At 46.8% G+C, this 56039-nt stretch carries 61 protein-coding genes and 2 pseudogenes (1 of these 63 running past the window's edge); 36 read left to right on the top strand and 27 right to left on the bottom strand.

The annotated features are described in order from the left end of the window. The 8 genes from H6F52_RS18355 to H6F52_RS18320 all read left to right on the top strand — a co-directional run. On the top strand, positions 1-771 hold the 3' portion of the coding sequence (locus H6F52_RS18355) for a DUF1517 domain-containing protein (protein WP_190536338.1). Its footprint begins 498 nt before the window's first position; the window shows 771 of its 1269 coding nt (coding positions 499-1269); its start codon lies off the left edge, out of view; the stop codon is at positions 769-771. Between the two features lie 204 nt (positions 772-975). Next, positions 976-1461 (top strand): 2-C-methyl-D-erythritol 2,4-cyclodiphosphate synthase, encoded by a 486-nt coding sequence (gene ispF / locus H6F52_RS18350; protein ID WP_190412330.1) that lies wholly within the window; start codon positions 976-978, stop codon positions 1459-1461. Between the two features lie 104 nt (positions 1462-1565). Further along, positions 1566-2048, top strand: coding sequence for a type I restriction enzyme HsdR N-terminal domain-containing protein (locus H6F52_RS18345; protein ID WP_190536337.1), 483 nt, complete (start codon positions 1566-1568; stop codon positions 2046-2048). Then, on the top strand, positions 2042-2644 hold the full coding sequence (locus tag H6F52_RS18340; protein WP_190536336.1) for a PIN domain-containing protein: 603 nt from the start codon (positions 2042-2044) through the stop codon (positions 2642-2644). Before H6F52_RS18345 ends, H6F52_RS18340 begins: the two co-directional genes overlap by 7 nt. A gap of 31 nt (positions 2645-2675) precedes the next feature. Next, a complete protein-coding gene (locus tag H6F52_RS18335; protein WP_190536335.1) occupies positions 2676-4475 on the top strand; it encodes an ABC transporter substrate-binding protein in 1800 nt (599 codons plus the stop codon). Next, positions 4438-6306 carry an ABC transporter substrate-binding protein gene (locus H6F52_RS18330; protein WP_190536334.1) on the top strand — a complete coding sequence of 623 codons (1869 nt, stop codon included), beginning with the start codon at positions 4438-4440 and terminating at the stop codon, positions 6304-6306. The genes H6F52_RS18335 and H6F52_RS18330 overlap by 38 nt, the downstream gene beginning before the upstream one ends. Before the next feature lie 58 nt (positions 6307-6364). Continuing rightward, positions 6365-7147, top strand: a complete 783-nt coding sequence (gene larB / locus H6F52_RS18325; protein WP_190412334.1) for a nickel pincer cofactor biosynthesis protein LarB — start codon at positions 6365-6367, stop codon at positions 7145-7147. A 101-nt stretch (positions 7148-7248) separates the two neighbouring features. After that, entirely contained in the window at positions 7249-7467 is a 219-nt protein-coding gene (locus tag H6F52_RS18320; RefSeq protein ID WP_190430536.1) for a hypothetical protein, read from the top strand. Between the two features lie 140 nt (positions 7468-7607). Here the strand turns inward: H6F52_RS18320 and H6F52_RS18315 are convergent, their stop codons facing one another. Beyond that, positions 7608-8177 carry an HdeD family acid-resistance protein gene (locus H6F52_RS18315; protein ID WP_190536333.1) on the bottom strand — a complete coding sequence of 190 codons (570 nt, stop codon included), beginning with the start codon at positions 8175-8177 and terminating at the stop codon, positions 7608-7610. Positions 8178-8426: 249 nt separating this feature from the next. Between H6F52_RS18315 and H6F52_RS18310 the strand changes: the two genes are divergently transcribed. Both H6F52_RS18310 and H6F52_RS18305 read left to right on the top strand, forming a co-directional pair. Further along, complete coding sequence (locus H6F52_RS18310) at positions 8427-8990, top strand: Uma2 family endonuclease (RefSeq protein ID WP_190412337.1); 564 nt, start codon at positions 8427-8429, stop codon at positions 8988-8990. 248 nt (positions 8991-9238) lie between these two features. Further along, entirely contained in the window at positions 9239-9844 is a 606-nt protein-coding gene (locus H6F52_RS18305) for an EcsC family protein (RefSeq protein ID WP_190412338.1), read from the top strand. A gap of 129 nt (positions 9845-9973) precedes the next feature. Here H6F52_RS18305 and H6F52_RS18300 read toward each other — a convergent pair whose 3' ends face one another. The 4 genes from H6F52_RS18300 to H6F52_RS18285 all read right to left on the bottom strand — a co-directional run bounded on the left by H6F52_RS18300 (position 9974) and on the right by H6F52_RS18285 (position 13255). After that, on the bottom strand, positions 9974-10537 hold the full coding sequence (locus H6F52_RS18300) for a Uma2 family endonuclease (RefSeq protein ID WP_190528716.1): 564 nt from the start codon (positions 10535-10537) through the stop codon (positions 9974-9976). A 92-nt stretch (positions 10538-10629) separates the two neighbouring features. Next, positions 10630-11172, bottom strand: a complete 543-nt coding sequence (locus H6F52_RS18295) for a Uma2 family endonuclease (protein WP_190536332.1) — start codon at positions 11170-11172, stop codon at positions 10630-10632. Positions 11173-11338: 166 nt separating this feature from the next. Beyond that, the gene (locus H6F52_RS18290; RefSeq protein WP_190536331.1) at positions 11339-12574 is read right to left on the bottom strand and encodes an LL-diaminopimelate aminotransferase; all 1236 of its coding nucleotides are present in this window, start codon (positions 12572-12574) and stop codon (positions 11339-11341) included. A gap of 105 nt (positions 12575-12679) precedes the next feature. Next, positions 12680-13255 (bottom strand): hypothetical protein, encoded by a 576-nt coding sequence (locus H6F52_RS18285; RefSeq protein ID WP_190536330.1) that lies wholly within the window; start codon positions 13253-13255, stop codon positions 12680-12682. Between the two features lie 458 nt (positions 13256-13713). Here H6F52_RS18285 and H6F52_RS18280 point away from each other — a divergent pair, with 458 nt between their 5' ends. Continuing rightward, positions 13714-15030, top strand: a complete 1317-nt coding sequence (locus tag H6F52_RS18280; protein WP_347276229.1) for a HEAT repeat domain-containing protein — start codon at positions 13714-13716, stop codon at positions 15028-15030. Positions 15031-15050: 20 nt separating this feature from the next. Here the strand turns inward: H6F52_RS18280 and H6F52_RS18275 are convergent, their stop codons facing one another. The 3 genes from H6F52_RS18275 to H6F52_RS18265 all read right to left on the bottom strand — a co-directional run bounded on the left by H6F52_RS18275 (position 15051) and on the right by H6F52_RS18265 (position 18301). After that, positions 15051-16868 (bottom strand): ATP-binding protein, encoded by a 1818-nt coding sequence (locus H6F52_RS18275; RefSeq protein ID WP_190536329.1) that lies wholly within the window; start codon positions 16866-16868, stop codon positions 15051-15053. A 2-nt stretch (positions 16869-16870) separates the two neighbouring features. Further along, a complete protein-coding gene (locus H6F52_RS18270) occupies positions 16871-17236 on the bottom strand; it encodes a response regulator (protein ID WP_190528729.1) in 366 nt (121 codons plus the stop codon). Between the two features lie 105 nt (positions 17237-17341). Next, positions 17342-18301, bottom strand: a complete 960-nt coding sequence (locus H6F52_RS18265; protein ID WP_190536328.1) for a diguanylate cyclase — start codon at positions 18299-18301, stop codon at positions 17342-17344. Positions 18302-18552: 251 nt separating this feature from the next. On the opposite strand from H6F52_RS18265, the gene H6F52_RS18260 reads away from it, so the two are divergent. Then, the gene (locus H6F52_RS18260) at positions 18553-19551 is read left to right on the top strand and encodes a LysR family transcriptional regulator (protein ID WP_190412346.1); all 999 of its coding nucleotides are present in this window, start codon (positions 18553-18555) and stop codon (positions 19549-19551) included. Between the two features lie 80 nt (positions 19552-19631). Next, complete coding sequence (locus tag H6F52_RS18255) at positions 19632-20705, top strand: anthranilate phosphoribosyltransferase family protein (protein ID WP_190536327.1); 1074 nt, start codon at positions 19632-19634, stop codon at positions 20703-20705. Between the two features lie 180 nt (positions 20706-20885). On the opposite strand, the gene H6F52_RS18250 is transcribed toward H6F52_RS18255, so the two are convergent. The 4 genes from H6F52_RS18250 to H6F52_RS18235 all read right to left on the bottom strand — a co-directional run bounded on the left by H6F52_RS18250 (position 20886) and on the right by H6F52_RS18235 (position 23394). Continuing rightward, positions 20886-21821: an MBL fold metallo-hydrolase gene (locus tag H6F52_RS18250; RefSeq protein ID WP_190412348.1), complete on the bottom strand. Its 936-nt coding sequence runs from the start codon at positions 21819-21821 to the stop codon at positions 20886-20888. An 8-nt stretch (positions 21822-21829) separates the two neighbouring features. After that, complete coding sequence (gene panD, locus H6F52_RS18245) at positions 21830-22222, bottom strand: aspartate 1-decarboxylase (RefSeq protein ID WP_190412855.1); 393 nt, start codon at positions 22220-22222, stop codon at positions 21830-21832. Positions 22223-22423: 201 nt separating this feature from the next. Further along, positions 22424-22939 (bottom strand): inorganic diphosphatase, encoded by a 516-nt coding sequence (locus H6F52_RS18240; protein WP_190430695.1) that lies wholly within the window; start codon positions 22937-22939, stop codon positions 22424-22426. Positions 22940-23202: 263 nt separating this feature from the next. After that, complete coding sequence (locus H6F52_RS18235; RefSeq protein WP_190412350.1) at positions 23203-23394, bottom strand: hypothetical protein; 192 nt, start codon at positions 23392-23394, stop codon at positions 23203-23205. A 333-nt stretch (positions 23395-23727) separates the two neighbouring features. Between H6F52_RS18235 and H6F52_RS18230 the strand changes: the two genes are divergently transcribed. The 4 genes from H6F52_RS18230 to H6F52_RS18215 all read left to right on the top strand — a co-directional run bounded on the left by H6F52_RS18230 (position 23728) and on the right by H6F52_RS18215 (position 26486). Continuing rightward, complete coding sequence (locus H6F52_RS18230; protein ID WP_190434305.1) at positions 23728-23925, top strand: hypothetical protein; 198 nt, start codon at positions 23728-23730, stop codon at positions 23923-23925. Positions 23926-24045: 120 nt separating this feature from the next. Then, complete coding sequence (locus H6F52_RS18225) at positions 24046-24549, top strand: DUF4112 domain-containing protein (protein ID WP_190412352.1); 504 nt, start codon at positions 24046-24048, stop codon at positions 24547-24549. Positions 24550-24668: 119 nt separating this feature from the next. After that, entirely contained in the window at positions 24669-25631 is a 963-nt protein-coding gene (locus H6F52_RS18220) for an alpha/beta hydrolase (protein WP_190536326.1), read from the top strand. Between the two features lie 354 nt (positions 25632-25985). Further along, a complete protein-coding gene (locus H6F52_RS18215; protein WP_190536325.1) occupies positions 25986-26486 on the top strand; it encodes a DUF4278 domain-containing protein in 501 nt (166 codons plus the stop codon). A gap of 94 nt (positions 26487-26580) precedes the next feature. Here the strand turns inward: H6F52_RS18215 and H6F52_RS25830 are convergent, their stop codons facing one another. Beyond that, positions 26581-28653: a pentapeptide repeat-containing protein gene (locus tag H6F52_RS25830; RefSeq protein ID WP_190536324.1), complete on the bottom strand. Its 2073-nt coding sequence runs from the start codon at positions 28651-28653 to the stop codon at positions 26581-26583. Between the two features lie 184 nt (positions 28654-28837). Beyond that, positions 28838-29131: pseudogene (locus H6F52_RS26490) on the bottom strand (DUF433 domain-containing protein). Positions 29132-29252: 121 nt separating this feature from the next. Between H6F52_RS26490 and H6F52_RS18200 the strand changes: the two are divergent. Then, entirely contained in the window at positions 29253-30290 is a 1038-nt protein-coding gene (locus tag H6F52_RS18200; RefSeq protein WP_190536323.1) for a hypothetical protein, read from the top strand. A 55-nt stretch (positions 30291-30345) separates the two neighbouring features. Here H6F52_RS18200 and H6F52_RS18195 read toward each other — a convergent pair whose 3' ends face one another. Both H6F52_RS18195 and H6F52_RS18190 read right to left on the bottom strand, forming a co-directional pair. Then, positions 30346-30609, bottom strand: coding sequence for a transporter suffix domain-containing protein (locus tag H6F52_RS18195; protein ID WP_190430700.1), 264 nt, complete (start codon positions 30607-30609; stop codon positions 30346-30348). Positions 30610-30700: 91 nt separating this feature from the next. Beyond that, complete coding sequence (locus H6F52_RS18190) at positions 30701-31546, bottom strand: carbohydrate ABC transporter permease (protein ID WP_190536322.1); 846 nt, start codon at positions 31544-31546, stop codon at positions 30701-30703. A 140-nt stretch (positions 31547-31686) separates the two neighbouring features. Here H6F52_RS18190 and H6F52_RS18185 point away from each other — a divergent pair, with 140 nt between their 5' ends. The 6 genes from H6F52_RS18185 to folE all read left to right on the top strand — a co-directional run bounded on the left by H6F52_RS18185 (position 31687) and on the right by folE (position 38272). Then, complete coding sequence (locus H6F52_RS18185; protein ID WP_190430702.1) at positions 31687-32382, top strand: aldehyde oxygenase (deformylating); 696 nt, start codon at positions 31687-31689, stop codon at positions 32380-32382. Positions 32383-32479: 97 nt separating this feature from the next. Then, positions 32480-34066: a B12-binding domain-containing radical SAM protein gene (locus H6F52_RS18180; protein ID WP_190412360.1), complete on the top strand. Its 1587-nt coding sequence runs from the start codon at positions 32480-32482 to the stop codon at positions 34064-34066. A 164-nt stretch (positions 34067-34230) separates the two neighbouring features. After that, positions 34231-35256 (top strand): long-chain acyl-[acyl-carrier-protein] reductase, encoded by a 1026-nt coding sequence (locus H6F52_RS18175; protein WP_190412361.1) that lies wholly within the window; start codon positions 34231-34233, stop codon positions 35254-35256. 188 nt (positions 35257-35444) lie between these two features. Further along, positions 35445-36428 carry an acetyl-CoA carboxylase carboxyl transferase subunit alpha gene (accA, locus tag H6F52_RS18170; protein ID WP_190412362.1) on the top strand — a complete coding sequence of 328 codons (984 nt, stop codon included), beginning with the start codon at positions 35445-35447 and terminating at the stop codon, positions 36426-36428. 299 nt (positions 36429-36727) lie between these two features. After that, positions 36728-37453, top strand: coding sequence for an SDR family oxidoreductase (locus tag H6F52_RS18165; RefSeq protein ID WP_190528750.1), 726 nt, complete (start codon positions 36728-36730; stop codon positions 37451-37453). A 114-nt stretch (positions 37454-37567) separates the two neighbouring features. Further along, positions 37568-38272, top strand: a complete 705-nt coding sequence (folE, locus tag H6F52_RS18160; protein WP_190412364.1) for a GTP cyclohydrolase I FolE — start codon at positions 37568-37570, stop codon at positions 38270-38272. A 227-nt stretch (positions 38273-38499) separates the two neighbouring features. On the opposite strand, the gene H6F52_RS18155 is transcribed toward folE, so the two are convergent. Beyond that, positions 38500-38994 carry a peptidoglycan-binding protein gene (locus H6F52_RS18155; RefSeq protein WP_190536321.1) on the bottom strand — a complete coding sequence of 165 codons (495 nt, stop codon included), beginning with the start codon at positions 38992-38994 and terminating at the stop codon, positions 38500-38502. A gap of 163 nt (positions 38995-39157) precedes the next feature. Next, positions 39158-39799, bottom strand: coding sequence for a phosphoribosylanthranilate isomerase (locus tag H6F52_RS18150; RefSeq protein ID WP_190536320.1), 642 nt, complete (start codon positions 39797-39799; stop codon positions 39158-39160). Positions 39800-39928: 129 nt separating this feature from the next. Here H6F52_RS18150 and psaK (H6F52_RS18145) point away from each other — a divergent pair, with 129 nt between their 5' ends. From psaK (H6F52_RS18145) to H6F52_RS18130, 4 genes are all read left to right on the top strand, one after another. Continuing rightward, positions 39929-40207 carry a photosystem I reaction center subunit PsaK gene (gene psaK / locus H6F52_RS18145; RefSeq protein ID WP_190412367.1) on the top strand — a complete coding sequence of 93 codons (279 nt, stop codon included), beginning with the start codon at positions 39929-39931 and terminating at the stop codon, positions 40205-40207. Positions 40208-40330: 123 nt separating this feature from the next. Beyond that, a complete protein-coding gene (psaK, locus tag H6F52_RS18140) occupies positions 40331-40609 on the top strand; it encodes a photosystem I reaction center subunit PsaK (RefSeq protein WP_190412368.1) in 279 nt (92 codons plus the stop codon). Positions 40610-40791: 182 nt separating this feature from the next. Then, complete coding sequence (locus tag H6F52_RS18135) at positions 40792-41991, top strand: site-2 protease family protein (protein ID WP_190536319.1); 1200 nt, start codon at positions 40792-40794, stop codon at positions 41989-41991. 25 nt (positions 41992-42016) lie between these two features. Beyond that, complete coding sequence (locus H6F52_RS18130) at positions 42017-42508, top strand: DinB family protein (protein ID WP_190536318.1); 492 nt, start codon at positions 42017-42019, stop codon at positions 42506-42508. Positions 42509-42519: 11 nt separating this feature from the next. On the opposite strand, the gene H6F52_RS18125 is transcribed toward H6F52_RS18130, so the two are convergent. The 4 genes from H6F52_RS18125 to glnA form a co-directional block, all read right to left on the bottom strand. Next, on the bottom strand, positions 42520-43320 hold the full coding sequence (locus H6F52_RS18125; protein WP_190536317.1) for a biotin/lipoate A/B protein ligase family protein: 801 nt from the start codon (positions 43318-43320) through the stop codon (positions 42520-42522). Between the two features lie 38 nt (positions 43321-43358). Further along, positions 43359-43862 (bottom strand): YbjN domain-containing protein, encoded by a 504-nt coding sequence (locus H6F52_RS18120; RefSeq protein ID WP_190430709.1) that lies wholly within the window; start codon positions 43860-43862, stop codon positions 43359-43361. Between the two features lie 240 nt (positions 43863-44102). Then, a complete protein-coding gene (locus tag H6F52_RS18115; RefSeq protein ID WP_190536341.1) occupies positions 44103-45215 on the bottom strand; it encodes a methyltransferase domain-containing protein in 1113 nt (370 codons plus the stop codon). 348 nt (positions 45216-45563) lie between these two features. Beyond that, positions 45564-46985, bottom strand: coding sequence for a type I glutamate--ammonia ligase (gene glnA / locus H6F52_RS18110; RefSeq protein ID WP_190412373.1), 1422 nt, complete (start codon positions 46983-46985; stop codon positions 45564-45566). 472 nt (positions 46986-47457) lie between these two features. Between glnA and H6F52_RS25815 the strand changes: the two genes are divergently transcribed. Both H6F52_RS25815 and apcB read left to right on the top strand, forming a co-directional pair. Beyond that, the gene (locus H6F52_RS25815; protein ID WP_242033985.1) at positions 47458-47793 is read left to right on the top strand and encodes a hypothetical protein; all 336 of its coding nucleotides are present in this window, start codon (positions 47458-47460) and stop codon (positions 47791-47793) included. A gap of 164 nt (positions 47794-47957) precedes the next feature. After that, the gene (gene apcB / locus H6F52_RS18100) at positions 47958-48467 is read left to right on the top strand and encodes an allophycocyanin subunit beta (RefSeq protein WP_190434291.1); all 510 of its coding nucleotides are present in this window, start codon (positions 47958-47960) and stop codon (positions 48465-48467) included. A gap of 134 nt (positions 48468-48601) precedes the next feature. On the opposite strand, the gene H6F52_RS18095 is transcribed toward apcB, so the two are convergent. Then, positions 48602-48940, bottom strand: coding sequence for a hypothetical protein (locus H6F52_RS18095; RefSeq protein WP_190412375.1), 339 nt, complete (start codon positions 48938-48940; stop codon positions 48602-48604). Positions 48941-49350: 410 nt separating this feature from the next. Between H6F52_RS18095 and H6F52_RS18090 the strand changes: the two genes are divergently transcribed. The 4 genes from H6F52_RS18090 (at position 49351) to H6F52_RS18075 (ending at position 51198) form a co-directional block, all read left to right on the top strand. Continuing rightward, entirely contained in the window at positions 49351-49872 is a 522-nt protein-coding gene (locus H6F52_RS18090) for an HNH endonuclease (RefSeq protein ID WP_190412857.1), read from the top strand. A 14-nt stretch (positions 49873-49886) separates the two neighbouring features. Further along, the gene (locus tag H6F52_RS18085) at positions 49887-50273 is read left to right on the top strand and encodes an alr0857 family protein (RefSeq protein ID WP_190412376.1); all 387 of its coding nucleotides are present in this window, start codon (positions 49887-49889) and stop codon (positions 50271-50273) included. 133 nt (positions 50274-50406) lie between these two features. After that, on the top strand, positions 50407-50688 hold the full coding sequence (locus H6F52_RS18080; protein WP_190412377.1) for a DUF1778 domain-containing protein: 282 nt from the start codon (positions 50407-50409) through the stop codon (positions 50686-50688). A gap of 6 nt (positions 50689-50694) precedes the next feature. Further along, on the top strand, positions 50695-51198 hold the full coding sequence (locus tag H6F52_RS18075) for a GNAT family N-acetyltransferase (RefSeq protein WP_190536316.1): 504 nt from the start codon (positions 50695-50697) through the stop codon (positions 51196-51198). 183 nt (positions 51199-51381) lie between these two features. Here H6F52_RS18075 and H6F52_RS18070 read toward each other — a convergent pair whose 3' ends face one another. The 3 genes from H6F52_RS18070 to H6F52_RS18060 form a co-directional block, all read right to left on the bottom strand. Then, positions 51382-51828: a hypothetical protein gene (locus tag H6F52_RS18070; RefSeq protein ID WP_190536315.1), complete on the bottom strand. Its 447-nt coding sequence runs from the start codon at positions 51826-51828 to the stop codon at positions 51382-51384. A gap of 236 nt (positions 51829-52064) precedes the next feature. Then, positions 52065-52559, bottom strand: a complete 495-nt coding sequence (msrB, locus tag H6F52_RS18065; RefSeq protein WP_190536314.1) for a peptide-methionine (R)-S-oxide reductase MsrB — start codon at positions 52557-52559, stop codon at positions 52065-52067. Between the two features lie 202 nt (positions 52560-52761). Further along, positions 52762-54678, bottom strand: coding sequence for a GTPase family protein (locus tag H6F52_RS18060; RefSeq protein ID WP_190536313.1), 1917 nt, complete (start codon positions 54676-54678; stop codon positions 52762-52764). 127 nt (positions 54679-54805) lie between these two features. On the opposite strand from H6F52_RS18060, the pseudogene H6F52_RS26485 reads away from it, so the two are divergent. Beyond that, a pseudogene (locus H6F52_RS26485) lies at positions 54806-54942 on the top strand (BrnT family toxin); the annotation flags it as partial. Between the two features lie 3 nt (positions 54943-54945). Next, on the top strand, positions 54946-55203 hold the full coding sequence (locus H6F52_RS18055; protein WP_190536312.1) for a BrnA antitoxin family protein: 258 nt from the start codon (positions 54946-54948) through the stop codon (positions 55201-55203). Positions 55204-55697: 494 nt separating this feature from the next. Here H6F52_RS18055 and H6F52_RS18050 read toward each other — a convergent pair whose 3' ends face one another. Next, positions 55698-55925, bottom strand: a complete 228-nt coding sequence (locus H6F52_RS18050; protein WP_190536311.1) for a hypothetical protein — start codon at positions 55923-55925, stop codon at positions 55698-55700. Between the last annotated feature and the right edge of the window lie 114 nt (positions 55926-56039).

Genomic DNA, 56039 nt, shown 5'->3' with positions numbered 1-56039 from the left:
TACCCTCAAACTGCGCCGGGAACGGCAAATTCTGTTCCCGCCCAAATACCAACCAATTCTGGCTATTCTTCCACCGCTAGTAACTCATCGAGTGATTTTCCTTGGCTTTTCTTATTGATGTTGTTGGCAGTTGGGAGTATTGGGCTTTGGGCTTATTTCATCTTTTTGAAGAAGAAGGGTGGGAGTGCGGCTCAAGAGCTAGAGAATGATACGGTTACGGTCAGCAAGATCCAGGTAGCATTGCTGGCTCAAGCTCGAAACATACAATCTCAACTGACGGAACTGAGCTTGAATGTTGATACCGATACTTCAGAGGGATTGGTGCAGCTGCTACAAGAATCAGCTTTGGCATTATTGCGATCGCCCGAAAATTGGACTCATGTTCTAGCGAGTTCGCAGACGGTGAAAAGTCGAGAGGACGCCGAGGCAATTTTCAACCAAGTTTCTATACAAGAACGCAGCAAATTTAGTGCGGAAACCCTTACAAATGTGGGTGGTAGAGTCAGACAACAAAAACCCGCGATGCCTGACTTCGATGATGGCCCAGCAGCTTATATTGTGGTCACGTTGCTCGTCGGAACAGCGGATGACAAGCCGTTATTTGAAGAAATTCGCACCGCTGAAGCTTTGAAGTCAGCTTTAGAGAAAGTAGCGTCCATCTCCCCTGACTACCTGATGGTGTTTGAACTGCTATGGAGTCCCCAAGCGGAAACCGATAGCCTTACCTACGATGAGCTATTAACTGAATACACGGATATGGTACAGATTTAGCCTCAGCGTTTAGTCCTACCGCTTGCAAAAGTCCTTCGATGCCCTCAGACTGTAAGTTTGGGGCTATACAAACAAAGCCTGCCGACCCAGGCTTCAAGCCGAAATAATTTTATAGTCTCGCGTTGCGCGGACTTCGTTTGTGTAGCTGCGGCTTCGAGTCGCCAAGCCAAGTATTTTTGCTGAAATTTTGCTGAAAACGGATAAATGGCTAAGATTCGCATCGGAAACGGTTACGATATTCACCGCTTAGTTACTGGGCGTCCTTTAATTCTGGGAGGAGTGAAGATTGAGCATGAATTAGGATTGCTGGGGCACAGCGATGCCGATGTGCTGACTCATGCGATTATGGATGCGATGCTCGGTGCCCTGAGTTTAGGCGATATTGGTCATTATTTTCCCCCGACAGATCCCCAGTGGGCAGGGGCTGATAGTCTGGAACTGCTCAAGCAGGTGCATCAGCTAATTCGGGAACGAGGTTGGCAAATTGAGAATATTGACTCTGTAGTAGTGGCAGAACGTCCGAAACTGAAGCCGCATATTGAGAAGATGCGCGATCGCTTATCCGATGTCCTAGAATTAAAACCCGACCAAGTAGGCATCAAAGCCACTACAAATGAAAAATTAGACTCAGTTGGGCGCGAAGAGGGTATCGCAGCTTATGCTGTAGCCTTACTGGTAGCTTCCGATTAACTTGGCTCAAACCTATCGAGTCAAAAGGTTGAAAATGTCTAGGATAGGAATGAACGAGAGGCGGATAAGACAGAGACTCTCAACGCGCTGGGAGCATTAAGGCAATGGAAGCTGGAAGATTTGAACTTACTCAGGGCGATTCTCTTGTTGATATTATTGCCTGCAACCCTGAAGGGCAAACGGTTCTAGTAGTTGAAGTCAAAGCTACTAAACTCAAAGATAGTAAAGCCAAACAATGGGCGATCGAGAAACTAAAATCCTACCTGCAAGCGGCGAACACGAAAATTCCCTTTGCCATGCTGGCTGACCTTGAAAACATTGAGATTTTTCAAGGGGACGGGGCTAATTTATCGGAACCCGTTAGCGTACTTAAGACTGCTACAGTGCTTAATCATTACGACCCCGAATTTAGCAGCAAACGGATATTTGGGCCATACCATCAGACACTCGTTGAAGCTTGGCTGCGAGACTTAGCCTATCACTGGAAGTCGGAAACCCCGCCAGGATCGGAAGAATTGGCAACCATCGGTTTGTTGCAGGTGCTGGAAGATGGAGATACTTACTCTGAAGGTGGCGCTTCTTGGTAATACTTTACGTTGAGACAAATTTCTTGATGAGCATTGCCACAGGACGCGACTCCCAAGCGAATACTTTGCTAGAGAATCCGACCACATCAGTCCAGATAGCGATACCAAGCATTTGCTGCATGGAAGCTCTCTCTGCATTAGAGGATGAACTGAAGCGCCGCAATCGTTTTATGGATGAACTAAAAAAACAAATCAGCCAGTTACGTCGAGATATCACCTCATCCCACGCCCAGTCTCTCCTTTCTCATTTACAACAGGCCTTAATTGAGAATCAGGCGCTATTCAATGATGTCGAAACCCGTCTCTTTCAAGCCCTCGATCATCTCAACACCAAGGTAGAGATAATTCCCTTAACGGGCGATATGCTTCAGGCAAGCTTAGATACACGTTTTATCAACAAAGACCCTACGGATAACTTGATTTTGCACTGCATTCTTAATCATGCACGGCTGCATACCACAGATAGAAAAGTGTTCCTCAGCGCCAATGTTAAAGAATTTAATCCGCCGGAAGTTCAAGCCGCTTTGCGTGATGCTGGCGCGGATAAATATTTTAGCCGCACACAGGATTTCCTCGGTTGGTTAGAGTCTCAGTAAGTTTTAATTAATACTCGTACAGACAATCATTATGAAATTATCTGCTAGTATTCCCCTAATCTGGCGTCGTTTGTTAGCTCTCATGCTGGCGATGATAAGCGCGATCGCGCTCCATAGCTGTAGCCTGAATCAATTCAATACAAAAGCCGCTCAGGTGCCGCAGTTGGTGGACAGTATTCTGCAAGATCCCAAAACTTTTAACTATGTTCTAAGTCAAGAATCACCCAACGTTTTTAGCTTAATTTACGAAGGGTTAATTACTGAAAACGGCAATGGTGAACTTGAACCCGCCTTAGCTGAATCTTGGGAAGTCGCCCCAGACAAAAAGCGAATTGTTTTTACCATGCGGGAGGGCTTGAAATGGTCTGATGGTCAACCACTGACCGTTGATGATGTCATCTTTACTTACAATGAACTCTATTTCAACGAAAAAATTCCTACTGATATTAGAGACATTCTAAAGATTGGCAAAGATCGCCTGCTGCCCATTGTCCGTAAACTTGATGAACGACGGGTTGAATTTACAGTTCCAGAACCTTTTGCCCCGTTTTTGCGCTACACCGGACTTGCAATTTTACCTGCTCATGCGCTGCGAGAATCCATTGTCACTACAGATTCAGATGGAAAACCCAAGTTTCTGTCTAGCTGGGGAATCGACACCGATCCCAAAAAAATTATTGTCAATGGAATGTATCAGCTAGAAAACTATCAAACTAGCGAGCGGGTGACATTTCGACGAAATCCCTATTACTGGCGCAAGGATACTCAGGGTAATCAACAGCCATACATCGATCGTATTGTCTGGCAAATTGTCGAAAATACCGACACATCTTTTATCCAATATCGTTCTGGCGGTTTAGATACTCTGGGGATCGCGCCGGAATATTATTCTCTCCTTAAGCAAGAAGAAAATCGGGGAAAATTTAAAATTTACACGGGTGGCCCAGAACTCAGCACGACTTTTTTGGTTTTCAATTTAAATAAAGCCAAAAATTCTCAAAATCAGCCCCTCGTAGACCCAATTAAGTCTCGCTGGTTCAATAAGCTTGAGTTTCGCCAAGCGGTTGCTCACGCCATCGACCGTCAGAAAATGCTGAACAATCTCTATCGAGGGCTGGGAGAACCGCAAAACTCACCGATTTATAAGCAAAGTCCTTACTATTTATCCCCAGAGCAAGGTCTCAAAGTCTACGACTATAATCCAGAAAAGGCGAAAGAATTGCTGCGAAAAGCTGGATTTAAATATAACCCACAGGGTCAACTTTTCGATGCAGATGGCAATCGAGTTCGTTTTAGTATGCTGACCAATTCAGGGAATAAGCTGCGGGAGGCTATCGGTGCTCAGATTAAAGAAGACCTTGGCGCAGTTGGGATTCAGGTAGACTTTAATGCGATTAACTTCAATACGTTGATTGAAAAAGTTTATACCCAACGGAAATGGGATAGCTATATTGGCAAAATTGGCGGTGGCGGCATTGAGCCAAATGGTGGGGCAAACACTTGGACAACTAAAGGGGGTTTACACACTTTTAACCTAGGACCGCAAGCTGGAGAACCTCCGCTGAAGGGTTGGGAGGTTGATGACTGGGAATTGGCAATCGAAAACCTTTACATTAAAGGTGCCAGCGAACTTGATGAAAGTAAGCGGCGAGAAATATATGTCGAAAGCCAACGCATTACCCAGGAAAATTTACCCTTTATTTATCTGGTAAATCCGCTTTCAATGGAGGCAGTGCGCGATCGCGTTCAGGGCGTTAAATTCTCTGCCCTTGGTGGAGCCTTCTGGAATCTTTATGAACTCAAAGTCGCAGAAAACAAAAACATTCCGTAAACAAGGCAAAAAACAATTGGGCGCAGGGAAAAGAAAGATTAATTTCCTGCTTCCTCTTTTTCTATCTTTTTGCTTTTTGCTTTTTCCTTTTGCTTTATTCGGCTGTCACCCAACTTTACTCAAAACTCAGGCAACTGAGAAAGTATCCCAGTTGGTGACAGCCACATTAAGCGATCCCAAAACTTTTAATTGGGTACTTAATCAAGAATTTCCCCATGTTTTTCTATTCACTTACGAAGGATTAACGTCTGAAAATAGCGTTACGGGTGAAATTGAGCCTGCATTAGCTGAATCTTGGGAAATATCAGAGGATAAACGGCGAATCGTTTTTACCCTCCGAGAAGGATTGAAATGGTCGGATGGTCAGCCACTGACAGCGGATGATGTTGTCTTCACGTATGAAGATGTGGTTCTTAATAAAGAGATTTTTACCGATGCCAGAGATAGCCTAAAAATTGGCACATCTGGTGCTTTTCCGCAAGTCAGAAAGCTAGATGCACGGCGGGTTGAATTTATTCTGCCAGAACCGTTTGCTCCTTTTTTGCGAACTACAACTGGCTCAAAAAACGATGCGATCGTGATTTTGCCAAAACACGCCCTTGAGGACGCGGTAAAATCGAAAAACTCAGAGGGAAAACCCAGGTTGATGTCTATCTGGGGAGTGGATACCAATCCAGCGGAAATAATTGTTAATGGCCCTTATCAAATAGAAAGTTACACCACTAGCGAACGGGTCGTATTTCGGCGTAACCCGTATTACTGGCGACGAGATGTACAAGGCAATCAGTTGCCTTATATCGATCGGATTGTGTGGCAAATTACGGAAAATATGGATACTCAGCTGCTTCAGTTCCGCTCTAATGGTTTAGATACGACTGACGGGTGGGGGCGATTGCGTCCAGAAGATTTTCCACTTTTAAAGCAAGAAGAAAAGCGCGGAAAATTTACAGTTTATACAGGTGGACCGCGATCGGGCACGACTTTTATTTCTTTTAATCTAAATAAAGGACGCCGGAACGGACGCCCTTTGATCGATCCAGTTAAATCTCGCTGGTTCAATAATCTATCATTCAGACAAGCGGTTGCTTATGCCATCGATCGGCAAGCGATGATTAACAATACTTTGCGCGGTCTGGGTGAAATGCAAAATTCACCAATTTCCGTACAAAGTTCTTACTATATAACTTCGGCAGAAGGTCTGAAAGTATACGAATATAATCCTGAAAAATCTAAGAAATTACTATTAAGCGCAGGGTTTAAATATAATAATCAAGGTCAGTTATTAGACACTGATGGAAATCGGGTGCAGTTTACATTAATAACGAATGCTGAAAATCAAACCCGCGTGTCATTGGGAGCGCAAATTAAGCAAAGTTTGAGCCAAATTGGTATACAAGTAGATTTCAACCCGATTGCCTTCAACACGCTTGTAGATAAACTCGCAAACACTCTAAATTGGGAATGTTATTTGCTCGGCTTTACTGGGGGCATCGAACCCCATAATGGGGCGAATGTCTGGTTGCCAGATGGCGGGTTACACAGCTTCAATCAGGATGCCGTATCGGGGTCAAAGCCGATTGAGGGTCGAGAGGTGGCTCCTTGGGAGGCGGAAATTGGGCGTCTGTACATTAAAGCAGCCCAAGAATTAGATGAGGTCAAACGTAAAGCTATCTATGCCGAAACGCAGCGGATTACGCAGGAATATTTGCCGATGATTTATCTAGTGAACCCGTTGTCAATGTCAGCCGTGCGCGATCGCGTTACCGGCATCAAATACTCTTCTCTTGGCGGTGCCCTCTGGAATGTTTATGAGCTGAAAGTGACCGATTAACGGCAAAATTTACATCGCCAATTCTTGTTTTTGCATTTTCTATCCTTAATTTGAAGTCGTGACTCAACCTGAAGCTTTGCAATCCTTATTAGCAGCGGTTGCCGCTGGTGACGTTAGCCCAGAAGCGGCGTTAGAAAAACTCAAGCATTTTGCCTTTGAACCCGTGGGCGATTTTGCCAAAATTGACCATCACCGCACCTTGCGAACGGGTTTTCCAGAGGTGATTTGGGGGCCAGGAAAAACACCCGAACAGATTGCGGGGATTATGGAGGCGATGCGATCGCGCAACCCTGTCGTCATGGCAACGCGGATTGAACCGGCAGTCTATGCCCAGTTGCAGGAAAAAGTGGCAGGTCTCCAATATTACGCTTCGGCGCGAATCTGTGCCATTTCTCCTGCCACCCTAGAACCCCAGTATTCGGGCACCATTGCCATCCTCTGTGCCGGTACTGCCGATTTATCCGTCGCTGAGGAAGCAGCGGTTACAGCAGAACTTTGTGGCTTCCAGGTGAAGCGCCTCTGGGATGTCGGCGTCGCGGGTATCCACCGCCTGTTAAGTAACCGTCACGTCATTGAATCGGCGAATGTGCTAATCGTCGTTGCCGGGATGGAAGGTGCTTTACCCAGCGTCGTCGCTGGTTTGGCTGATTGTCCCGTGATTGCAGTTCCCACCAGTGTCGGCTATGGTGCGAGTTTCGGCGGACTTGCGCCACTCCTGACAATGCTAAACTCTTGTGCAGCAGGGGTGGGCGTAGTGAATATTGATAATGGCTTCGGTGCGGCTATCTTAGCTGGACAAATTTTGAGAACGGCGCACAAACTGAAATCATCTGAGCAGTAGAGTGGTACTGCCCGCTCATGCTATGAGGGCGAGCAAATCACTTATATGCTGTTTAATGATGGAGAGATTTTGATGATATTTTTACCCATCAGCGAAACCCGATGCCTACCTCCAAGACAGAATCAAAGCAACTTCTAGAACGCTTAATTTTTGAAGATGAACGTCCTAAAGACTGGGTACAAGATGTTTGGGGATTGAGTCCCACTTTGGGAGACAGCGCTGCCAAATTACTAGAAGTTTTTGAAGCGTTGATTGAGTGCTGTCCTGAAGAGAAATTAGAAAATTTATTGCAAACTTTGTATCAGGATTCGCTTGAGTAATTATTTTAATTAAGGACGCGATCGCACCCTTTTTTAATTGAAAGAAGCGATCGCCATCAGGATGCGATCGCTTCTAGGGAACTTGCGGGCAATTTTCTTAAGACATTACCCGCCTTACACCAGACCACAGCGCTTTAGGCTTAAGCAGCTTGGTTAGACTCATTCAAGGCAGAACGCTTATTCAGCGATAGCATCACGCGAGAAACTCCCGTGGAAAGAACGCTGGCACCCACCAGGGTTCCAATTAACCAAGGGGCATTGAAGGGCCACTGGAACCAAATCATTGCGCCCAACACCAGCGTAATGATGCCGTCTGTCAGTACCCATGTCCAATTCTGTTGCGGACGCACCCGGAATGCCAGGATCAGGTTAAATACACCTTCGGTCAGCAAAAAGCTACCTAGCAACAGAGTCAGCGTCAGGACACCTGTTAAGGGGTAGAAAAATAGCATCACGCCTGTAGCAATGTAGAGGGCGCTCAACAGGAGTTTCCAAATGAAACCTCCTTGCTCGCGGGTTTGAAAGGCATATACTGCCTTGGTCGCTCCTGCACTCGCTAAGATCAAAGCAATCCAAGTCTCCGCGACAATTGTCGAGACATTCGGTACAGCGATCGCAACTATCCCCAGAATAATCAAAAGAGCGCCCGTCAAGAGCGATCCATTAATACCTTTGTTCTTGTTGATGTCAGTAGAAACGTCGGTTGTCATACAAATTTTTTTTCTATGCACGAGTGGGCTATATGTTCAGGCTAAGAAATTTCTCATGAACTGGATAGAACCTTAAGGTAGACCACCCCGCCACACCAAGCTCTACCCCCTGATATAGTTTGCGATCGCATTTTTCCATGAATTTGTGAGAGCGATCGCTTATTCTGGCTCCTCTGGTACTTTAGACTTGATGGGAAACCTAGAATAAAAGGTAAAGCTTGTCTGATTCTGCTCTTGGAGGCTGCCGCAATGGTACAAATACCCTCTAAATCCCTCACCTTAGAAGAGTTTTTGAAACTCCCAGAGACCAAGCCTGCCAAAGAGTATATCAATGGTGAGGTGATTCAGAAACCAATGCCTAAAACTCGCCACTCCAGGGTTCAGGGAAAGTTAACGGGTACAATCAATGACGTTGTTGAGGAACAGCGGATTGCCTATGCTTTTCCGGAACTACGGTGTACATTTGGAGGACGGTCAGTTGTTCCTGATATTGCCGTTCTTCGCTGGAACCGAATTGAATTTGATGATGACGGCGAACCTGTAGATGATGTATTAATTGCTCCAGATTGGACGATTGAGATTTTATCTCCAGAACAAAGTTCAAATCGAGTAACGGGTAATATTTTGCACTGTCTCAAGCATGGTTCCCGGCTTGGATGGCTAATCGATCCGAGCGATCGCTCTGTACTAATTTTCCTACCTAACCAACAACCAGAATTATGTCAAGGAAGCGATCGCTTAGCTGTTTTAGACGGCATTGACCTGGAATTGACCGCAGAGCAAATTTTTGACTGGTTAAGAATGAGAAGTTAAACGGTTAGGTTTGTCGTGCGGAAGCGCTCGCACTTATCGAATTTGCCGCTAACTCCATTCAAGACTCACTGCATAACATCGGTATCCACTTGAATATTGTGAGAGTCCGCTGTTTGCCTTCCTTTTCTATGAATTATGAATGTTGACCAGTTATCAAGAAATCAACCTCGGTAATATTACGGTGGTCTAAGAGTTTACATTTAAAATACACTATGTGCAACAAGAATTAACTCAAAAATAAAAATAGTATGAATTCAGAAATAGAGCAGCTCCTGCAATGGATTGCCAATATTGGAATTAAAGGCTTCGGTTTTCTTCCTTCCGCAGAACAAGTAGCACAAAATCACTTAGCAAAAGCTAGTAGTGTAGAAGATGCAATTAACTCTGTAATTGCATGGCGTACTACTTCTGCTGCTGGAACAGGATTTATAACTGGCTTAGGAGGAATTGCTACATTACCATTAAGTATCCCAGCTAGTTTAGCGATATCTTATGCATTAGGAGCAAATACTGCTGCTGCAATTGCAAAACTTCGTGGGTACGATATCAACTCGGATCAAGTAAGGACTATGGTACTGCTATCTTTGATCGGGGAAGCTGGAGAAGAAGTTCTACGTACAGCAGGTATCGCGATAGGAACTAAAGTTGCTAAAAATATAATTAATCAGATTCCTGGAAAAGTTCTAATTGAAATTAACAAAAAAGTTGGATTCCGGTTAATTACAAAAGCTGGAGAGAAGGGAGTGATTAACCTTATGAAATTCGTACCTATAATTGGCGGAATTGTCGGAGCTACTTTTGACGCGGGATTTGTTAATGCTTGTGGGCAAAGTGCCAAGAGAGTATTTTGCTAACATTGGACAGATAACGAGCACGCTTGGGGCTAAATTATTCTGTAATTCCCTTCATTGCCCCTTCTACATTTTCCAACTGTGAAATTTTGAAATACGGCAGTAGTCTATAGAATAGACTCCCATAATCAGTTATTCTAACAGCCAGCCAAATATTTCGCCTACCGTCAAGCGGAGTTCGCTAGCAAATGAAGGGACGGGAAGTTGCTGTTCTGGCTCGTCAAACACCTCTGGTTCTTGCTTGGGTTGATAAACAAATATAGTTTGTTCGTTTGGGTCAATTAGCCAACCCATTTGTGTTTCATATCTGAGAGAATGCAGGATTTTTTTTGTGACTTTCGTAGCACTTTGGTCTGGAGATAAGATTTCAATTATCCAATCAGGAGCTACTTGAAATACATTTGCTACACCGCCATTTTCCTTGCGGGGAATTCTCTCCCAGGTAAATACTGCTACATCTGGTACGATTGACCGTCCACCAAACGTACACCGCAGTTCTGGAAATGCTCGTGCAAGTTTTTGGGGCTTAACAACAGCATTAACAGCAATAATTAGTTCACCTTGGAGCGTACTATGTTCTCCCTGCGGCATTGGCTTTTGAATAATCTGACTATCAACGTACTCGCTGGCGGGTTCAGTTTCTGGTAGAGCCAAAAACTCTTCTAAAGTAAGAGGTTTAGCGGGTGTTTGTACCATTTGAGGTTACTCCCATTTATGCTGAATGCAAATATAGCTACGCAGGGTGAGCCTTACCTACCAAAACCATTGAGACTGATCGTTACCTATCCTCAACTTACCCGCCGTAACCAGCCAAATACGTGCTCAACTGTCAATTCTAATGGGATATCTTGGGGGACAGGCAAGCGATCGCTATCTCTCAGCAATGCCATCCGAGCATCTGACCACAGCACAATAATCACTCGTTCTGTCGGATCGATAAGCCACCCTAATTGAGTTCCTTCTTGCAGGCAAGTTTGAATTTTAGCAATCAATTTAGTGGTGCTTTGATCGGGTGAGAGAATCTCAATCATCCAATCAGGGGCACCTTCAACAGCGATATTCTCAGAAGGGACTCGGTCTTGGTGAATAACGGTAATATCAGGAACAACAGAATTACTACTTAAGATGCAGCGTAGCTCTGGAAAAGCTTCATAGGGTGAATCCGCTTGGTCAATTGCAGCCGTCAGCCGTTTCTGCAAGATGCTGTGGAAAGCTGTGGGCATAGATTTTTGATTTATTTGTCCGTCAATTAACTCCCAAGCTGGCGACTCCTCAATATTCGGCAGCTTCAGGAAGTCTTGCAGTGTGAGCCGTTGGGTAGTGGTAGCCATCAAGATTCGTAAGATTGCTTGTTACTTAGCGGTTAAAGCTAGGGTTGCGATAGGTATTGCCCACCGCAACCTTTGAGACTTATAGATTGAGTTTAACCAAGGCAGCGAGAATTGATGCTCAAAAGCGATCGCGTAACTTATGCCCCACAAGCGCGGCTTCTCTTGCCTACACTTTAAACTTCTCGGTAATCCGCTTCATTGCCTCATTGACATTTTCTCGGCTATTAAATGCCGAAATGCGGAAGTAACCTTCACCCGCAGCACCGAAACCAGAACCAGGAGTACCGACAACATTGCAGGTTTGCAGCAACTTATCGAAGAAATCCCAACTCGATAAACCATTGGGCGTTTTCACCCAAACGTAAGGCGCATTTACGCCACCATAAACCGCTAATCCGGCTGCTGTCAGTTGTTCGCGGATAATTTTGGCGTTTTCCATGTAGAAGCTAACTAGAGCCTTAGTTTGCGCTTGTCCTTCCTCGGAGTAAACCGCCTCTGCTCCGCGTTGCACGATGTAGGACACGCCATTAAACTTGGTAGACTGGCGGCGGTTCCACAGCTTCCACAGTTCCACATCGGAACCATCGGCGGCTTTGGCTTTAAGGGTTTTCGGCACAACCGTCAACGCACAGCGGGTTCCGGTAAAGCCTGCATTTTTGGAAAACGAGCGAAACTCGATCGCACAATCTCTTGCACCTTCAATTTCGTAAATTGAATGGGGAAGCTCTGGATCGGTTATAAATGCTTCGTAAGCCGCATCGAAGAAAATGATCGAGCCATGAGCTTTCGCATAGTCTACCCATGCTTTCAGGTGTTCCTTCGTGGCGGTTGCTCCCGTAGGATTATTGGGGAAGCAGAGATAAATTAAGTCAACTTTCTGCGAGGGAATCTCGGCGGTGAAGTTGTTCTCTGCGGTGATGGGTATATACACCAAGCCGCCAAACTCGCCTTTATCGTTAGCAGCGCCAGTGTGTCCCGCCATCACGTTGGTGTCTACATACACGGGATAAACCGGATCGGTGACAGCGATCGCGTTATTGTCGCCAAAGATATCGAGAATGTTACCCGTGTCGCACTTAGAACCGTCAGAGATGAAGATTTCGGAAGCATCAACCTCGCATCCCCGCGCTTGGAAGTCATGTGAGGCAATTTTCTCCCGCAACCAAGCATAACCCTGTTCTGGGCCATAGCCTTTGAAGGAACCGCGATCGCCCATATCTTCAACGGCTTTAATCATCGCCGTGCGACAGGCTTCTGGTAGGGGTTCGGTGACATCGCCAATCCCCAGGCGTATAATCTTTGCGCCGGGATTAGCCTCTGCAAAGGAATTCACCCTGCGAGCAATTTCGGGAAACAGGTAGCCTGCTTTGAGTTTGAGGTAGTTATCGTTAATAGTTGCCATGTTGAATCGCCACGAACGCCGTAAAATAGCTTACTGCCAATCGTCGCGTTACGATTCCACGGTTAATACTGTTGAGTGAACAAAGATTATAGATTGGGTCAGTGCCTAGCGTGACTCCCCAACTACAGATAGCCAACTAGGATAAGCAAAAGAATCCTTCCCTTGTAACTTTGCACCTGGGTAAGTTTGAAATACTTGGCTGGCTACTGTTTGAAGATTATCCATCAACTTGTCATCTTCGCCCGTAGCTTCAAAAGCCAGACTCCACCAATCCTTGCCCTTAATCTTTAGTTGAGTGAGTTCAACAGCACAGTCTTGGTATACACGCTGCGATCGCATCTTCTTCACACTCATCCACGACTCTTTTCCCGCCACCTCTGCGGGAATAAAGCATTTTGAGGTGGGATCTTCACACGTCCACTTCGCCCATTTCTCTGCTTTCCCCTGCACCAAATCCCCAAAACGCAGCACTTTTAATTCGGCTTGACGCCACTTGATTTCCAGCTTTCCTTGCCGCAGTTTGATACCCAGGTAATCACAGTTAGGTAAGTATAAATACCAGTCTTCTCTATTTTCTGGCGATTCCATCTGTCCACTGAGGCTCTCTTGATTAAACCAATGTTCAATCTGTGTGGGGATTATGCCGTGATAAAACCAGCGCAGTTCCATCGTTACTAGCATCAGTTTTTCCTACCCAAAATGTTCAATTGCCGACTTTGAGGCTGCGTGCCAGGAAGATATCGATTGCCATATTGATTGTAGAGAGTGGCAACAATTTCATAAAAGTATCTACCTTCAAAAAGCCTGTGTGGTTAGCAAATATTGATTTGAAAAATTAGTTAGGGAGGAGAAAGGCTGAATTTATGTTTTTAATTATAGAATTATTCAGAAATGAAATTAATGCATTAAATTAATGCTTGATTCGCATTTGAAGCCAGGGTAGGAGTAGATTGAGAAAAATTTCTATTAGTCAAAATAAAGCAAACACAGCCTCTATAGGGATTTATCGGCAAATCTGGTATCTGACCTAAACTCTAGGTAAACTAGCTTGTGAAGCTTAAAGGTATCCAGGTTCAGGAAACAAGGCTAGCTAGTGTGGGTCAAGCGTGTCGGATAAAAATTGAGTAAAAGTGATTTAAATGATGTTATTAAGTGTTTTAGAGCAGGCTACTATTGCGGCACAGCAAAAAAACTGGTCATTATTAAACCAATGCTTGCAGCAACTACCACTTAACAAAGCAGAGGTAAGGCAAGGGGAGTCGTCAACAGGAGAGGATTCTAACTCGCTTTACTTAGAGCAATTATTGAACCTGGCTTTAGATGTACTTGACGCAGGGGATTTTCAAGAACGGTGGGAAGTGGCGAAGGTGTTACCCAAATTAGGGGAAGGCGCGATCGCTCCTTTGATTTCCATTCTGAAAGATGAAGACGCCGACTTGGAGGAGCGCTGGTTTGCTGGTCGCATTCTGGGAGAATTTGACAATCCTGCCGTCATCACCGCCTTAGTAGAGCTGCTGAGAACATCTGAGGATGAAGAACTTACAGTGGCAGCAGCGGCTGCTTTAGCGCATATCGGCTCTCCGGCTGTGGAGGCTTTGACCGAACTATTAGCAGAGTCAGAGACACGACTGTTAGCCGTGCGATCGCTTGCTCAGATCCGCCGTTCCGAAACGATTGCGCCTCTCCTGAACGTGGTTCAAGATCCCCAATCTGCGATTCGAGCCGCTGCGATTGAAGCACTGGGTAGCTTTCACGACAGCCGGATTCCACCAGTATTGATGGATGCCTTGCAAGATCCAGCCGCACAAGTGAGAAAAGAAGCGGTAATTGGCTTGGGGATGCGCTCTGATTTGCTAGAACAATTGAATCTAGTAACTCAGCTACAACCCCTGCTATTTGACTTTAATTTGGAAGTTTGTCAGCATAGTGCGATCGCATTAGGACGACTGGGAACAGATGAAGCCGCCGCTGCCTTGTTTCAGGTACTCTCATCCCCGAATACACCGCTTAGCTTGCAAGTAGACATCGTGCGATCGCTCCCCCAAACAGCAGCCGCCTTGGAGTATTTGCAACAAGCCCTTTCTGTTGAGTCTCCGGTGCTATGGCAGGAAATTGTCACCGTTTTGGGGCGAGTGGATTCTCCAAAATTAGTCCCAACAGCTGCTAAAATCCTGCTGACAGCACTTGAATCAGAAAGCTTAACTGCTCAAAATTCCAAGGTTAAACAAGCGGTGGCAATGGCATGGGGACAGTTAGGAGATGCCATTGCGATCAACCAGTTAATTGAACTGTTAGCAGATCCCGATGCAGGGGTAAAACTGCACGCGATCGCTGCTCTCAAAAAATTTCCCATTGCTTACCAGCAATTACAGCAACTCGCTACCACCGAAAATCTCACCCCAGAATTAAAACAAGGAATCGCGATCGCTTTGAAAGAATGGACAGTGAATAGTTAATAGCCACTCGCTATTAACTATTAACACGGAAGCGTTACGGTAAAAGTCGTTCCTAACCCAACTTGGCTATCCACCGCTATCTTGCCTCCGTGTATTTCTACGCATCTTTTGACAATTGCCAGCCCTAAGCCAGTTCCAGGAATTTTGCCAACATTTTTGGCTCGATGAAATGTTTCAAAGAGCCGCGCTAAATCTGCTGGAGGAATGCCAATTCCTTCATCTCTAATTTGGAAAGTTGCCTCTCCGTTCTGGCAAGTCAAGCCAAAATGAACAATGCCGCCTTGGGGGGAATATTTAATTGCATTTGATAACAAATTATTCAAGATTTGTCGCAGCAGTTTTTCATCCATAGAAACGATTGTCTCAAATTCGTTTTCAGTGACGGTTAAACATTCCAGATTAGAACCTTGAAGAGAGTAATTATCAGTATTTAAATTTTCAAGTTTGAATTGCGTTTGATTACTGACAAAATTTATCTCGTGCTGATTGCTAGCACTCAGTTGGATTTCTTCTACCAAATTACGGCAGAATTCTGTTAGATCGAGGGGGACTGGATTAAATTCTGATTTCCCGGCATCTGCTCTGCCGATTAAAAGCACATCTTCTAACAAATCGGTCATATTTCTCACGATGTCTTTAATCCGCAGCAAATATTTGCTTTTTTTCTCCTGAGACCATTCATTAGAGCAATGTTCTAACATATGGGCAGAAAGAGAAATTGAGGTCAGCGGATTGCGGAACTCGTGGGAAACCATTGACACAAAGCGAGATTTCAATTCGCCCAATTGTCGCTCTTGTTCCAACGCTTTGTGAATTTCTTCTTCTGCTTGCTTGCGAACGGTGATGTTGCGAATAATGCTAGTAACGAGAAATCCTTGCGGGGTTTCGATGTGGCTGAGGCTGACATCTACGGGGAACTCAGTACCATCCTTGCGTCGGGCAAATAGCTCAAACCCCACTCCCATCGGTGGGACTTGAGGTTCACAACAGGAATCGGTGCGTTCTCGATCGTGTACGCGCCGGATGTAATCGGGTAGCAACATCTCCAGAGTATTGCCCAGCAATTCATCGCGCTCATAGCCAAACATTTTCTCAATTTGAGTGTTAACGAGAACGATGCGATCGCTTGCGCCAACAATCGCGATCGCGTCTGGTGCTGCTTCTAGAAATTGCCGGAATTTTTCTTCGCTTTGTCGGAGTTGGGCTTCTGCTTGCTGATGCTTGACAATTTCCTGTTGCGATCGCTCATTTGTCTCCTTTAACTCAGCATTGCGCTGTTTGAGATCCCACGAGAGTTGTCGCGTCCGCAACAACATCTCCACCCGCTTCTGCAACTCCATCTTCTCGATGGGGATGGTGACTAACTCATCAACACTCTTCCACGGGTGTCGAGTCATCAACCCCACATCCTGACGAGGAACGATCAACAGAAATGGCAGAAAAACTGGTAATTCAGCGGCTTTTCTCGCTTGTACCTCTTCCCAAAACTGCTTTAGGGCCACGCTATCTAAGACGCATAGGTCAAAAGCTGTGTTCAGGATTAAAGACTGAGGGCTAAGCGGTAAGGGTAGAACAGTACCCTGCCCGTGCTGAGTGCTGAGCAGCGCAGCCAGGGTAGGGAAACCCCGTTCCGGCTGAGAACTGAGAAGACGCCAATTTATCCCATTTCTACAAGACTGAGGATTGAGTAAAATTTCTCTGTTGTTCTCCTGCTCCTTAGCTCCTCGGCTCCCCGTCTCTTTTTCGTCAGGTAGCAATACTTCGTGATGCCCAGCAAGCCACTCTGAGAGCAGGCGGCGGTTTTCTTTTTGCTCTACAAGCAACAAAATCCGGCTCATACTTAATCTCTTAGTAGACTGCGAACGATCACTAGGAACTTTTTGACGACTAGCGGTTTAACTAATGTACTTTGCATTCCGTGAGCTAGGTTTTGCTGCTCAATCGCGACACTTTGCTTAGGCAAGAGTAGTAGAAAGGGTATTTGCCGATCCCGAATTCGTTCGCAGCATTTCCAAACACGCCGGTAAAAACCGTCTATGTCCACCAGCGCCAAACCGATTGCTTTTGACTGGCATAGGGCTAGATCGAGTGCCTCTAAAAGGTTAGCACTTTTGACACAATCCCCTTCTTTGCCGAGGAATTGAGCCACAAGTTCCAGGTAGCACGGGTTTCGCTCTGCCGCCAAAATAAACGGTCGCTCCTTCAAATTTCCCCCTTTGTTTTGGGTTCTCTCTAGTGCTATCGTAATTCAGTCATAAGTGCCGTGATATGGCTCACAATGGCTCAATATTCAGTTATTTGGATCTTGAGGTTAGCCTGAAATCGGATAAATTTTGAAGCGATCGCTTCCTTCCTCTTTTGCTACAGATAGCATCTTTTGCGCCTCAGCAATCAAGGCTTGTGGGGTGGAATTTCTCTCAGGAATTAACGTGGCAACCCCTAAACTGATAGTTACTCGGTCGCCAATCGGAGAATTCACGTAGGAAATGTTTACATCTGCCACATTTAAACGCATTGCCTCTGCCACGACAATCGCCCCAGAGCGATTGGTATCGGGGAGAAGTGTCACAAATTCTTCACCCCCATATCGGGCGACAACGTCTCCACATCTTTTCACAGCAGCACTTAAAGCTTTTGCAACTTCTCTCAGACAATAATCGCCTCGCTGAAGTCCGTAGGTATCCTTAAAATCTTTAAAAAAATCAAGATTAATCATAATCAACGACAGAAACCTTGCCTCTCTTGCTGCACGTCTCCATTCCCGTTCTAAAATTTCTTCAAAATGATGGCGATTCGCAATTCCTGTCAGCGCGTCTCTAAAAACTAGGTCATCTACCTTTGGGTTAGACTTCTGTAAATCGGGTGCCGCTTTTAATAGCCGGTTGTCGCGGGCTTTCTCAAGCTCAAATTTAGCTCTGTGTTTCAAAATCGAACTAACTCGCGTCAGTAGTTCTGTTTTACCGATGGGTTTGATCCGATGATCGGCAGCGCCAGCGATCAGTGTAAACTGCCAGTCCGTTGAGCCAGACTGGTTAGAAAGCATCAGAATGGGGATTGCCTCGTGCCGCAGCCATTCGCAAATCCGACTTTCTAGACTAGAGATATCTACGATAGCGAGACTGATTTGTGCAGAATGTCTCAAAGCTTGCTCAAACTCCTCCAAGCTGTCAGCGGTGAGGATTGGATATCCTTCCTGAATCAAGAGTTGTGCGATCAGTTGCAAGTTGTGGTGGTTTCGGCTGGCGACTAGGAGCGAGGTTTGTTTCTTCATGCTGATTCATCAGAGACTGCTAAGGGGTATCTTTTTCATCACTCATTTTGATGCGATGCCGTAGGCGATCGCTTCGCTGAGTATACGATTGGCGTATATCGTATTTATTTCCAAGGGTTTTCCCGTTCATGCTATGGTAAGACCCGCTTGTGCCACCCTGACTAAGCTGCTGTATCAAGCCCTACCAAAACAGTTAAGCAAATCCGCTAAATTCATTTCATCGGCTTTAAATGTAATTTAGGCTACATATCATGCGACTAGAGCAGTTGCAAGCCTTTCTAGCAGTTGCTGAAACCGGCAGTTTTCAGCAAGCGGCGCGAAAGTGTGGGTTCACTCAGTCCACTATTAGCAGGCAAATCCAGTCTCTGGAAACGGATCTCGGTATTTCCCTGTTTCATCGCACGGCTCAGGCAAAGCTAACAGTCGGAGGCGAACGCTTTTTGCCCCGCGCCCGCAAAATTTGTCAAGAGTGGCAACAAGCCACGCAAGAATTAGCGGACTTGTTGGCAGGAAAGCAACCCGAACTCTGTGTAGCGGCAATTCACTCGGTTTGCGCCCAATACTTGCCGTCCGTGTTGCAGCAGTTTTGCCGAGATTACCCGGCGGTGCAGCTGCGGGTAACTTCGCTTGGAAGCGATCGCGCTCTCAAAGTCTTGCGAGACGGAATGGTTGATGTCGCGATCGTGATGAATAACCGCTTTTTAACGGCTAGCCCGGATATGGTGGTCGATGTCTTATACAATGAACGCATCGAAATCTTGATGGCGGCAAATCATCCTCTGACTAAGTACCAACAGGTGCCCTGGTCAGAACTCGTTCACTACCCGCAAGTGGTATTTAAGGATGGGTACGGGATGCAACGCTTGGTACAAGAGCGATTTTTGCGGCAAGGCGCTAATCTTCAGGCGGTGATGGAGTTAAATACGCTTGATGCCTTTCGCGGTGTCGTGCGGCAAGGAGAATTGATTGCCCTTTTGCCCCAGTCAGCTTTGGTAGATGCGCGCCAGGATGCAACGCTGGCGATTCGAGTCATTGATTCCACACCCGCGCCAGGGACGCCAAACTTAGCCGACTCGCTGGCAGATCCCAGCTTGTCTCGTCAGGTCGTGATGGTAACAACGCGCGATCGCTTGCTGATTCCCCCCATTCAGCACTTTTGCCAGATGGTACGCGAGTTAGTCCCGATGCAATTTGCAGGAGCGATTGGCAACACAATAATCTGTTCGGATGCTTCTATACCTGTTAACTAATGGTTAATGGCTATTGCAAAAAATCTTTTGGGAATTAGCCATTCGCAAAAACTGATAACGATTGACTACGACAAAATACTATGAGTAATGAGTTCAGGGAAATTCTGCGAAAAGTGGGTAGTGGCGTCCATACGGGCGAAAATATAAGTCGCTCCGAAGCTGAGGAAGCGACACGGATGATGCTCCTACAGGAAGCAACACCAGCGCAGATTGGAGCATTTATGATCGCCCATCGGATTAAGCGTCCCACCGGCGAAGAATTGGCAGGGATGCTAGACGCCTACGACGCACTAGGGCCAAAACTGCAACCCATCGGCTCAGAACGCCCGGTTATCGTTCTGGGGACGCCCTACGATGGGCGATCGCGCACGGCACCCATAACGCCACTGACAGCTTTAATCTTGGCAACCGCTGGACAGGCGGTGGTGATGCACGGGGGCGACCGGATGCCTACCAAGGAAGGCTTGCCACTGATTGAGATTTGGCAGGCGTTGGGTGTCAATTGGGCTGAGTTATCCCTCCCTGTCGTCCAGCAGGTGTTTGAGGCAACCCAACTCGGATTTGTTTATTTGCCCAAGCATTTCCCCCAAGCGGCAGGACTGGTTCCCTACCGCGACCAAATTGGCAAACGTCCCCCCTTTGCAACGATGGAGTTAATGTGGTGTCCCTATGCAGGGGAAGTTCACGTTGTGGCAGGGTTTGTCCATCCTCCCACGGAAGGGATGTTTCAAGACTCTTCGGCATTGCGAGGCAAACCCCAGTATTTCACAGCGGTGAAGGGATTAGAAGGGAGCTGCGATTTACCACGCGATCGCACGGCGATTATTGGAACTTGGCAACCCGGTTCGTCTCCGCAACGCCTCCTGCTTCATCCCCGTGACTACGGCTTTGAGGGAAAGGAAGTTGCCCTAGACTCCGCAACTGAATTGGTACAAGAAATGCAAGCCGTGCTGCAAGGTAACAAGAGCGAACTTATGCAAGCAGCTATCTGGAACGGTGGTTTTTACCTATGGCACTGCGGTCTCGCCCCAGATTTATCATCCGGTTTGACTCAGGCAGAAACTTTATTGGGTAGCGGTCAAGTTGCCCAGAAACTACAGGAGATTAGTCGGGTGATTTCTTCTTTAAGTTCTTCAGTCTTCAGTAGTCGGTAGGAGGAGGATTAGGAAAAAGTTTTGAGTTTTGAGTTTTGAATTTAAGAACTCTTTTGTCACTCATCCCTCTTTTCCTAAAGTAACAAAAGAGGGATCAAAACTCTGATTCCCAGAAAAAAGTTTTGAATTTTGAATTTAAGAACTTTTTTGTGGCTCAAAACTCTACACTCTCATGACCGATTACTCAACGGCTAAAATCATTCCTTCACGGGCGAGTAATCCATTCGGAAACGCCGACTGGATTTGTCCTTCTACTTGGTCGAGAAAGTCATCGCTGTAGTCTGGTTCGTAGCTAAACATCACCAATTTTTTGACGTTAGCCGCATCAGCGGCTTTAACGCAGGTTTGCCAGAAGGGATTTTCGCAGGGTTGAATCGCAAAGTCACCTGCATGAGAAGACTCACCGTTTGCCCCCAAACCTTGGTCTAGTTCCGGGGAAGTCGCATTGCAAATGAGTAAATCGGCTTCACGGGCTAAGTGCAGCAGATTTTCATCAAGGGCATTCGGATCGTTGTCTGCACCCGTAGCGTAAACAGCCGTGCGTCCCTGCCAGGTAACTCGGTAGCCTATTGTCCGCAGGGAATTGTTGGTTAAACAGGTTTCAATCGTGATATCGTCTACCGCGAGCGTCTCGCCGGGAGTTAGATCGTAGAACTGTAGTTCTGATTGCATCACCTGTATAGGGACTGGAAAATTCGGAGGCGTCATCTGGTCGCTGAGACTTTGTTGAATCGATGCTCCATCAGATCCTGCTGCCCCATAAATATGAAAACAATTGCCCTTAATAAAGGCAGGAACGAAAAAAGGAACGCCTTGAATGCGATCGCTTTGGGAGTCGGTAAAGAATACGTAAGCTTCCACCGGCATTTGACGCAGTAATTGATTACCCAGTAACCGCAAGCCGGTGCCGCCATCAAAAATTAATCGTTTGGAGCCTACCCGCATTTCCACACAGGGAGTATTGCCGCCGTAGCGAAGCGTCTCCTTGCCAGCGGCGGCAATTTTGCCCCGCACACCCCAAAACTGCACCACAAACTCTGCGTCAGCTTGGGTTGACTGACTTGCTGTGGGATTGGAGATTTGAGGATTTGGTGCCGCTGGTTCTTTTGAAGACATATATTCGCTCAAGAAGTTAGCTGCACGCTTAGCAGATCGTCGTAGCGGCGGACTTCTATTAACCGATTTTGTCCGTCTACGAGGACAACTTTAGGTTGATAAGTTTTCAGTTCTTCTGGGCTAAATTGCCCGTAGGTCATGATGATTAAGCGATCGCCCTTCATGCCCAAACGAGCCGCCGCACCATTGAGTTCGACTGCCCCTGAATTTGCCGGTGCCGCGATTGCATAAGTAATCAAGCGCTCTCCATTCGAGACATTAACGACTTGTACCTGTTCATAAGGTAGTATACCTGCGGCATCCAACAGGGTTCTATCAATACTGATACTCCCTACATAGTCAAGATTTGCCCTAGTAAGCGTGCAACTATGAATTTTTGATAGAAGAAGCGATCGCTGCATACAAGAAAGGTAATTAACACCATTGAGAAAGTGCAAGGCGCTGATTGCTTCTCCTGCTATGCCTGCACTTTCCTCATGTTGTATCTATCAGCACTAGGGTTCGGCGCATGAAAAGTTTTCTCAGCTAAAGCTGATTCTAACGTTCTCAAACCACTTCATCCCTCAATTTTTTCCTAGTTCGCTCACCTAGCGCTCGTAGACCTACCCTTTGCTGCCAGCTTCAATACATTGTTCCACCAGTGGCATCACTTTATCGACATCTTGCCAACCCAGAATTTCCGTGACCTTTTTCTCTAAATTCTTGTAGGTCTTGAAAAATTCTGCGATTTCGTCTAGTCGGTGTGGCGCAAGGTCTTTGAGAGATTTGACTTGGGCATAGCGCGGATCTTTGTCGGGAACGCACAGAATTTTTTCGTCCCGATCTCCCCCGTCAATCATCTCTAACATTCCGATAGGTCGCGCTTGAATAACACACCCTGGAAATGTTGGCTCTTCCATTAACACCATGCCATCCAGGGGATCGCCATCATCTGCTAGGGTGTTGGGTACAAAGCCGTAGTCATAGGGGTACTGCACCGAAGAATAAAGCACCCGGTCTAAGGCAAAGGCTTGTAAGTCCTTATCGTACTCGTACTTATTTTTGCTACCAGCGGTAATTTCAACCAGAACGTTAATGAGACCTGGTTTGGGTTGAGCAGGAATGCGTGTTAAATCCAAAACGTTTCTCCAGTTTCTCCAAGCAACACAAAGTATTGGGGGTGCCCTGATGTCAGTTTGAAGGCTGTAGAGGCTTAACGTAGTTACTTTACAGCCGCTACGAATCGCACCCGTTGTTGAAGGAGGAATCAGAATATTCCTCCTTCATCCTTCATCCTTTCAGATAGCCCTTGTGAGCATTCTACGGGAAGAAGGTCAACACAGAATCTTCTGTTTACCCAGATTCCAGGATTACGCGATATCCATTTGTTGTATCTTGAAGGTCAGTCTTCGGGTATCGGGATTGAATAGCTGGTTTGCTGCTGCAAGCTTTGAGCGCCGCTTGGAGAGTAGTGCGCGATCGCAAACACAGGTAAGGTCAAAGTCAACAAAGCAATTGCAGTTCCTAGTAACTCTGCCCACCTTTGCGGAGGAGGTTGGTCAGAAGAGTTAGAGGACTGGCTACTTAATTCCATAAAAAGATAATTGCAAACTCAACACGATCAAATGAAACAGTGAAAAGAGGGGAAATTTTGAACCTCCTCTGTTCTTAATTCTAGCGAGTTCTTCTAAGCTGTCTGTCGTCTATTAAACAATCTCAACCTATAGATAGGTGCTATCAAACACACTGATAGATGTCAACCGTCTTTGGGAATAGAAGATTAAAGCTTGAAAGGAGGAGAAATTTTAGGTTAGTTTAAACATTTAACTTGCAAGTTGTTAACTTGCAAGAATCGGGGCTGAATTCTAGTGCCCGACGAAGCTATGATGCATAAAAGAAGCTCACACCGGAAGACGGAGTGGTAGCCATGTACCTTCCCAGTGCCCTTGCCGACGAACTCAAGCTCTACCTAGAGCAACTGGCTGATAAGGGAGAGACACAAGCGCAAACCCTGTTGACTCAAATCGAACAAGTTGCAACTCCTAGCTCAACGCTGACAACGCTAACGGATATGGAGCAAGAAATGTCTTCCGTACCTCCAGAAGGGATGGGTTTGAGGTGTTGAACACTGATGCCAACAGCAAGACATTCCAATAGCAAGACGAAGCTTTGTTCCTTTTCCGTCAGTAGTAGGTGGTAACGATTTTTTCCCTATCCGCTACTCACTCCCCCATTATCGATTCTGATGTCTCAGCCTCCTCCCAAACCTCCTATAAGATCGACGGACGCCAAGTCAGCTAGAATTAAGCGCCTGCGATCGCTTACTTATATTCTGGATAATGCGATCGCGATTCCGGGAACTTCCTACCGCGTGGGCATCGATCCTCTACTTGGACTGCTCCCTGGAGGCGGAGATATACTAGGAAGTGCCTTGTCAGGCTATATCGTGCTGGAGGCAGCGCTGCTGGGTCTACCACGAGAAGCTTTGGTGCGGATGGTGCTAAATATTATTTTTGAGACTTTAGTTGGCACTGTGCCGGTGTTGGGGGATTTCTTTGACGCTACCTGGAAAGCGAATGCTAAAAACATGATGCTTCTAGAAGCTCATCTCGCTTCTCCTCGGCAGAGTCAAAAGGCAGATTGGTGGTTTATCATTCTGCTGTTGGGTGGGTTGATGCTCTTTGTGATTTGCATTGCTGCTTTCAGTCTTTTTATCCTGAATCTGCTGTGGCAAACGATAACTAAATAAAAATTAAAAATTAAAAACTTTAATTCGTTTCTCCTTTCCAATCTGATATTTTTAATTCCTTGCAAGCAAAGTTTATTGGCTAACCCTTGAATTCGATTCTCAAGGGAATTGTACAACAGATGAGTAAGAAAGACTGGTGGGAAGCCACATTTCCAAACGGGCGTCAAACGATAACCATTTCTGATGGTAACGGGAATCCTGTAAAAATTGCTTATGGCGAAAAAGGTACAGGTAAACCGCTATTTTTAGTGCATGGAATGGCGAGCTGGAGCTACAATTGGCGTTACGCAATTGAGCCATTGTCACAACATTTTCGCGTTATCTGTTTCGATGCGAAAGGACACGGTTTTTCCGAGATGCCATCACACCCGGAAATACTCGGTCATCAATCGCTCGAACTAGAGCAGATCGTGCGAGCGTTATGCGATGAACCGGCTGTTGTGGTAGCCCTATCTTTGGGGGCATTAGTGACCCTCGCCACCGCCCAAGCGCATCCAGATTTGTTCGATCGATTAGTTGTAATTAATGTACCGATCTTCCTCAAACGATTGCCATTTTGGGGGATGCAGTTATTAGCAGATTTGCCGTTAGATTTAGTTAAGATAGCGGATCAGTTGCGCGTGACTCAACTGTTTGCACCGCTACTATGGCAAATTGTAGCCTTCGGGCGTCGGGAAGTTGTAGTGGATTGGACACGAATCACACCCGAAGAAGTTTACTGGATTACTTATCCGTATGTTGAATTTCCGAATGCTTTGACAAAAACTGCCGAGGATTTACAACACGCGGCGCAAGAAATACAGCGTTTGGTAAAGAATGAACCGAATTTAATTCGTAACGTACAAGATAACCTGAGTGCGATCGCGTGTCCGACTCTGATTCTCTGGGGCGATCAAGATCAATGGTTCCCAGTTGCTGATGGCAAAAAACTTCATGCCTGTATGCCCAGCTCTAAGTTTAAGATTATTCCCAACTGCGGTCATGATGCGGCGGGAAGTCACGCAGATGCGATCGCGTCCGAGATTCTTGAGTTTATGCGCGATACAGATTTTCTAAATTCAGAATCTTTGTATCGTTTTTAGCAGTAAAGTTACCCTAAGTGTTGTCCATTTAATTCCAAACTCCACTAGGTGCAGGGAGATCCCGCACCTACTAGCTTATATAAACAAAGTCCGCGCCGTCGCCAAAGGCAAGCGTTGAGAGAGATGTGTCGCCGTATTGTTAGGTTGCGATCGCTTTCCCGCCAGTTATGATAGTTTCTTCTCTGCTTGGAACCTCAGCCAGTTCTTAAATACGACCAATTTAGGATTCAACTGTTCAACCAAAAGGATGAGCCAAATTAATCCACCAGTAGTAGGCTGATTAGTAATAATTCGCTTATATTTTTAAATACACTTCGCACTCTAGTTTCAGAGGTAACTTCAGAAGTGATAAATATGTCCTTGTCTTTCATCATGCCGCTAGCGATTACCCTGCTAGCTGTCTATATACTTCAAAATTCTGCTGACGAAATTTCCTATCTCGCCGCCGCAATTTCTCTTGTTGGTTTATTTGTAAGTTTGGTTGTAGCGCCTTGGCAAATTCAGGTATTGCTGCTATTGGTCGTACTGCTAAGCGCGAGACGACTTTTGCAGCAATGTCAGCCTGTAGTCGATGCTCAATTTGAGGCTCAATCCGAACCTAAGATTGAGCCTCAATCTGAGTTTCAGGAAGACGACAAGACTCAACTCAGCTATCGCGGGATTAACTACGAATCCACCCCTTCAACCGTTGAAGTAGCAGAGGTTGAAGTTACAGGAAAATACCGGGGTCAGGTTTGTAAAGTCCGCAAAACAGAAAATATGCCGGTGTCTCAACCGACATCGGGATTAAAATATCGAGGTGCTACCGTGATTTCTCAAGCTTCCCCTACACCTCCGGTTGAAGAATCAAAATAAACGCCAGAATCTTAGCCACAGATGCAATGCCAGCCATTGAGGGAATTTTGCTCTAAGCGACCTGCACTCAAAATATGTTGCCCCTCTGGTTGGATTATGCCAAAGCTAATAAGCTAGCGATCGCGGGCAACAATTTGTTACAAGCTTCAACTAATGTTGCAGCACTTGGCAAACTGGCGGCTGTGCCTTTCAAAATCTTCATTGCCGTTTTTGCACCCTTTTGCATTGCTCCTTCTTTGGGATTTTTCCCAGCTTCCGCTAAGGCTTTAACTTGTTCTAATGCCTCAGCTTTATCTTCTTCGCTTAAGTTAGTATCTGCTTCAATAGCAGTTTGCAACTGAGTCAATAATTCCTTAATACTGGGTTTACCTGGTTCAGGTGAGTCGGGTAACTGATTAACTGTATTGCTGACAGCACCGCTAATTTGACCTAAATTGATGGTATTGCCTGTCATGTTGTTCATTTCACCAGTATTAACAAAGCTACCCGTAGCGTTAATACCTTGGTTCTTGTTGTCAGTCATCGTTGTATTCTCTCCACTTGCGATAATTGTTAGATTAGACAATAAATTACTCAGATTACTGGGATTACTAGCTAATATCATAGTAATTTCTTTAATTTCTTTACTATAACGTTTCTCAGCTTCTAGCAGAGCCGCTTGCTTCTGCGCCTCTAGTCTTGCTAAATACGGTTCTTCAAAATCACGCTGAACTTTGCCTTTGTCGGTTCCTTCAGGAACTTGAATTGTCAATAAAACATCATTCCCCTTTTTTTCAATCGTTTGAATAGAATCAGGGGTAATTTCTCGGTTTTCCTCCATTAATTTCTGAAAAGCTATATTAAAAGCTTCTGGATTAATACCGTTTCGCAGAAGTATCTGCACAGTATTCATTATTTTTTTATACAGCTTTTCAAAATCACCGGGTTCAAATATTTTATCTGGATCGTGTGGGCGGCGCTCTCTATCGCCTGTGAGAGGATTAGGATGCTCTAGGAGGTAAACATATCGACAATCAACTTGCTCTAGTTTTGTTGTCGAGTCAATATTCCATGCTTCCAGGCAAGCGCCCGTTAATGAAGCATTAGTAAAATCAGTACCAACTGACTGAGCTTTCGTCAAGTTTGCCCCTTCTAAATTGGCTGCTTTTAACGTAGCTTCACTGATATCCGCTTCCCTCAGATTAGCTTCGTTGAGGTTTACTCCTGTAAGGTTAGCACCTTTGAGATTTGCACCCGCATAAGATTTCTTATAGCCATTGCTACCGACTAATAAATCTCTTACAGCAGCCTTAGCCAGGATAGAATCACCGACTCTAGCACGGTCAAGTTTTTTGGCTTGATGCCAACAAGTGCGCGTGAGAATAGCACCTCGAAAATTTGTACTTTTGAGTGTTGCTTGCGTGAAATCAGCATCAGTTAAATCAGCACCCCGAAAGTTCGTGCCACCTGTAGCAGCAAAGGCAACAGCAAAGGTGTAAACAAAGGCATATTTTCCATCCCCAGCTAAGGCACGCCAAGCCATATAGATACCCAATCCTGCCACTGCCGCTGCCGCTGCCGCTGCCGCTGCCCCTGCCGCTGCCACTGCCACTGCTACTGCCCCTGCCGCTGCCACTGCCCCTGCCACTACCGCTGCCCTTGCCCCTGCCGCTGCCCCTGCCGCTGCCCCTGCCACTGCTACTGCCGCTGCTACTGCCGCTGCCACTGCCCCTGCCACTACCGCTGCCCCTGCCGCTGCCGCTGCCACTGCTACTGCCGCTGCCACTACCGCTGCCCCTGCCCCTGCCACTGCTCCTGCCCCTGCCGATAGACCTTGACCTTGACGGATAGTAACGATAAAGAAGACTGCTAGCACTATTAAGAAGACCACACCAGGAATAATAGTGATTTGTTTGATAGTAGAAGGAGCAAAAAAATATGCTGTAAATAAGCTAGTTAATACCGAGGTAAATCCTGATAGTGCTGACAAAATTAATGAGATGATTACGAGAAAAATTGCCCAACGTCGTTGCAATCCCGCTTTGGCATGGCTGAAGTTTGCTCCTTTCAGGATGGCACCAGTGAAGTTTGCCCCTCGGATATCCGCGTGCGAGAAGTCTGCACCTGTTAAATCTTGCCCTTTGAAAGATTTGCCTTTGAGATTGGCACGGCGGTAGTCTTGAGCCACGTTCAGTTACAGAGAAATGGGATAAATTTTAATACAGGCATAGCATATCTGCCTGAAGAATGCTCATCTGTACAACTAAGATTATTACCTTCTGAAGCTTTCACTACGTCTATATCAGCGTTTCGTAAAGCCTGTATCAAAGCTCGCCTAATCATATCTTCATCAAGCTATAAATGAATCTGACTCACTTCAACTTACCCGCGATATATTCTGCTTCTAAACGTTCATACTCGACTTTTTCCTCTGCTAGATCCGCCTCTATTTCATCTTTGTTGGCGTGATAATGTGCCAAAGCTGCATATATTTGTGCTAACGTCAAAAACTCAAACTCCTCAGCAATCTCCTCTGGACTCATACCCTATTTGTACAAAACTGCCATTTGCTGAACAGAAATTCTCTTCCCTGCAATTCGCGGACGCCCTCCGCAGGTTTCTGGAGTACGCACAATTAATGTCCCGATGTCGGTGATAGTTGACATATTTACCTCTGTAAGATTTGGCTTATATTTTAACGTTGCAGCGATCGCGCTTTTGTGTTAGAGAGTCTGCGGCTACGGGTTGTGTCATAATAAGGCGATCGACCCCCATAGAGCGCTACTAATGGTGCAATCACCCGAATCTCCCAGCGAACTTGCTGCTGCCCTTCAGAACCCAGTCGATCTAAATTTCGATCTGCCCGATCCAGAGGATGAGCAGATTCCAGAGTTTGAGTTTCAGCAACTGGTAGAGAAGGCTTGGCTGGTGTGCGATCGCTTCGACTTGCAGACAGAAATCTGGCGGGGGCGGATTTTACGGGTGGTGCGCGATAGAGAGAAACAAGGCGGTGACGGACGCGGTACGGGATTTCTCAATTGGCTCAAAGAACGAGAAATCAGCAAAAGTCAGGCATATTCCTTAATTCAACTGGCAAATAGTGCTGATACCCTCTTAGAAGAGGGACATCTTGACCCGGATGCGATTCGTAGTTTCAGCAAACGTGCCTTCATCGAAACCTCTAAGGCTTCTCCAGAAATCCAACAACTGGTGACAGATGCGGCGAATAAAGGCGATCGCATTACCAGGCGCGAAGTGCGACAACTCTCCGACGAATGGACAGCGATGAATTCAGAATTGCTACCAGATGAAGTCAAGGAAAAGGCCGCTGCGGGTTCTCTTCCCCCCCGATTTCTGTCTCCTCTGGTGCGGGAAATGGAGAAATTACCTGAATCTCACATCAGCGCCCTGAAAGAGGAAGTCGCCGGGAACCCCGATGTCGATACGGTTAAACAGGTAACATCAGATGCCCGGAATTTATCTAAATACCTAGACGCCGCCGCCCAAGTCCAGGCAATTGAGCGCACCTCTATTGACGTGGAAATGGCATTAGAGGAAGCTTTGCGTCTGGGTTGTTTAAATACCGCCGCCGATATGGTGAAGCAGGCGGCGCAGCTAGAACAGACGATTGCCAAATTTTACATGACCTGGAAGCGGCTGGGCAGTCTGACTGATAGGCTGTATGTAGACACTGGCGCAAGTAGCCCTCATTTGCGATCGCTCCTTTCTTGTTTGGAACGCCTTGCGGGTGAAGTTGTAGAAGTGAGTTTGGATGATGAAGGCGATCGCACGATTCGCCTCAAAGTCATCGCAGATAACGCCTAAAACGCTCTCTTCAGAGGCGATTAATCGCGGTTCTCCAGAGATATCCCAAGATAGGTCAATTCGATCTCTTCTTGGGGCGGATCAATTTTTTAACCTTCCTCCAAATTGCGCCCGGATTCAAGTAAGCCCGATATTTGGTTGCGGCTTCTTTTCCGACTAGCACCAAACCTACCCAAAAGGCAATTTCTCCCACAACCGCAAGAATCGGAACCAATATGGCTTTTTGGGCGATCGCTAGCGGTAGCAAGGGCACCACTAAGAGGATTGCCACCCAAGGCAGGAAAGAGAAAACAATTAAAAATATACCGAGTTTCTGCATACTCCTGATTGTGACAAACTGTAACAAGATTGACAGGATATATGCACAGTATCTTGTAGGGATATAGAAGACATCCCCTGCAAGCGTCAGATTAATTCTTAATCCCCGTCGCCGCAATCCCCCGAATGAACTGACGCTGTCCGACGAGAAACAGTAACACGACAGGTACGGTAGAGATCGCGACAGCCGCCATCAGCAAAGGCCAATTATTCGTAAATTGCTCCTGAAACTCTGCCAACGCTAGCTGCACTGTCCTCAATTCTGGTCGCGTTGTAAAGATCAACGGTTTAAATAAATCGTTCCATTCCCCAATAAAGGTGAATAGAAACAGCGTTACTAATGCCGGACGCGACAACGGTAGCATCACCCGCCACAGAATTTGCAGGCGGTTTGCCCCATCCAACGCCGCCGCTTCCTCCAACTCCACCGGAATCGTTTGAAAATACTGCCGCAACAGAAAAATCCCAAATCCATTCGCCGCCGTAGGTAAAATCAGCGCCCAGTAAGTGTTGATCAAGTGTCCCCACTTTAAAACCAAAAAAATTGGAATTACCAACAGTTGAAAGGGAATTACCAGCGTAGCCAAAACAATCAGCAGAATTGCCTGACGCCCCTCAAACTTCAGCCGCGCCAACGCATAACCGGCGAGTGCAGCGGTAATCGTCTGAAACCCCGTTACAGCTAGCGCCACTAGAGTTGAATTGGCAAACGCTAATAAAAAGTTGCCGCGCCTCCAAGCTTCGCGGTAGTTGGCAAAGCTGGGGTGAGATGAAAAGAAGCTTCCTCCAGGTGTCGCACCCACTTTGTCAAAAGAGGTGACGAAGACAATCCCAAGCGGTAATAGCACGACACAAGCGCCTAGCAACAGCAATAGCGGGTTCGCCAGATGGGAAAGCTGAGTGACTGACAATCGACCCTGTGGATTTTTCTTAGGCATGAATACTTACTTAAATTGACTGATCCCGTTTGGCTCCAGGATAGGTACAGTACAATTATTAGATTAAGTTACGTTACTATTCCACAGAAATTTAGGTCGGTCTAGGATCGATCTATTCGTGAGGAGCAGACAGGAGATTTATGCCGTCGCTTGAAACCAGCCTAGAAATTGACTTCCACAGTGAAACCTACAAGGACGCTTACAGCCGCATCAATGCGATTGTGATTGAAGGCGAACAAGAGGCTCATGAAAATTACATCAAGTTAGCAGAATTGCTACCAGAAGATAAGGAGCAGTTAATCCGTTTATCCAAAATGGAGAGTCGTCACAAGAAAGGATTTGAAGCCTGCGGGCGGAATCTCGAAGTGACGCCAGATTTAGAATTTGCTCGCAAGTTCTTCTCCGGACTGCACCAAAATTTCCAAGATGCGGCAGCAGAAGGCGGGATTGTGACCTGTTTGCTGATTCAAGCATTAATTATCGAATGCTTTGCGATCGCTGCTTACAACATCTATATCCCCGTTGCTGATGACTTCGCCCGTAAAATTACTGAGGGTGTTGTTAAAGATGAATACAGCCATCTCAACTACGGCGAAGTTTGGCTGAAAAACCATTTCGAGGAATCCAAAGCAGAATTTGAAGCAGCTAATCGTCAGAACCTTCCCATCGTCTGGCGGATGCTCAACGAAGTCGAAAAGGATGCCAGTATTCTGGGAATGGACAAAGAATCTTTAGTTGAAGACTTCATGATTCAATACGGCGAAGCGCTGAGCAATATTGGCTTTACTACCCGCGATATCATGCGGATGTCAGCCTACGGGCTTGCCGCTGCATAGTTGCCTAGTATAACTTGTGGGGGATGTCAAGTCAGGTAGTGCAGAGTAAGAGTGGGGAATTGCCTGAAACCAAGTCATCTATTTGAGGACGGAGTCAATGAAGGCGCTTTTACTCTCCCCCACTTTTCCCCAGTCTTTCTGGTCATATGACCGTTTTATGGAAATCGCTGGACTCAAAGCGGTCATTCCTCCCTTGGGAATTATTACAGTTGCAGCACTGTTGCCAAAAGATTGGGAAATTAAGTTTTATGACCGCAATGTGAAGACTGAGACGGAGGCCGATTGGGAGTGGTGCGACATCGTTGTTCTATCGGCAATGCTGGCACAACGAGAAGATTTTCACTTCCTGATCAAAAAGGCTGTCGAGTTAGGAAAAAAAGTGGCAGTTGGAGGGCCTTATCCAACGTCCGTTCCTGAAGACGCTCTCGCCTCTGGAGCACATTATCTAATTTTGGATGAAGGAGAATTAACAGTACCGGACTTCCTGCAAGCGATCGCTCAGGGTCAAGAAAAAGGTGTTTTTCGCTCCATCGAAAAGCCGGATGTCACCCTAAGTCCCCTTCCTCGCTTTGATTTACTGAAGCGAGATGCCTACTTGATGATGGCAATTCAGTTTTCTCGCGGTTGCCCGTTTAACTGCGAATTCTGCGACATTATCAGCCTCTACGGTCGCAAACCGCGTACCAAAGAACCGGCTCAAGTGTTGGCAGAGTTGCAAAGCCTCTATGACTTAGGCTGGCGGGGTTCCCTATTCATCGTCGATGACAATTTTATTGGCAATCAGCGCAACGTCAAGCGCTTGCTAAGAGAATTGATTCCTTGGATGCAGGAACACAACTATCCCTTCACCTTCATGACCGAAGCCTCTGTTAATTTAGCAGAGGATGATGAATTACTACAGTTGATGAAAAAAGCCGGTTTTTACGCCGTCTTTCTCGGTATTGAAACCCCAGATCAAGACAGCCTGCAAGTCACTCGAAAGCTTCAAAATACCCGCAACCCGCTTTTAGAAGCGTGTCGCAAGATCAACGAAGCCGGAATGCTAATTTATGCAGGATTTATTCTCGGCTTCGATGGCGAACGCGCGGGTGCTGGCGATCGCATTCAAGCCTTTGTCGAAGAAACCAGTATTCCTCAACCCATGCTCGGCATTTTGCAGGCCTTGCCGAATACGGCTTTGTGGACTCGGCTCCAAAAAGAGCAGCGTTTATTAGAAGGAGTTGGCATCACCGAAGTTGGCGATCAGAATTCCTTGATGAATTTTACGCCCAGCCGACCTCTAGCAGACATTGCCAGAGAGTATGTAGAAGGCTTCTGGACAATGTACGAACCCCAGAACTATCTCAGACGCTGTTTTAATCAATGCCTCAACATCGTTCCACCGCCAGGAAGAACGCAAAATATGTACTTCCCCGCTGGCAAAGGACTGCGGCTAGTCGCCCAGTTAATTTGGCATCAGGGCATTCGGCGACCTGAAATTCGCGGTCAATTTTGGCGACAGCTTTGGCTGATTTTACGCCAAAAGCCTCAATTCCTAAATATGTATCTCGGCTTATGTGCCGCTGGAGAGCATTTTTGGGAGTACCGCCTTTTAGCCAGAGAACGGATTACCCAACAGCTCGGCTACGATCCGATCGCTACGCCAGCCTCAACCGAACAAAAACCCGCGCTTGTAAACGTCTGATCCGAGCTTTTCGCTCGCTAGAAGGCAAGAAAACAGCCATTTATCAATGTAAATCAACCTGCCGCTCAGAAGAGCGGCAATTTTTTGTACTATTGTTAAGAGTATTTAACTATTTTTTCCCTTCCACCTTCCTTTCCTATCCAGAGGCGTAGTTAGAACCATTCATGTTTGGTTTAATCGGTCACCTTACTAATTTGCAACACGCTCAATCTGTGGCTAGAGAGCTTGGCTACCCAGAATATGCCGATCAAGGGCTAGATTTTTGGTGTAGCGCTCCGCCTCAAATCGTCGATCACATCACTGTCACCAGCATTACCGGGCAAAAAATCGAAGGTCGGTATGTGGAATCTTGCTTTGTACCAGAAATGCTGGCCAGTGGGAGAGGTAAGACAGCAGTCCGGAAAGTTCTCAACGCAATGGCTCATGCTCAAAAACATGGCATTAACATTAGTGCGCTGGGCGGCTTTTCCTCGATTATTTTTGAAGAATTCAACCTGCATGAAAGTAAGCAGGTTCGCAATATCAAACTGGAATTTGAGCGGTTCACTACCGGCAATACCCATACGGCTTACATTATCTGTCGCCAATTGGAAGAAGTGTCGAAAGAGCTGGGCATCGATCTCAGTAAAGCAACTGTGGCGGTTTGTGGAGCTACAGGCGATATTGGCAGCGCTGTCTGTCGTTGGCTAGATGCTCGAACTGAAGTGCCAGAACTGTTGCTGATTGCCCGGAAGCAAGAGCGATTGCAAGCTTTGCAGGCGGAACTCGGCAGAGGCAAAATCATGGGATTGGAAGAGGCGCTGCCTTTGGCTGATATTGTAGTTTGGGTAGCCAGTATGCCCAAAGGGATGGAAATTGATCCCACGGTTTTGAAAAAACCTTGTTTGCTGATTGATGGGGGCTACCCGAAAAACCTGTCAACAAAAATTCAGCATCCGGGCGTCTATGTCGTCAATGGGGGGATTGTTGAGCATTCCCTGGATATTGACTGGCGGATTATGAAAATCGTCAATTTGATGGAAGCTCCGGGACGCCAGTTATTCGCCTGTTTTGCCGAATCGATGCTATTGGAATTTGAAAAGTGGCACACCAACTTTTCTTGGGGACGCAATCAAATTACCGTGGAGAAGATGGAGCAAATCGGTGAATCCTCCGTGAGGCATGGATTCCGACCTTTGTTGACTTATTAGTCAGGAGTCAGGAGTCAGTTGTCAGTTGATAGAAAAAGGCTAGTTATTTTTTGTCTAGTGTTACTTCTTTCTTTGACTCCTAACTCCTGACGGCTGACTACTGACAACTAACTGACTACTGAGCATTGTACGGGCGACACCCTATGCTCGTCGCTGCACTACTGACCACCGATCGCTGACTAGGAACTATGTCAACTTCTTCTGAGCGCAAGCCGTTACTTCTAGATTTTGAAAAGCCTCTGTCCGAACTAGAGGCACGAATTGACCAAATTCGCGAACTTGCAGAAGATCAGGACGTCGATGTCTCCGATCAGATTCGTCAGTTGGAGGCACGAGCAGTGCAACTTCGTGAGGAGATTTTCAATAGTTTATCCCCGTCCCAGCGGCTGCAACTGGCTCGGCATCCTCGGCGTCCCAGTACATTAGACTACATCCAGGCAATGAGCGATGAATGGATGGAACTACACGGCGATCGCGGTGGGAATGACGACCCAGCGTTAGTCGGCGGCGTAGCTCGTCTGGGTGGGCGTCCCGTTGTGATGCTGGGTCATCAAAAGGGCCGCGATACTAAGGATAATGTCGCCCGGAATTTTGGGATGCCTGCTCCAGGCGGCTACCGCAAGGCGCTGCGGTTAATGGAACACGCCAATCGCTTTGGAATGCCGATTCTCACGTTTATCGATACGCCGGGAGCCTGGGCGGGTGTGGAAGCCGAGCAACGGGGGCAGGGAGAAGCGATCGCCTATAATTTGCGGGAGATGTTCCGCCTGGATGTCCCGATCCTCTGCACCGTTATCGGGGAAGGTGGTTCTGGCGGTGCGTTGGGAATTGGCGTCGGCGACCGACTATTAATGTTTGAACACGCCGTTTATACCGTTGCGACCCCCGAAGCTTGTGCAGCAATTTTGTGGAAAGATGCTTCCAAAGCTCCCCAAGCAGCCACAGCACTAAAAATTACGGCTTGGGATTTGAAAAACTTAGGCATTCTCGATGTTCTGTTGCCCGAACCTGTTGGCGGCGCTCATGGCGAGCCGCTAAAGGCAGCTGCCATCTTAAAAGACGCTCTGTTGCAAAACTTAGAAGAACTCTCCCAAATGACCTCTCAACAGCGGCGGGAGCTACGTTATCAAAAGTTTCGGAGTATTGGCGTTTATACGGAAATCTCTGCCTAGCGGGGGTTTACCTTAGAAGACGCTGTGACGAGTGGTATAATCAACAAGGTAACAAATTATTACAAGTTCTCAGTTGAGAGGAGTTGTCTTTTAAGAAATTAGCGCTGAGCTGGCAAGCAATTAACGGCGATAGCGAATCGATCGTAGACAACGACTCAAACACTGAGAACTCAACGTAGTAAGCGTTCCCCTAGGCGATCGCTTGAGCTTATTTTGCTTTCCTACAGGGTAGCCAAACCAAGTAGGAAAAGTAAGCAAAGAGCTGATAGCTACCTAATCAAAAAATACGGGAAGAATTGATGACTTCTCCAATCGAACGGCGTGCCTTGATTACCGGGGCCAGTAGTGGGATTGGCAAGGCGACAGCTTTGGCATTTGCGAAAGCAGGATTCCATGTGGCTTTAGTCAGCCGCTCTGAGTCTAAATTAGAGGCTGTCGCTGAAGCTGCTCGGAAGACTGGGGTGACAGCAAAAGCGTATGCCCTGGATCTAGCCGATATTGAGCAGGTAAGAGAAAAGGTCGCCGCGATCGCTGACTCCTTTGGCTCGATTGATGTTCTGGTGAATAATGCCGGGATGGGCTACACCGGCGAGATTATGTCAACACCTTTATCCGAATGGCAACAAGTGATTGACCTAAATCTCACCAGCGCGTTTCAGTGTATCCAGGGAATTTTGCCCTCGATGCGCGATCGCGGCTCTGGGATAATTATTAATGTGGCATCTATTGCCGGTCAGCAACCTTTTCCTGGCTGGGGTGCCTACAACGTTAGCAAAGCGGCTCTGATTGCCTTATCGAAAACCCTCGCAGCAGAAGAACGTGCCAAAGGCATTCGCGTTGTAACGATCTCTCCAGGTGCTGTCAATACCCCAATTTGGGACACAGAAACGGTTCAAGTCGAACTGAACCGTTCAGCCATGTTAACACCAGAAATCGTTGCCCAGTCGATTCTGCACATGGCTCTCGTGCCAGAACAGGCAGTGATTGAGGAATTAACCTTAATGCCGAACGCTGGCGTTTTATGAATTGTAAGTTTTGAATGATGAATTAAACCTAAATTCATCACTCAACAGTCTCAAAAAATTCCTAACGAACTCATCACTCCGTTAACCACTCCAAACCCTAACAAAGACTGAATCATGACTACTGCTTCTTCCCACGGTTCTAATGGCTCTAACCCATCAGGCGATTTGAGCGCCAAAATTGCTCCGCCGCGACCTGACCGCAACACAATGAATGGTAGAGAACCCAATTTGCAGCCGCCTCCGGAAGAACTCAACGATGAGATGATGAGTGCTGTAAGGACGCTGCTACTGGGAGTGGGTGAAGACCCGGAACGGGAAGGCTTGCTCAAGACGCCTAAGCGAGTAGCAGAAGCAATGCGCTTTCTCACCAGTGGCTATACTCAGTCGCTAGAAGACCTTGTCAACGGAGCTATCTTTGATGAGGGTCACAACGAGATGGTTCTTGTCCGGGATATCAATGTCTTTAGCCTCTGCGAACACCATATGCTGCCATTTATGGGTAAGGCGCACGTCGCCTATATCCCTAACCAAAAAGTGGTAGGTCTTAGCAAGCTTGCTCGGATTGTTGAGATGTATTCTCGCCGCTTGCAGGTACAGGAACGGCTGACGCGCCAGATTGCTGAAGCGGTGCAGACGATTCTTGAGCCGAAGGGAGTCGCTGTTGTCATGGAAGCTACCCATATGTGTATGGTAATGCGAGGCGTCCAGAAGCCCGGTTCTTGGACTGTTACCAGTGCGATGGTCGGCGTATTTCAGGACGAGCAAAAAACTCGTGAAGAGTTTCTTAATTTAATTCGTCACCAACCCGCTTTCTTTTAAGCGTTGTTGGCAGTAACAGCAGGGAGATTTCGCTCCTAATCAAGAGAAAAACTCCTAATTTCTTAAAGTAGGGACACGGCAAGGCCGTGTCCCTATAACGGTTAATGGATCGGGTTTTTATACCATTTGGTTCATAAAGCGCTACATTAACAATTCCCCCACCCCCGATAAATTGGGAGGCTAAGAAGTCTAGATGTTGCAAACAAAAGAACAAAATGGTTTTACAATCAGCATCCCCCCATTTGCTGACGCACTTGAGAAAGAGCATACCAAGTCTTTTCACCAACAATTCCATCTACTAATAAACCGTTGCGTTTTTGGAAGAATCTAACAGCAGCATCGGTGCGCGGCCCAAATACGCCGTTAATTTCATCATTAAAGTCACCGGCTACAAATAGCACCTGCTGAAGTGTGATTACCGCTTCACCTTTAGCTCCGCGCTTCAGCATGGGCATATTAACCGGAGCGCCTGTATAAAGTGTTTGCCAAGTCAACGGCCCGACAATACCATCTTCTTTGAGGAAAACCCAATTCTGAAAAACAATGACGGCATATTCTACTTCTTGATTAAAAATTCCGTGAATAGCTCCGAAATAAGCACACCTTTCCGTTAATATTTGTTGTAATTCTCTAACTGCCGATCCAGAGCTACCTAACCCTAGAACGGGTTTATTAAACTGAGCTTGATTGGTGAAGGTTTGATTGGATTCGTTAGCAAGCATGATGTGGAGTCCTTTGGATTTGTTGGTGTTCTACATCTCCAAAGTACTTTTAAGAAAGTGCTTGTCACTTCGCACAGTCGGGTAAACTAACTGGATTGGTTTGCTCTCGTTCTATCTGTTCACCCGTTAGCAGGAGGCGATCGTGCCAAAAGAGCGAAGCTCCCTACAACTTGAACCGTGTTCCCCGCAGTTTCTCAAACAAATCCGCAACTCGATTTAAATCTTTATCTCCAGGCGATCGCTCGACACCACTCGATAAATCAATCCCGCTAGGATGCAATTGAGCGATCGCATCCAAAATATTGTCTGGTGTCAAGCCACCGGCAAGCAACCAGGGACAGCTAGGATTGAACTGTTGGAGGTTCTTCCAGTCCAACGTTTTGCCAGTACCTCCCAACATTTGGGGATGATAAGCGTCCAGCAACAAGGTATTCGCACACTCTGCATAGACATCTGCCTGAGTTAAATCTTCTGAAGTTCTGACTCTCAGCGCTTTGATGATTTCCATGCTGGGCAGCAATTGGCGCAACTGACGGCAAAATTCTGGTGTTTCTCCGCCATGTAACTGCACGCCTGTCAAGTTAGCGACGGCGACACATTGATAGATTTCTTCTAGCGTTGTGTTGGCAAAGACGCCAATCCGCTCAACGTCAGGGGGTAAACGTTCCATCACGGAGCGGATTTGAACTGCACTGACGTAGCGCGGGGAGGAGGACACGCAAATAAATCCTAGGGCGGTTGCTCCCAGTTGCGCGATCGCTTGCCCTTGATCTGGTTTGGTAATCCCGCAAATCTTGACTCGCATTAAATTTTTTTCGATTTGTATCAAAAATTAATATAACTGTTAACTGTTAAAACAAATTCCGACTTTTTACTAAGAGGTTTCTATAATACTTTGGGTTTTGATATTTGTGTCCAAGCAGGAGACAAGAACTTGATTCACTTGACAATACTCGCCGCCGTACAATCTACCGTTCCCGCGACCCCATCGTGGACTCCAATGGTCGGATTGGTGATGATTCTGTGCAACTTGTTGGCGATCGCCATCGGTCGCTTCGCTATCCAGAAGCCAGGAGTAGGGCCAGACCTGCCCCTGGCTAAACCCGCTTTGTTACGCAATTTTACAGTGCCTGAACTCCTAGCGACAATGAGCTTCGGTCACATTATTGGAACAGGCGTCATCCTTGGATTAACCAACGCAGGTGCCCTTTAAAAGGCCATTGTTTCTGCTTTGGGTGACTTAAAAATTTAGCTCATCCATCAGGAAGAATCAACAGTTCCCTCCGCGTTTTATAATCCCTTCGTTGCTGATTTTATCAAAGCAGGAGAAAAGAAATTGATTGACTTAAGTTTACTTGCAGCATTGCAGCAGACAGTTCCTTCAACACCAACAATCGGCCCTGGTGTATTCATTGTCATGACTGCTTTCAACATTCTGGGTCTTTTTCTGGCCCGCAACGCTGTCCAAAAGCCGGGAGTTGGCCCTAAACTGCCTTTCCCACTGCCCGGTTTTGGTAAGAACTTTAGCGCCGCTCAATTTATTGCGGGTTTGAGTTTTGGACACATCCTGGGAACAGGTGCCATCTTAGGACTGACCAATACGGGTCTCCTTTAGAAGCCCTCGCTCGATAATAACTGTCTTTTCAGTGAAGTTAGTAGGGTGGACACTGCTCACCAATTACCCCAAAGGTCGGCAAGGCTCACTCTCCTACTTCACGCTTCATTTTCCATCATTCATGCTTCTACAAGAGCCGTCGTATATCCTGGTAAGTGCAAGGATTTAGATGGGAAAGTTTGATGCAGGCAGCTTGGCGAGTTGGCTCTCTATTCGGAATTCCGCTATTTATAGATTATTCGTGGTTTTTTATTTTAGCTTTGATCGCCTTTGCGAATGCCCTGGATTTCTCACCCGTCTTGGGTCCAGTCCTCGGCGGGGGTGCGGGATTATTAATGGCTTTATTGCTGTTTGGCTCGGTTTTACTGCACGAACTGGGTCACAGTTTAGTCGCGCGATCGCAAGGGATTGAAGTAAATTCGATTACTTTATTTCTCTTTGGCGGGATTGCGGCGATTGACCGGGAATCCAAAACCCCAGGCGCAGCCTTTCAAGTCGCGATCGCTGGCCCTGCGGTCAGCCTAGTGCTGTACTCGCTATTTTACTTAGTGGCTCATGGACTGCCAATCTCCGGTATCGTGCAGGTCATGGCATTAGACTTAGCAAAGATTAACCTAGTCTTGGCTTTATTCAACCTGATTCCCGGTCTCCCCTTAGATGGCGGACAAGTTGTGAAAGCAGCCGTGTGGAAGTTCACCGGAGACCGCTTTCAGGGCGTCCGTTGGGCAGCCAAAAGCGGTTTAATTTTAGGTTGGGGCGCGATCGCTGTCGGAGTGGCGATTATTGCTTTCAAGGATCAGTGGTTCAGTGGCTTCTGGATTTCCTTACTCGGCTGGTTTGGGATTCGCAACGCCCGTTCCTACGACCAGATGACCACCCTCCAAGAATCCTTGCTTCAGATCGTGGCGAAAGACGCCATGACCCAAGAATTTCGGGTGGTGGATGCGAACAAGACCTTGCGCCAGTTTGCCGATGAGTACATTTTGGAAGCTTCCCACTTTCCGGTTTACTTTGCGGCGAGTGAAGGTCGCTATCGCGGTTTAGTCTCTGTTGAACATTTGCATTTCGTAGAGCGCGGTCTGTGGGAAACGCAAAATCTGCATAGTATTGTGCATCCCCTGACGGAAATTGCCACTGTTGAAGAGAAAATGCCTTTGGTAGAAGTAATTAACTGCATGGAAGCCAAGCAGTTAAATTGGATTACTGTCCTCTCACCGGCTGGGACAGTCGCCGGTATTATCGACCGGGGCGATGTTGTCCGCGCTGTTGCATCGAAGCTGAATTTACTGATTACGGAAGTAGAAATCAAGCGGGTTAAGGCAGAGGGCACCTATCCGCCGAGTTTGCAGTTACAAGCGATCGCAAAATCAACCACTGATTAATTGACACTAGAAAACGAGTCTGAATATGCTCATACAGCACTTCCAGATGCTCGCACGCTACAACACGCTGGCAAATCGCAGACTTTATGAAGTTTGCACTCGTTTGGACGATGTAGAACGTAAACGTACCAGACCCGCCTTCTTTAAAAGTATTCACGGGACGCTGAATCACATCATGATAGGCGATCGCATCTGGTTATCGCGGTTTGAGGGCAAAGAAGTCCCCTCAACCGGACTTGACGCAATTCTCTATGAGGATTTCGACAAGCTTACCAAAGCGCGTGTATTAGAAGATGAGCGCATCGAAGCCTTCTCAGATAGTTTAAACGACGAATTCTTGAGCGGTACGATCAAGTACCGCAATAACCAAGGAAATATTTATATCGATCCGGTTGATTTGTTGATCGCACACTTTTTTAATCACCAGACCCACCACCGAGGACAAATTCACGATCTGTTAACGCAGACTGAAATTACCCCGCCAGTTCTAGATATGCACCGAGTTATCCGACCTTAGAGTCACTAGCGTTAGCATTGTCCATCTTGATTCTGTAAGGCTGGATTCTCCGAGACTTTATTCGGTGAGGGAATCGCTAATTCTGGCTGCGCCAAAATTTCCTGCCACTCACTTTCAGAAAAAGGCTGCACCAGCATCTCAACACCAAAACAATCCTTAGCTGCTACCGTCAAGGCTTCTAAAACTGTTGGAATTAGCACCTCTCCCTGTTGGTTAATCGGTAGTTTGACCGGCTCCGCAGCCTCGCCAAACACCTGTTCAAACAGCGTGGCGTCTGGTGACAAACGCATTGACCCGTGCTGCAAGATAGTATTGCCTCGCCTCATCTGGGCACTCCCAATTAATTTAGAACCATCCGCTAGAACTAAATCGGCACCCGTCGCGGTGCCAAAACAATTGGGATTGTGAATGTAACCCCGTCCTGCCGAACCGTAGTGTAATTCTAGACCGAGCGATCGCCACCCCTGAATCAAAAACTGACAAATCTCTTGGTACGCTTGCAGGCGACTACCAGCAAGTCCTGACGTTACCACCATGTAGGTCAAATCGCCCTGGTGCAGCACTCCCCGTCCGCCAGTCGGACGTCGCACCAAATCCACTACACCCGCCGCAGCCAGATGCTGCCAAGATGCAGGTAAGCGATGTTGATGATATCCCAACGAAATTGCCAGTGGAGACCAAGTATAGAACCGTAAGGCTGGAGGATGCAAACCCAGATGGTGCTGCTCCAGTAACCATCGGTCGATTGCCATCTGGACGCAACCTGACGCTTCCAGCAGCGGAATCAAACGCCAGTAGCGGTTATTGGTCATTTGTCATTCGCCTAAAATCAATGACCAATGACCAATAACTAACTACCAAATTCAGCTTGTAAAGCTTCGTCGTTATTATCTGCAATCGTCGCGACAACGGTGACAGCGCGGGAAATTTCTCCAGGAGAAAGCTCGGCGACAGTGCGAGATGTCAGCACTGCCACTTGGTTCTCCACAATGCCAAAACGCGATTCAAACGTGTCCGACCAATTCATTTCCAAGAGTTTCCGCATCAACAGCGGTTCGTTCGTCGCAGGTAGCTTGAGAACATAAGACCAAACGGTGAAAGTATCCTCCTCGGTAATCCCCGTGAGTTGCACAAACACCTCAACGCTACCGTACTTAAATTTCCAAAGATAGCTGCTGTCTTCGCCACGGCTTACCATTGCCGTATCGTCCTGATCCAAGCTGGAGATAACGGTTTGAATTACATCAACATAGTTGACTACCGTTGCATCCTCAATCAGCTCATTGGTAACTAGATCCTCTGTTGACAGTCCTTGGGTGGAAACACTTTCCACAGCAGGCTGGTTGGTGGTCATAATACCTTCTGCTTATCGTTTTGCGGTTTGCCTAGACCAACTCTATCGCCTAGAGGCACATTTGGAGGACACCTCTAAAGATTAGTTTTTTATTTTCAAGTGTTAAGTTGTTTAATTATCGCCTATACAGCGATCGCCTTCAGCCGCTTCTTCTGATTCTCGTTACTAGGACAGCTCTATCCATCCTAGTAACGAGCCTTAGCCTCGATGCCCTCTGTTGCTACTTCTCGACACCGTGTTTCAAACCATGAGCTTGCGATCGCTTTGTTCTCCATCTAAAGCCGTTGTCTTTTCAGAAACCGGCTTATGAGCAATCAAATACTTGCTCATAAAGTGAACTTCACTCGAAATATTCTCGAAGCCTGCTTTCTCCAACCGTTTCACCAAATCATCCGTTATGTAGTGTTTGTAGTATGGCTCGTGGAATGTTTCTGGGAAGTTTTCCATCAGTGGCACCAAGTCTGGAGCATCGCTGACCTGAATCGAGTCGCAGATAATAAAGACTCCACCCGGTTTCGTGACTCGGTAGCACTGTTCGATCACCTGCTGACGCACCGCTGCTGGAAGCTCATGGAAGAGAAACACGCAAGTAACCGCATGGAAATGCTCATCCACGTAAGGGATTTTCTCAGCATTCGCTTGTAGGAGTTGGGGCAATTCTCCAGGATTTTCCAATAACAGCTGATTCGCCTTCCGCAAGTAAGCGGGTGACAAATCGATTCCAAACAGAGATGCTTCCGGCAAAGCGCCGCGGATTAATTTCAAAGTGCGCCCCGTTCCACTTGCCACATCCAGAATGCGAACTTGTCTGGGTGGAATAGAATCAAAAGCTTTCAGCCCTTGTTTCAATGGCGCGAGAATCCGCCGCCGCATCGCATCTGCCGTGCCACCAAAAAGAATTTCTACTTGCAAATCATAGAGATTCGCGGACCAGTCACTTAAGTAACCATCAGTTTGGTGGTGGAAGTTTTGCAGGTAGTAGCTTGGATAACCATCCGTGGAAATGTTTGGAGAAAAGTCTTGATGCCGCTTTTGGTTCGCCCGCTGATGCACTTGCAGCGTATCCAGCCAAACCATTGGATAATAGCGGAAAAAATCGCTCCATGAGTTATCAAACAGTAAGCCAGCGGGATATACACCTCGCTCAACATCCTGCCAATCGGCTTCGATAATCCGATCGTGCCTTTGTTTCAGTTTTTGTATAACCTCTGGCGGAATCGGCTTGGTTTTCACCTCCGGTGGAGGTGAAATTAAATTCAGCAACTGAGAATTTAATATTTTATGAGCTAAACCAAAGTAATTTTTGCCTTGCTGAAAAGTCTGATAGGTCAGCTTGGTTAGAGTCTCAGTAATAGTAGTTGCTGGGTCAAGGTTTGAGGTTGACTGCATAGAGGCTAACGATGGGTGCTGAAAACTGAGTACGACTATGAAAATGCTGCGCGGTTATATGTCTTTTTGTTAAGACATATTTCTTATGTTAACTCAGTTTCGACAACTGCCATCTGTCTCCAGTGGGACAAGAAAAAGCGCCACCCTTATGGGTGGCGGGCTAGGGATGAGTTGTTTTCCAGGAAGGGGATACCCCACCCCACAGCTTAGAACGCTTTAAGAAAGGCAAGCTCTAGATTTGGCAGGAATGCTTAGCAAAAACGTCAGGCTTTGCTCCTACACAATTTGCCTTCCCATGAGCGAGAAAAGAAATTAGCAATCATAGTAGAGAGCGAACTCGTAGGGATGGGGGCGCAGCCGCATCGGGTTGACTTCGTTATCGAGCTTGTATGAAATCCAAGTCTGGATGAAGTCTGGGGTGAACACGCCCGTCTCGGTCAAGAAAGCGTGATCGTTTTCCAATGCCTCCAGGGCACCTTCGAGCGATCCTGGGGTGGAAGGAACATTCGCCAGTTCCTCTGGGGTTAGGTCGTAAATATCCTTATCCAGGGATTCACCAGGGTCAATTTGGTTTTTGATACCATCTAGACCCGCACAGAGCATGGCAGCAAACGCCAAGTAGGGGTTAGAAGTCGCATCCGGACAACGGAACTCTAAGCGCTTCGCTTTAGGATTGGTACCAGATAGCGGAATCCGAATCGAGGCAGAACGGTTTCCTTGGGAGTAAGCCAAGTTCACGGGTGCTTCAAAACCGGGCACCAAGCGCTTGTAAGAATTGGTTGTGGGATTGGTCAAAGCCAACAGCGCCGGTGCGTGCTTGAGGATGCCACCGATGTAGTGCAACGCCATTTGGCTTAAGCCAGCATACTTATCGCCTGCGAATAGCGGCTGCCCATCCTTCCAAATCGACTGGTGGGTATGCATCCCAGAACCGTTGTCGTTAAACAGTGGCTTCGGCATGAAGGTGACTGTTTTGCCATATTTCTTGGCAACGTTCTTGATGACGTACTTGTAAGTCATCAGATAGTCAGCAGCTTGCACCAAAGTTGCGAAGCGGAAACCCAGTTCGCACTGTCCGCCGGTAGCAACTTCGTGGTGGTGCTTTTCAATCGGCACCCCGCACTTCGCCATCGTCAGCAGCATTTCTGTCCGCATATCCTGGGAGGTATCCGTCGGCGCGACTGGGAAATAACCCTCTTTGTAGCGAGGTTTATAACCGAGGTTGCCACCCTCTTCTTTTTTCCCAGAATTCCAACGTCCCTCGACGGAGTCTACGTGGTAATAGCCTTCATGCTGGTTTTGGTCAAAGCGGACATCATCAAAGATGAAGAACTCAGCTTCCGGTCCAATGAAGGCTGTATCGCCAATGCCGGTAGAAATTAGGTAGTCTACTGCCTTCTGAGCAATGGTGCGGGGGTCGCGGCTGTAAGGTTGGCCCGTCCGGGGTTCGATAATGCTACAGACGACGCTTAAAGTCGGCTCTGCCATGAATGGGTCGATCCAGGCAGTTGTCGGATCTAGCACCATTGCCATGTCTGATTCGTTGATGGCTTTCCAACCCCGGATACTAGAGCCATCGAAGGGTACGCCCTCGGTAAAGCTACTTTCGTCAATTTGGTCGTGATACATCGACAAATGCTGCCAGATACCCGGCATATCGATGAACTTGAGGTCAATGATCTGGATGTTTTTTTCTTTGACGTAAGTCAAAAATTCTTGCGGGGTCTGGAACATTACGACGGACTCCTTATTTTCTAAGCTGGCTCAGTCTGGAAAGCAGAAAAAACAGTAAGAGCGATCATCAGGGTTGGTGAATCGTCAAGTCAAGAGGGGGAGAACCTGGATTGAAAGCAAGCATTTTCAGGTGAGACTTCCCGATCCAGAAGTACAACTTTCCTGGCTGAAAATCTTTTGTCTCCTCTTTTGCCCATCTCAAGAACTCTCCCACTCAATTCCCAGTTGGCGCTTACGCGCCGCTACGCTAACAGTCTTCAGCCTTTTTTCAAGACGTAAGGCATCGATGTACTGGATCATCCTAGGGATAGGTGCCAGGAGATTTTGTATTCAGCTATACAGAATAAGGCAGTTGCCGTTTGACTTAAAGCGAGAAAAAGTTAAAAATTGTAGCGAGATTTACAAAAAAATCTTATAGGCGGCAACAATTTTACTAATCAGTAGCTTTGGCTACTTTTGTGCGGGGGGAAGCATGATGTTTAATTTAAATACGGATTTTGATCAAGATTTTGACGAACAAGAGGCATTTGAGTATCGTCCTGGGACGAGAGTGGAGCTAAAGCAGCGTCCTGGGGTGGTTGATATTATTGCTGAATATGACCCGATGATGGTGCCGCCCATTTGGTTGCTCAACGATCCGCAGCCGCGATATCCAGAAGAACTGACATTACTGCCAGTGCCCATGAGAGGGGTTTGTTGGTTGAAGCCGGTGAGCCGTCGAAAAGCTGGCTCTACGGGTCGGTCACGGGATGGCAACCAGATGCGTCAGAAGGCTTACAGCAGCACCCCAGAAAAAATTGCCCGCTAAAAATTGCTGCGATCGCTCTCAACAATGTGGAGATGCTTGTGGAGATGGATATATGCTAATGAAAGTGTTTGTTGTTGTAAACTACACCCTAGAAACTGGGTATGCAACAGCACACTAAACAATAGAAAATTATCTATATAGCTTGTTGTTGGGAGAGCAATTTCATGCGCGACGCAGTCACAAACCTGATTAAAAATTACGATGTTACGGGTCGTTACCTGGATCGCAATGCCGTAGATTCCCTGAAATCTTATTTTGAAACCGGCACAGCACGAGTCCAGGCGGCTGCTGTGATTAACTCCAATGCAGCTTCGATTGTGAAGCAGGCGGGGTCACGGTTGTTTGAAGAACTGCCCGAACTGATTCGACCAGGCGGAAATGCATATACGACTCGTCGCTATGCTGCTTGTCTGCGGGATATGGACTATTACCTGCGCTATGCCAGCTATGCGTTGGTTGCAGGTGATACGAATGTGCTGGATGAGCGGGTGCTGCAAGGTCTTCGGGAAACTTACAACTCTTTGGGAGTGCCGATTGGTCCGACCGTAATGGGCATCCAAATCATGAAGGACATTGTGAAAGAACAAGTGGCTGCGGCTGGAGTTGCAAATACAGCATTTGTAGATCAGCCCTTTGACCACATGACCCGCGATTTAAGCGAACAGGATGTCTAAGCAGTAAATGGCGACGAACAATTAGCCATTCGTCATTAGCTGGAGAGCGATCGCACTTTTTACCTTGTACTGGGGGTAGAGTGCGATCGCTTTTGTTTATGCTGCGCTGACGTTAATTTGAAGACACCAAAAGCCTATCTCGATGACAAACTCTCAACACTTAAAGGAACCAGATCGCCATGATTAGTAAATCCTAATAACATTGGCTCCTGCGGTCGGATAAACTTGCCTGTCAGTACACAGCGTTGTTCTTGCTGCGCTGTGGCGGGGACGCTAGAGAGGATATCAGACCTAGAGAATTGAGGTTTATAATCATCGGATTTCTGCTGCACATAGTTCCAGAGGATATCTCGAATCAAAGCTTGATATCCCTGATGACCTGCGAGTTCTTTGAGTTCTTCCTTCAGTTCTCTCTCCAAGCGTATGCTGGTGACTTCCATTTCAGTGGTTGAGGTGCGAGGTAGGGTACGCATGATTTTTTCTCCTAAAATTTGTGGACAGATTAGTAATACAAGTGTAGTATATTGAAAGCCAGATTCAAGTTAAACCGTTCAAGAAGCCTTCCTGTGACACATATACCTGCTTTCTCCATCTCAGCCAGCCATTCCGACTCTTTAACGAGTTGGGAATCAGCCTGTGCGGGCGTGGAGTTTCTTTTTATGGGTGGATATGGTAGTCAGAGACGAGGTACGGAGATCGATCAAATTTTGGATCGCAATAATGGTGGGAGTCTGCGGTTTGCAGAACCCAAACTAAACAAACAAAGCGGGAGGTACAGGCTAAAAGTAGCCGTACCAACATAGGACGAGAAGACTCAAAAAGTTTTTCCAACCCCCGCTTCTAATTACCAGAGGCGGGGGTTAATTGTATGAGGAGCCAAGTCGTGACAAGCGCAACTGACGTGTTAGGTAGGTCGGTAGTCGTATTTTCCCAGAACTACTTGCCCATAAGCCGGGTCAATATTAAGCGAGCGATCGCCCTGTTGATCGGTGGGAAAGCCGAACCTTTGCAGTTTAGCGATGCACCAGGCTGGCAAGTGCGATCGCCCAGCGTGGTGATCGAGGTGCCAGAACAAATTCGCCTCACCATCACGAGTGCAGAGCGAGTTTGGAAGGTTCCCCCAGTGAACCGTCGGGAATTGCTGCGGAGAGACCATCACACCTGCCAATACTGCGGCAACACGAAACAGTTGACGATCGATCACGTCCTTCCCTTATCAAAGGGCGGAAAACATACCTGGGACAACGTAGTTATCGCCTGCGAAAGGTGCAACCAACGCAAAGGCGATCGCACCCCGACTCAAGCGGGAATGCCCCTTCGTACCCAGCCTAAAGCCCCCATGCACCCTGCTGTTGCCTTTGCCGAGCAGTTCTGGCGCGAACAGCACGATCACCTGGATTTGTAAGGAGACACCAAGCAATGCTGAAATTAACTTACACAGAAAACGGCTTTTACTTGGAGTGTCTGGCTCAATCTCTGGAAGAGTGGGTGACACGGCGGGTGATTTTAGCGCTGCGAGTGGGTACCCCCATCTCAGTCGAACCCAGCACCGCTTCCTTCTTACTTCCGGCTAGTTTGCCAGAAATCGGACGGTTGGTAGAGGAAGCGCAGCAGGAAGGTTCGGAAATTATTGGCTTGTGTGCTTGCGATGCCGAGTACGTTGAAGTCAGCCTGCACGGTAGCTGGGTGGACGGAGGCTCGAAAAATGGAGAGGGCGTTTTTGTAACTGCAATGAGCGATCGCGCTGAATTCTTCCTCTTCAAGCTTTGGCAAGATGCACAAGCTTGCACCTCCTCCTTGAGGTAATCAAATCACTTTTGGGGTGGGTCGAAAAACCCACCCTTTTTCTTAGTATTTGTGTGGACATTTGCCGGATAATACATCAAACTATTGGTATGTCATAGCGGGATACCACACTGAGATTGATTAAACATTAGTTATGTCAGCCAGCAGCAATACCAAAGAAAGCAGAATTGATTTGAGACTGAGCCAAGAGCAAAAAAAGACGCTTGAAAAGGCAGCTGCACTGATGGGACTCAGTGTAAGTTCTTATGTGCTTTGCCACTCACTTGATGCTGCCAGAAAGGACATTGCCTTTCATGAAACACTGGTTTTGTCAGATAGAGATCGGGATCTCTTTTTGTCGATACTAGAGAATCCGCCTGAACCGAACGAAGCTTTAAAATTGGCGATGTGTGAATATCAGGAGTACGAAAAGTAATACTTTGTGGAATGGATTTTTCACCCTCTCGATAGCAGTGTAAGGAAGGATGCTTTCGACTGCGGAGTTCCAAAGTTAAACGATTACCTGAAGCAATACGCTGGACAAAACGATAGAAAAGGCATTGCCAAAACCTTTGTTGCTATTCTTAAAGAAGATGGTAATGAAGTTGTTGGCTATTACACCATCAGTATGTCTAGCATTACGTTTGACTCGCTTCCAGAGCAACTAAGAAAAAGATTACCCCGTTATCCTGTTCCCGCTATGTTAATCGGACAACTTGCCGTTGACACCTCAATGCAAGGGAGAGGATTGGGAAAAAGATTACTAATGGATGCTCTTAGTAAAGGAGTTCGCCTTGCAGATGAAGTAGGGATTTTTGCAGTTAGAGTTGATGCTCTGGATGATGAGTCAAAGCAATTTTATCTGAAATACGGTTTCGTTCCCTTAATTGATTATGAATTCTCGCTTTTCCTACCAATGGCAACAATATTAAAGAGTCGTAAATAGCAGGTAGTTTCGTCGCTGTGGTCAAGCAGATTTATTGTTAAATGGCGAACTAGGAGCTTCATCCACTTGATTCTTCCTCTTCAAGCTTTGGCAAGATGTACAAGCTTGTACCTTCTCCTTGAACTAACTGTAGGGGCGCACGGCTGTGCGCCCTTTCCTTGAGAAAAAAGGTTATGTCTTCTACTACCTGCATAGAATAGCGAACAGATAGTCTGGATCTATTCGGTTATCCAGGTTAGGATTCTTACTCAAAATAAATGCCCCTCCTTCAAACACGATTAAGGGAGGTTTATGTCCACGAGGATTATAAGCACCAATAGTGGAATAAGGGCTACCATACTTTCCGTATTCATTCCATACACTTGTTGAAGAATAGCGGCTACCATATTTTCCGTACTGGTTGCAAATTGACTCGGTGGCATACTGGTTGCTTGAAACCACACCAAGCTCCTGTTTATCGGCACCCAAGATATATGCGTTGCCATCTAGATCGCGAATTATATCTTCAATGCTGGCTTGAGCTACAAGCTGCTGTTGCAACGGAACAGTTGCTTGAGACTGTAAGGGTAAAAAAATTCCACTTATTAAGGTGGCAATTGTAGAGAAAACGGTTGTTTGAAGGGATTTCATGATTATTCTCCGTAAATAACCCATCAAACTAAGTATTCCCATTAGCAACTGAGTTCTATCGCTTGTAATTGTTAAATAGCAGCCTTGGCGATTAGAAATCGCGGCTATACAAACGAAGTCCGCCTGCGCGGACTTTTGAAACCTGCGTAGGCAGGTTTTGTTTGTGTAGGCGCGAATTCTATTCGCCAGCTTCACTAGAACACCTACCAAACGATGCAGTCAAACAGGAGCGATCGCTAGCCTTGAATAAATTTAAGCGCGGCACCGTTCATGCAGTAGCGTTTGCCAGTTGGGCGCGGACCATCGTTAAATACATGACCTAAATGCCCACCACAGCGATGGCAATGCACTTCAATTCTAGTCATAAAAAGCGTCTTGTCTGTGGAGGTGCCGATTCCCCCTTCAATGGGAGCATAAAAACTGGGCCAACCAGTATGGCTGTCGAATTTCGTGTCAGAGGTAAAAAGCGGTAAGTCACACGCCGCACACGCATAAATTCCTTTACCGTATTGCTTATCAAGCGGGCTAGTTCCAGCACGTTCGGTACCGTGTTTACGCAAGACGTTAAACTGTTCGGGCGTCAAAATTTCACGCCATTCTTCCTCGGTTTTGTTGATTTCAAAATTATTGTTTGAAGCTGCCATATCTCCCGAATTCCCAATTAGATTGCGTGATAACCATGCCGCGCCTACAATTACAGCGCCAGCTTTTAAAAGATAACGTTTTTTCATGCTGCATCATTCAGTTGTCAATGTGAGGCGAGCCAGTTCAACTTTGAGAGAGTTTATTTGGCTCTATCTCTAGGATGCGCGATCGCGCTCATGCGAAGCGAGGCGTTAGCCTAGCGCCGACCTGCTTGGTTCGCCCTGAATTAAGTCTGATAGCCTGCTTAAAATTCGCTAAGAAGCCTAGAGCAGATAAAGAGGCATCGGCTCAAATTTGCTTGAGATAGAACTCAAACCGTTCCCGGAATTGTTCAACTGTCAGATTTTGAGTCCAATATTCCACTAAAGCGTGACCAAATGCCCAAGCATTGCGTTCTGGTGAAGAGGGGTTTTCCAACAGCAGAGGCCAAAGGGATAGCAAATCAAAGTTGATCGGGTTTTCGCCCGGATTCAAGAGCGAGAACAAATCATACGCCATCTGAAGTTTGCCAATCACAACCGGCAATTGCTCCACGGGAATTTGGTCTGCTAGCAGGTATGCTAGATTTGGTCGTCCGGTTGTCAGTGTCGCAATGAACTGGAGAACGGGACTTTTGAGGAGTGCAGCCAGTCCCTGTGTCGTTGTCATCTGAAAGGTGTAGCGGTCAATGATTTTGGCAGCAGCGGCAGTGCGGGCATCCAAGTTACGCAAAAAACGGGCAAGGCGGAGTTGTTTGGTAGGTGCGATCGCATCCACCAGTGCTAATGAGAGTGCGTCCATTCCCCACACAGTTCGACCCGTTTTTGTGTCACCTGTAACGACAGGTAGAACCAAATCGCAGAAGTTGCCTAGAAGCTTCGCCCGATACTCGGTCGCTTCCCGAATCGCGTTTTCCTTTGGGCGATCGCCTGCTTGCCAGTTGTAGGGAGGTTCCCACTCGCGGATGGGACGCAGACGATCCACCTGAGTGACGATAGCGATCGCGCTCAAGTCTGCAACTTCTGCCTTCATATCTTTAAGAAAGTCCACATCCATTTGCAGTGCCGGATCGAGGGCAGGAGTGACTAAGAGCAGCAAATCTGCATTGGTGGCATAATCCAGTACCAGTTCTCGTAAATCCGCCCGGTTCACTTGTTCGTAACCCGGCGTATCCCAAAGCGTCAGGGTTTCCCCTAATTGGCTCTGCCAGTGGTAATTCTGAATTTTATCGGTGCTGGGCAACACATCCACAGCGGCTCGATCTGCTTGAAATAGCGTATTAATCAAGCTGCTTTTTCCAGATCCGGTTCGTCCCACTAGCAGAATATTGACAGGTTTTTGCTCAACCGCTTCGACGGGTTCTGTTTGAGCCAGGATGTCTCGGAGGGTTTGCGTCTTTGCCTTGGGTAGTGTCGGTGTGGAAACAGAGGATTCTGACTCTGGCAGTGTAGTCGTTCCTCCATAGAGAGCGATCGCTTGCCGACATAAGTTCCGCAGAGCCGCTTCCCGAAGCATCTGGCTCAAATTCCCCAGCAATTCCTGATTTGCCTGGTTACTGGAACGCTGAGTAACTTGTTTTGCTACCGCCACCACCGGATTCAAGAACCACTGTGCCCAATTCCAGGCTTGCCAGAGTTTCCGAGCCGATGGTTCCAGCTTGCGGTAAACTCCGTATGCCTCGTATGCCTGCCCAATCGTGACCCGATCGAGGGCAGGAGATAACTTCTGTATCCACCCGTCCAGATCGTCCACCGTTCCCCGAATCAGTCCGTAAGCTTGGGTAACGTGAATGTTGAGCAGGGGATACTTTACTTCAGGATTGTAGACATGAGCGATCGCGCTAACAAGATCCTGGCATCGCTGCCAAAAAGTTTGCCAGTCTTCCCAAATCGGGCGATCGCTCTGTGCTGCTTTCAGGATCTCTTGATAGGCGACTTCAGCTTGATTTACAGCATCATTTCCCCCTGGTAGCCCTACAGTGTCGCCTGTACCAGATTCTAGTTCGGCGCTAACCTCCGCCATGACAGATTCTATTTGCGCGATCGCCGGTCGAGTCCACTTCACCAGCAACCAACGCCAACCCACAAATACAAGAGTAAATACAGCCCAGATCCAATTAATCCGCCACTCGTGAATCTGCAACCCTGCCGATACCAGCAAGAAACCGACGATCGTTGCGATCGGCGTTGCCAACACCACCCACTGCCACACCTTTAATTGCACCATTGTTCCAGACCTGTATCGATTCGACTGCTTATACCGTTATTGTCGATCTAACTTTCGCTGATGCGAGACCCCGTAATGTGGGATAACATCACAAATCAGGGTGTTCGACCATTGTTGGTGATTTAACAAGCGATTTATTACAGATGGTATAGATGCCTTCGGTCGAGTTTTAGTTGTTGTTTAACATGGCGTGACAATAAGATTCGATTGATTTCTGCCCGCAAAGCTACACGCCATGAGCGAAAGCAATATGAGGAGGAATAACTGATGGAAGCTGAGTATGATTTTAGTCAGGGGAAGCGGGGAGCAATCGAGCCAACACCGCCAGGGAAAACCCGTATTACCATCCGATTAGATGATGATGTTTTGGCATGGTTTCGCGAGCAAGTTCATCTAGCAGATGGGGGAAACTATCAGACGTTAATCAACGATGTACTTCGCCAGCATATCCAACAGCATCGCGAACCATTAGAAGAAACGCTAAGGCGCGTTTTACGAGAGGAACTTGAGCGAATGGGGAAATGAGGTGCGCTCAACATTGCCGATACAACCCAGTGCCACACCTTTAATCACACATTGCCCTATCCCTACCTAAATTAGACTTCTTATATCGCTATTGTCGATCCTGCTATAAGTACGCGATCGCTGTGTGCGGCAGACTACACTATGTCGAGTGCTACTCTGTCTATTGCTACCAAATTTGGTTGAGCAAATCAGAAGTTCGATGAGCTGTCACTTTACACTATTAATCTTCCTGTGGACAACACCTTCGTGGTATTTTAGCTCAGGAGTGAGAAGCTGCCAGAGTCAATACATTTACAGAGAGAGTATTGCGTAACACTTTGCCAACTGAACTGAGCTAACATAGTTTGGCTATGTAATTAACCCCAAAGGGACTGGAGAAAATTTCCCCAACACTCCCGCATAGTATCGCTGCTTAGAGTTGGGCAGGAATATGAAATATCATTTCACATTCTACGTCGTATACCGAAGTGCAAAACAGTTGACGATACAGAGCTTTAGCGATTTGGAGGAAGAACGTTAGAAGGATCTTGTTGCTGACGACCATCAATTCTTAGCTGTCCCCCGTCGCCTCCAAGTCTCAGTTCGATAACTCCAGGAAAACTAGAAATTATAGCAACCACAACAATAACAACTATCCCTGAAATTGGGAAGGCAAAGTAGCGCTTGAGGAAGCGATCGCTCTTGCGTATGCTGCCATGATCGATTCGCAAAGGTTTCTTCATATACAGCAGATTGCAAGTTCATGAAGTACAGTAGCAGCAGTTTGTGAACCAGTTGCGTAGGTGTTTTGGATTGACTAAATCAAGTGCAGTAGCAAGCAAAGTATCAACCATTTT

The sequence above is a fragment of the Coleofasciculus sp. FACHB-542 genome (assembly GCF_014695825.1).
Classification (GTDB): domain Bacteria; phylum Cyanobacteriota; class Cyanobacteriia; order Cyanobacteriales; family FACHB-T130; genus FACHB-T130.
Note: the sequence above shows the minus strand (reverse complement) of the source record. Positions and strands in the feature narration are given on the sequence as shown.

Excerpts from the sequence above, each read along its gene's own strand:
- ispF (WP_190412330.1), top strand. The coding sequence starts at position 976 with ATGGCTAAGATTCGCATCGGAAACGGTTACGATATTCACCGCTTAGTT.
- H6F52_RS18345 (WP_190536337.1), top strand. The coding sequence starts at position 1,566 with ATGGAAGCTGGAAGATTTGAACTTACTCAGGGCGATTCTCTTGTTGAT.
- H6F52_RS18335 (WP_190536335.1), top strand. The coding sequence starts at position 2,676 with ATGAAATTATCTGCTAGTATTCCCCTAATCTGGCGTCGTTTGTTAGCT.
- H6F52_RS18330 (WP_190536334.1), top strand. The coding sequence starts at position 4,438 with ATGAACTCAAAGTCGCAGAAAACAAAAACATTCCGTAAACAAGGCAAA.
- H6F52_RS18320 (WP_190430536.1), top strand. The coding sequence starts at position 7,249 with ATGCCTACCTCCAAGACAGAATCAAAGCAACTTCTAGAACGCTTAATT.
- H6F52_RS18315 (WP_190536333.1), bottom strand. The coding sequence starts at position 8,177 with ATGACAACCGACGTTTCTACTGACATCAACAAGAACAAAGGTATTAAT.
- H6F52_RS18310 (WP_190412337.1), top strand. The coding sequence starts at position 8,427 with ATGGTACAAATACCCTCTAAATCCCTCACCTTAGAAGAGTTTTTGAAA.
- H6F52_RS18305 (WP_190412338.1), top strand. The coding sequence starts at position 9,239 with ATGAATTCAGAAATAGAGCAGCTCCTGCAATGGATTGCCAATATTGGA.
- H6F52_RS18300 (WP_190528716.1), bottom strand. The coding sequence starts at position 10,537 with ATGGTACAAACACCCGCTAAACCTCTTACTTTAGAAGAGTTTTTGGCT.
- H6F52_RS18295 (WP_190536332.1), bottom strand. The coding sequence starts at position 11,172 with ATGGCTACCACTACCCAACGGCTCACACTGCAAGACTTCCTGAAGCTG.
- H6F52_RS18290 (WP_190536331.1), bottom strand. The coding sequence starts at position 12,574 with ATGGCAACTATTAACGATAACTACCTCAAACTCAAAGCAGGCTACCTG.
- H6F52_RS18285 (WP_190536330.1), bottom strand. The coding sequence starts at position 13,255 with ATGCTAGTAACGATGGAACTGCGCTGGTTTTATCACGGCATAATCCCC.
- H6F52_RS18280 (WP_347276229.1), top strand. The coding sequence starts at position 13,714 with ATGATGTTATTAAGTGTTTTAGAGCAGGCTACTATTGCGGCACAGCAA.
- H6F52_RS18275 (WP_190536329.1), bottom strand. The coding sequence starts at position 16,868 with ATGAGCCGGATTTTGTTGCTTGTAGAGCAAAAAGAAAACCGCCGCCTG.
- H6F52_RS18265 (WP_190536328.1), bottom strand. The coding sequence starts at position 18,301 with ATGAAGAAACAAACCTCGCTCCTAGTCGCCAGCCGAAACCACCACAAC.
- H6F52_RS18260 (WP_190412346.1), top strand. The coding sequence starts at position 18,553 with ATGCGACTAGAGCAGTTGCAAGCCTTTCTAGCAGTTGCTGAAACCGGC.
- H6F52_RS18255 (WP_190536327.1), top strand. The coding sequence starts at position 19,632 with ATGAGTAATGAGTTCAGGGAAATTCTGCGAAAAGTGGGTAGTGGCGTC.
- H6F52_RS18250 (WP_190412348.1), bottom strand. The coding sequence starts at position 21,821 with ATGTCTTCAAAAGAACCAGCGGCACCAAATCCTCAAATCTCCAATCCC.
- panD (WP_190412855.1), bottom strand. The coding sequence starts at position 22,222 with ATGCAGCGATCGCTTCTTCTATCAAAAATTCATAGTTGCACGCTTACT.
- H6F52_RS18235 (WP_190412350.1), bottom strand. The coding sequence starts at position 23,394 with ATGGAATTAAGTAGCCAGTCCTCTAACTCTTCTGACCAACCTCCTCCG.
- H6F52_RS18230 (WP_190434305.1), top strand. The coding sequence starts at position 23,728 with ATGTACCTTCCCAGTGCCCTTGCCGACGAACTCAAGCTCTACCTAGAG.
- H6F52_RS18225 (WP_190412352.1), top strand. The coding sequence starts at position 24,046 with ATGTCTCAGCCTCCTCCCAAACCTCCTATAAGATCGACGGACGCCAAG.
- H6F52_RS18220 (WP_190536326.1), top strand. The coding sequence starts at position 24,669 with ATGAGTAAGAAAGACTGGTGGGAAGCCACATTTCCAAACGGGCGTCAA.
- H6F52_RS18215 (WP_190536325.1), top strand. The coding sequence starts at position 25,986 with ATGTCCTTGTCTTTCATCATGCCGCTAGCGATTACCCTGCTAGCTGTC.
- H6F52_RS18200 (WP_190536323.1), top strand. The coding sequence starts at position 29,253 with ATGGTGCAATCACCCGAATCTCCCAGCGAACTTGCTGCTGCCCTTCAG.
- H6F52_RS18195 (WP_190430700.1), bottom strand. The coding sequence starts at position 30,609 with ATGCAGAAACTCGGTATATTTTTAATTGTTTTCTCTTTCCTGCCTTGG.
- H6F52_RS18190 (WP_190536322.1), bottom strand. The coding sequence starts at position 31,546 with ATGCCTAAGAAAAATCCACAGGGTCGATTGTCAGTCACTCAGCTTTCC.
- H6F52_RS18185 (WP_190430702.1), top strand. The coding sequence starts at position 31,687 with ATGCCGTCGCTTGAAACCAGCCTAGAAATTGACTTCCACAGTGAAACC.
- H6F52_RS18180 (WP_190412360.1), top strand. The coding sequence starts at position 32,480 with ATGAAGGCGCTTTTACTCTCCCCCACTTTTCCCCAGTCTTTCTGGTCA.
- H6F52_RS18175 (WP_190412361.1), top strand. The coding sequence starts at position 34,231 with ATGTTTGGTTTAATCGGTCACCTTACTAATTTGCAACACGCTCAATCT.
- accA (WP_190412362.1), top strand. The coding sequence starts at position 35,445 with ATGTCAACTTCTTCTGAGCGCAAGCCGTTACTTCTAGATTTTGAAAAG.
- H6F52_RS18165 (WP_190528750.1), top strand. The coding sequence starts at position 36,728 with ATGACTTCTCCAATCGAACGGCGTGCCTTGATTACCGGGGCCAGTAGT.
- folE (WP_190412364.1), top strand. The coding sequence starts at position 37,568 with ATGACTACTGCTTCTTCCCACGGTTCTAATGGCTCTAACCCATCAGGC.
- H6F52_RS18155 (WP_190536321.1), bottom strand. The coding sequence starts at position 38,994 with ATGCTTGCTAACGAATCCAATCAAACCTTCACCAATCAAGCTCAGTTT.
- H6F52_RS18150 (WP_190536320.1), bottom strand. The coding sequence starts at position 39,799 with ATGCGAGTCAAGATTTGCGGGATTACCAAACCAGATCAAGGGCAAGCG.
- H6F52_RS18135 (WP_190536319.1), top strand. The coding sequence starts at position 40,792 with ATGCAGGCAGCTTGGCGAGTTGGCTCTCTATTCGGAATTCCGCTATTT.
- H6F52_RS18130 (WP_190536318.1), top strand. The coding sequence starts at position 42,017 with ATGCTCATACAGCACTTCCAGATGCTCGCACGCTACAACACGCTGGCA.
- H6F52_RS18125 (WP_190536317.1), bottom strand. The coding sequence starts at position 43,320 with ATGACCAATAACCGCTACTGGCGTTTGATTCCGCTGCTGGAAGCGTCA.
- H6F52_RS18120 (WP_190430709.1), bottom strand. The coding sequence starts at position 43,862 with ATGACCACCAACCAGCCTGCTGTGGAAAGTGTTTCCACCCAAGGACTG.
- glnA (WP_190412373.1), bottom strand. The coding sequence starts at position 46,985 with ATGTTCCAGACCCCGCAAGAATTTTTGACTTACGTCAAAGAAAAAAAC.
- H6F52_RS25815 (WP_242033985.1), top strand. The coding sequence starts at position 47,458 with ATGATGTTTAATTTAAATACGGATTTTGATCAAGATTTTGACGAACAA.
- apcB (WP_190434291.1), top strand. The coding sequence starts at position 47,958 with ATGCGCGACGCAGTCACAAACCTGATTAAAAATTACGATGTTACGGGT.
- H6F52_RS18095 (WP_190412375.1), bottom strand. The coding sequence starts at position 48,940 with ATGCGTACCCTACCTCGCACCTCAACCACTGAAATGGAAGTCACCAGC.
- H6F52_RS18085 (WP_190412376.1), top strand. The coding sequence starts at position 49,887 with ATGCTGAAATTAACTTACACAGAAAACGGCTTTTACTTGGAGTGTCTG.
- H6F52_RS18080 (WP_190412377.1), top strand. The coding sequence starts at position 50,407 with ATGTCAGCCAGCAGCAATACCAAAGAAAGCAGAATTGATTTGAGACTG.
- H6F52_RS18070 (WP_190536315.1), bottom strand. The coding sequence starts at position 51,828 with ATGAAATCCCTTCAAACAACCGTTTTCTCTACAATTGCCACCTTAATA.
- msrB (WP_190536314.1), bottom strand. The coding sequence starts at position 52,559 with ATGAAAAAACGTTATCTTTTAAAAGCTGGCGCTGTAATTGTAGGCGCG.
- H6F52_RS18060 (WP_190536313.1), bottom strand. The coding sequence starts at position 54,678 with ATGGTGCAATTAAAGGTGTGGCAGTGGGTGGTGTTGGCAACGCCGATC.
- H6F52_RS18055 (WP_190536312.1), top strand. The coding sequence starts at position 54,946 with ATGGAAGCTGAGTATGATTTTAGTCAGGGGAAGCGGGGAGCAATCGAG.
- H6F52_RS18050 (WP_190536311.1), bottom strand. The coding sequence starts at position 55,925 with ATGAAGAAACCTTTGCGAATCGATCATGGCAGCATACGCAAGAGCGAT.